The organism is Streptomyces sp. NBC_01508 (assembly GCF_045040315.1).
Lineage (GTDB): Bacteria > Actinomycetota > Actinomycetes > Streptomycetales > Streptomycetaceae > Streptomyces.
The window spans coordinates 6115014-6172236 of record NZ_CP109419.1 but is presented as its reverse complement, the minus strand read 5'-3'; the positions used below and the strand labels follow the sequence as shown (position 1 = coordinate 6172236).

Here is a 57223-nt window from a genome sequence, read left to right as displayed (position 1 = left end):
CCGACGCCGACGAGGCGCCGACCGAGAAGCGGTCGTTCGCCTTCAGTGGGAAGACGCTGACCATCGCGTCGGCGAACTCCTCGATCGAGCTGGTGCCGGCCGATGTGAAGGACATCGAGGTGACCCGTCAGGTCGACGGCTGGGTGTTTGTCGGCTCCGGACCCGACCCCGTCTGGAAGCTGGCGGATGACACCCTCACCCTCAAGGTGACATGCAAGGCACTGGTGAACAACTGCGAGTCCCGGCACAAGGTGAAGGTGCCGCGCGGGACGGCCGTGAAGGTACTCAACGACAACGGCACGGTGCGCGCCGACGGGTTCGACACCGCACTGAACCTCCGCTCCGACAACGGCGCCGTCGACGTACGCGACTCCAGCGGCCCGCTCGACCTGTTCAGCGACAACGGCAAGGTGACGACCGAGGGCGTGTCCTCCAAGTCGGTCCACGCCCGGTCGGACAACGGAGCGGTGCGGCTGAACCTCACCTCCGTACCAGACAAGGTGGACACCTTCAGCGACAACGGGTCCGTCACGATCGACCTGCCGAAGTCCGACACCGCTTACGCGGTGACCGCCGAGAGCGACAACGGGAGCGTCGACGTGGACGTGCCCAAGGACGACGGCAGCGCCCACGTGGTGAAGGCCCGCAGCGACAACGGCAAAGTCACAGTCCGAAGCGCGAACTAACCGACCCGTGTGTTCGTCCCTTCCAGGTGGGAGACTGTTACTGGGCAGGGCGTAATCGGCACGGGAGAGGGATGTGACGGCGACACACGCGCAGCCGCACGCACGAGCGAGGGCGGGTGGCGTCCGTGATGTCCTCACCCTGATGCTGCTGCCGGTGCCGTTGATCGTCGCGACCCTGCCGGGAGCCTTCGCCGGCGGGGGCACCCGGCGCTGGTTCGGCGGGCGTGGCGAGAATCAGCGGGCCGAGGCGCAGGCGGCCAAGGACGCCGCCGCCGCCGCTTTCTACGAGTTGGACACGGCCCAGCGCGACCTGCGTATCTCGATAGAGACGATCACCGCGGTGGACAGCTCGCCGGGCGCGCGGCGGGCCGTGGACGAGTTCGCCGCCCTGGGACGGCGGATCGACGAGGTCAGCAGCGGCTACATCAACGCCGTCGACACACACGATCTCGACCGGGACGACCTGGAGCCGTCCGCCGCCTCCACCGCCCGTACGGAGCTGACCAGGGCCAAGGACGAGCTGGTCAGGGTCAAGGGCGAGCTGGACCGCTTCGAGCGCGGGCTCGGCCCGCTGCTCGACAAGGCGGAGACGCAGCTCGCGCGGCTGGCGCCCGCCGTGGAGCGGGCGCGGCAGACGCTGCTCGCCGCCAGCAACGCCCTGGACGCGGTGCGCGGCTCCGGGCTGCGGGCCGACGACCTCGCGACGCGGCTCGCCGCGCTCGGCCCGGAGCTGACCAAGCTCAACCAGGGCGCGGGGCAGCACGGCGTGGCCGAGACCATTCAGCGCGCCGACCGGGTGCTGCGGGACGCCGAAGCCGTACGGGCCGAGGCCGAGCGGCTGCCCGAGCGCGCGGCGGAGATCGACCGGCGGCTGGTGTCGCTGCGTACGCGCGCACAGGCCCTGACGACGCGCGCCGGCACGGTGGAGCCGGTGCTGAGCGAGCTGCGGCGCCGGTTCAGCGCCGCCTGCTGGCAGGACCTCCAGCCCGTACCGGAGCAGGCGGCGACCTCCGTGCACCAGGCGGAGGAGAAGCTGAAGGAGGCCGCGAAGGCACGCGACGAGCAGCGCTGGCCGGACGCGACGGCCCTGCTCAGCACGGTCCGGGCGCTGCTGAACTCCACCGACGAGGCCGTGTCGGCCGCCGGTGACCGGCTCCAGCGGCTCAACGCCGTCTCGAAGGACCCGCAGCGGGAGATCGACCGGACGCGGTTCGCCGTACGGGACGCTCAGCGCCTCGCGATGGCGGGCCGCAACACACCCGACCCCCGGCACGCCCGCCCGCTGGACGACGCCGTGGCACGGCTGGACCGGGCGGTGGCCGGGCTGGAGGGCCGGCATCCCGACTGGTGGCACTTCCTGACGGAGACGGAAGCGGTACGCAACACGGTGACCCGCGTGGTCGGGGAGATCCGGGACGAGCGGGGCGCGGGGGCCTGACCAGCCCGCCCAGGCGCCTTCGTACCGTCCGACTTGTCCCCTGCTCGTGCCGGACGGATCCTTGAGGTACCTACGCGGCACGCACGTACGCACCGGCTGAAGGGGGCCGCTCATGTCCGGTTCAGGGATCCGTTCCCACCCCGCACGGCAACGACAGCGCGGGGTCAGGCTCGACGAACATCTGCCCGTCGACCACAGCCTGAGCCGGGTGTACCGCGTCGGTGCGGGACTGATCGGTCTGGTGCTGCTCGTGTTCGGCATTCTGGGGCTGATCGACCAGGTCGGCGTCTTCGGCACCGGCAGCCACACCACCGCCGGCCTGAACACCAACGGCGCGCTGAGTGTCCTGTCCATCTGCGTCGGCGCGCTGCTCTTCGTCGGCATGCTGATCGGCGGGAACTTCGCCTCGACGCTGAACATGGTCCTCGGCCTGCTCTTCATCGCCAGCGGCTTCGTCAATCTCGCGCTGATCGACAGTTCGTTCAACCCCCTCGCCTTCCGCATCCAGAACGTGCTGTTCAGCTTTGTGGTGGGTGTGCTGCTCATGTTCTTCGGCATGTACGGGAGAGTCAGCGGCAGCCTGCCGCACGACAACCCGTACTGGCGGGCCCGTCACCCGTCCCAGGTGGAGGACGAACGGACCGGCCGGGCCGCCGCCGGGCAGCGGGCCGTCCACGCCCACCGTGCCGTCACCTCCCACCGGCAGGGCGCCCACCGGTCGGCCGGATAACCTGACCGCATGCCTCGCTACGAGTACCGCTGCCGCCCCTGCGACACCACCTTCGAACTCAGCCGTCCCATGGCCGAGTCATCGGCGTCGGCCACCTGCCCCGCCGGCCACCAGGACACCGTGAAGCTGCTGTCCACGGTCGCCGTGGGCGGCTCGGCGAAGGGCTCACCGGCCGCCGCCTCCGCCCCCTCGCCCGGCGGCGGAGGCGGCTGCTGCGGCGGGGGCTGCTGCTCCTAGGAACCGCCATTGCTGAACAGGGCCTAGCGTGGGAGTCATGATCGCAAGCAGCCCACAGCAATGGGTCAACACGCTGATGGACACGCTCGGGGCGCCGGGCGCGGGCATAGCCATCGCGCTGGAGAATCTGTTCCCTCCCCTGCCCAGCGAGGTGATCCTGCCGCTCGCGGGCTTCGCGGCCAGCACCGGCAAGATGAATCTGATCGCCGCGCTGCTGTGGACGACCGCGGGCTCGGTCGTGGGCGCGCTCGCCCTGTACGGGTTGGGGGCGTGGCTCGGCCGGGAGCGGACCATCGCGCTCGCGGCCAAGGTGCCGCTGGTGAAGGCGAGCGACATAGAGAGGACCGAGGACTGGTTCCGCCGGCATGGCGCGAAGGCTGTCTTCTTCGGCCGGATGATCCCCGTGTTCCGCAGCCTGGTCTCCGTGCCCGCGGGCGTCGAGAGGATGCCGCTGCCTCTCTTCCTCTGTCTGACCACGCTCGGGAGCGCGATCTGGAACACCGCGTTCGTCTTGGCCGGCTACGCGCTCGGCGAGAACTGGAAGGAGGTGAGCAGCTATGTCTCGACGTATTCGAGGGTGGTCCTGGGCGTCGCGCTGCTCGCGCTCCTGGCCCTCGTCGTCCGGCGGGTCGTCAAGTCCCGCAACGAGCGGCGGCAGCGGCGCGAGTGAGCCGCCGCAGGATCTCCTCCCCGGCGGCCACGCCGGTCTCGGTCACTGTCTCCACGTGCGGGGCGCTCCAGCCGGTGTCGGCCAACTCGCCGTGGCCGGGCCGCCAGCCGCGGTCGGCGGCCAGCAGCAGATCGGCGTCGAGGAGCGAGTCCCCGGCGGCGAGGGTCAGTTCGGCGCCGGTCCGGCGGGCGACCTCGCGTACGGCGGCGCTCTTGGTCAGCGGGCGGGGTACGGCGTAGATCTTCCGGCCCTGGAGGGAGACCGTCCAGCCTCGGCCGTCGGCCCACTCGGAGAGTTCCTTCACCCAGCCTTCGGGCAGTAGCGCGCGGTCGACCACGAGATACGCGAAAAGGTCTTCGGCGATCCGCTCCTTGAGCAGCCAGGCGGGGTCGGCCGCGGCGAGCAGGTGTTCCCTGATTTCCGTCAGGGGGGCGCAGCTCGCAGCGAGGCGGTCCCGCACCCCGGTGTGCCACGCGGGGTCGGACTCGCCGTCGACAAGGAGATGGCCACCGTTGGCGCAGATCGCGAACCGGGGGGCGGGGCCCGGCAGATGGATACGGAAGTACTGCTCGCGGGTGCGGGTCGTGGTGGGGACGAAGACGGTGGCGCCGGCGAGGTCTCCGAGCAGCCCGGCGGCGGTCTCCGTCAGATACGACAGGGGCTTGCTCTCGTAGACCTCGACACAGAGCAGCCGGGGCGCCGCGGCGTCGGGCATGGCGAGTTGGAGGGCCGCCGACGAATAGATGAGGGTGCGGTCGAGGTCGCTGGCGACCAGGGCCGGCGCCGGGGCCTGGCTGGTCGTGGGATGGGGCGTGTTCACGAGGCGGCCACCGCCGTGCCGTCCGCGCCCGTGGCGCCGCGGGTGTAGCGGGGGTGGATCAACCCGACGCAGGTGTAGGGAAGTTGGTCGACCTCTTCGACGGGTACGCCGCGCTGCCGGGCGAGCAGCCGGACATGGTCGAGGTCGGCTCCCGCGCCGCGTTTGGCGAGGATCTTCCAGGGGACGCGGCGCAGCAGGACGCGGGTGGTCTCGCCGACGCCGGGCTTGACGAGGTTCACGTCGTGGATGCCGTACTCCTCGCTGATCCGCTCGACGGCGGCCCAGCCTTCCCAGGTGGGTGCGCGGTCGGTGGCGAGGAGCTCCTTGACCTCGGTGTCCACCGCGTCCGTGACCTCGCCGAAAGGGGCGGCCACGGTGTCCAGGAAGTAGCCGGACACATCGGCGTCGGCGAGTTCTCGGTAGTGCTTCGCGCCGTGGAAGTCGTCGGGGCCGACGAGATCGGCGCGCAGGACGGTGCGGGAGATGAGTCCGGAGACGGTGGAGTTCAGGCAGGCGGAAGGGATGAGGAAGTCCTCTCGGGTGCCGTAGGTCCGTACACAGCCGCCGGGGTCGGCGAGGACCGCGATCTCGGGGTGGAAGTCTTCGAACTCGGCCAGTGCGTCGGCCAGTTCGCGGGTGATGGCGCCCTTGCCGGTCCAGCCGTCGACGAAGACGATGTCGGCGGGGTTGTGGTGGGCGGCGAGCCAGCGGATGGCGTTGGTGTCGATGCCACGGCCGCGCACGATGGAGATGGCGTAGTGCGGCAGATCCAGGCCGTGCCGGTACTGGGCCCAGCGGCGCATCAGGACACCGACCGGTGTGCCGGCCCGGGCGAGTGAGACCAGGACGGGCCGGGCCCCGGTGGCTTCGCGCGAGGTGGGATCGGCGTAGCGCCGGGGGTGCTCGGCCAGCACGGTCTCGGTGACGGTGCCGACGGCGCGGGCGATCCGGGCGGCGGAGACAGCGAGGGCGGACCGGAAGAGTTCCTGGTACTCGGCGCTCGGCTGGTACTCGACGGGCAGTGACTCCGCGTAGTGGGCGCCGCCGCTCTGGATCGCTTCCTCGCGCTCTTCGGTCGGGGCTTCGAGTTCCACGTCGGACAGGTCCTGGAGGAGCCAGCCGACGTCGTCGGCGGCGTACGAGGAGAAGGCGGGGCCACGGAGGGGGGCGGGCAGCATGGCGGGGTCCTGCCGGTCGGGGAGGTGCGAGGGAGCGGGGGCGCGCACGGGGGCGGGAACAGGGACGGGGAGGTACGCGGGGACGACGGCGAGCACGACGCGCGGGACATGGGCGGCGAGCTGTGCGAGCAGGCCGCCGGGGGCGTGCAGCTCCGGGGAGTCCGCCAGGGAGTCCACGACCGCGACGACGGCGTCGAAGCCGCCACCGGCGACGTTGTAGGCGTACCGGTCGCCGTCGCCGGTGCCGTCGCCGGCCGGGAAGGCCGCGGTGTCGTGGGCCGGGAAGACGAGCCGGCTGCGTATCGCGTAGCCGGGGTCGTCCACGGCGAGGACGGGCGAGCGGGTCGTGGTCGAGTAGCGGACGTCGATGCCGGGATCGGACCGCTCCAGCTCCAGGGCGAGGCGCAGGGGCGCGTACATCAGCTCCTCGAAGCCGAGGACGAGTACGCGCCGGGCGTCGCCGATCCCCTGGGCGAGCGCGGCGGCCATGCCGGGGACGGCGGACTCCAGGCGGGCGCGGTGGGCGGGCGTGAAGCCGTGCCGCCCACCGTCGGGCAGCCCCTCGGGCCAGCCGAGCCGTACGCGCACGATGTCGCCGCCCACGGTGTCCGGTGAGCGTACGCCTTCACCTTCGCCTTCGCTTACGTCCGCGTCCGCGTCCGCGTCTGCTTCTGTGCCCGCGCCCGTCCCCGTGTCACCGTCGTACTGCGCGACCAGCGCCTGGCCGCGTGCCAGGACGCCCTCCGGGAGGGTGACCGTGCCCGAGGCCATCGCCACCAGGTCGACGCGGGCGCCGACGTCCTTGGCGAACTCCGCGAGCCGGCCCCGGTCGGCGGCGGAGCGCATGTCGACGAGGGCCACGATCACGTACCACCGGCGCGGGTAGCGGGTGTGCAGGGAGCGGATGGTGTTGAGGACGGTGTTTCCCGTGGAGAACTCGTCGTCCACCAGGACCAGCGGACCGTCCCCCGCCAGCAGCTCCGGGTCCTCGGGGAGCAGCAGATGCGAGCTGGCGTGCGAGTGGGACTCCTCGAAGCCGCCCGCGGTGGCGACACCGGGCACCGGACGGCGGGTGGAGTGCAGGTACGGGGCGCGGGCCACGCCGTCGGCCACCGAGTGGCCGAGGCCGGTCGCGGTCTCCGCGTAGCCGAGGATCACGGTCCGCTCGACGGCGTCGCCCAGCAGGTCCCGTACGCGTTCGCCGAGGGCGACGCCGGCGCCGTGGACGACGGAGGGGCGCTGCGGGACGTGTTTGCCGAGGACGTTCGAGACGAGGAGGTGGGCGCGCTTGGGGTTGCGGCGCAGGGCCAGGCCCAGCAGCTCGCGCAGTTCGTCCCCGCCGACGAGCTGTACGCCCAGCCGTTCGGCGACCCATGACCCCGACCACACCACGGTGATGTTCTCCTCTGCCCTTGCGGCTGTCCTTGCGGCTGCCCTGCCGATTGCCGTGCCGATTGCCGTGCCGATCCCGCTCACTCCCCCAGCCCGGCGGCAAGCAGCTCCACGAAGCCGATGTCCTCCCTGGCGACACCGAAGACCTCGGCGCGCTGCATGGTGCGTTCGGCCCAGGCGCGGTGGGGCTTCACCTCGTTCATCTTGTTCGTGTACGCGGAGCGCAGCACGCCTCCCCCGCCCCGTTCCGGCCGCAGGATGTCCTGGGCGTCACTGAACTCCTCGTGACTGACGACCGACAGCGCGTGCACGGGCATGACGTGCGAGGGATGGATGCAGGTCTTGCCCACCAGTCCGTTGGTCTGGTCGAGCTGGATCTCGCGCAGCAGTCCGTCGAGGTCGTGCTCGATGAGCGCGGTGCGCAGTTCCTCGGCCCGTCCTTCGAGGAAGGGGCTGCGGCGCAGCTGCGGTTTGAACATCCGCTCGTGGAGTCGGAAGTACTCCCACACGGGGCCGGTGATCGTGAAGCCGGTGCCGTCTGCGCGGCCGAGGACGTTCACCACGTCGGCGATGACGGCTGCGACGATGCGTACGTCGTACGCGGTCATATCGGGCGAGCGGCGGAGCCCGTACGCGGAGCAGAAGTCGGTGACGCCGAGCCGCAGCGCCAGGATCCGCTCCCGGTACTTGTCGACGGTGCGGGCGATGCCGGTGAGGGTCTCGGCCCGGGTCTCCAGGTGGAGCAGTTCGGGCGATTCGAGTACGGGCATGGCGAAGAGCCGCTGCCCGCTCTCATGTTCGGCTGAAATCAGTGCTTCGAGGAAGGGGACTCCCCGCTCCTCGGTGAATTTCGGAAGTACGAATCCGGACAGGATGTGCGCTGCGGGGCCGAGCCGGCGTACGAGGTCGGGTATCTGGTCCGGTTCGCGGACCCGGACGAACAGCAGCGGCAGCTCCACGCCACGCCGGTCGAGGTCGGAGAACTGCCGGATCAGGTTCCCCTCGGCCCACTCGACCTCGGAGTCGTCGATGGAGTCCTCCAGGCACAGCACCATCGACACGACGCCCCGACCGGCCAGCTTGACCACGTCCTCCGCCAGCCGCGACCTGGTCGCGGGGCTGTAGAGGGTGGCTCCGAGGGCCGCCGACAGCATGCGGGCCGGGGACGCCGCGGTGAACTCGCCGGGCTCCTGGTGGAACAACCCCTGGCGGGCAGTGGGCGGAATATGCCCGAAGTGACGCATTTACATCCCCCGTACTGCCACGGTGGTCGCGTTGACATGTGGCCGGTAATAGTACGTATGGACGGGAGCCAAGAGTTCCACACGCGGATGAATTTCAGGTAACTCGTCCACTTCTCGCCCCTGTCTCAGCCGCGCCCCCTCCCTCCACCATGCCCCCACGTTGTCCGCGCGGCCTGCGGGAAGGCAGGATGACCGGCATGACGCACGCGATGGTGAAGGGCTCGAACGTCCCCCTCGACGCCATGGCCGTAAGGGCCGTGCTGCGCTGGACCCCGGGTCCCGGGGTGCCCGACGTGGACGCGTCGGCGCTCCTGCTGGGCCCCGAGGGACGTGTGCGCTCCGACGAGGACTTCGTCTTCTACAACCAGCCACGTCACCCGTCGGGCCTGGTCAGGCGGCTACCGAAGAAACAGGTGGCCGAAGGGCTGACCGACACCGTCGAGGCCGATCTCGCCGCCCTCGACCCGAGCGTCGACCAGGTGGTCCTCGCGGCGTCGTCGGACGGGGCGAGTTTCCAGTACGTGCACGACCTGCGGGTCCTGCTGTACGACGCGGGCCAGGCCGACGGCGACCCGCTGGCCGTCTTCGATGTACGCCCGGAGACCGGCGAGGAGACCGCGATCATCTGCGGTGAGCTGTACCGGCGTGGGAACCACTGGAAGTTCCGGGCCGTGGGCCAGGGGTATCCGACCGGTCTGATCGGGCTGGCGACGGCCTTCGGCATCTCGGTCGACGAGACGGAAGGGGCCGCCGGGGCACCGGGCGCGGAGGGGGCGACCGCCCTGCTTCCCGGCCGGCCGGATCCGGCGCACGGCGCGCCCCAAGCGCCCCAGGTGCCCCTGGCACCGCCCACGCAGCCCACGCAGCAGCCGCATTTCCCGGCCCAGCCCGCCTACGGGTATCCGCAGCCCGCGTCGGCGCAGCCCGGCTACGGCTATCCGCACGCGCCCGCCCCCGGTGCGGGGCCTCAGCCACCACTGGCGCCGCCGGTACCGCAGGGGGCTCCGGCGTACGGCTATCCGCAGCCGGCCGCGGCGGCGGCCCACGCGCCGGACCCCAATTTCCGGCTCCCGCCGATGGGGCCCCAGTTCGTCCGGCCGTAGGTGGGCCTCCCGCTCGCCGCCCGCTCAGGTCTTCGTCTTGTAGCCCCGCCCCCACTGGAGACCCCACCCGTACAGCCGGTCGAGTTCCGCCTGGAAGCCGTACACGAACTTCACCTCGCGACGCACCACCAGCTCGCCCTTGACGGTCTCCATCGAGAACACCGCGCACGACCGGGCCTGCGGGGCCCGCTCGTCCAGTTCGATCTCGACACGCGGCCCGTTGCTCGGGTAGAGCGTGACGTTGGCGTGCGTCCGGTCGAAGGCAGGGGTGCGGTCGTAGATGTAGACGAAGACGAGCAGCCGTTTGATCTCTTCCCGGTGGTCGAGGTTGATGAATATCGTCTCGCCGGAGGGAGCGCCGAAGCGGTCGTCGCCGCTGAGTTTGACGTACGGCGCCTCGTTCAGGCTGCCGAAGAAGCCGCCCAGCGGCTGCACAACACCCTTGCTGCCGTCTGCCAGTTCGTACATGCACCCGATGTCGAGGTCGACGTTGACCACGCCCAGGGTGTGCGCCTGAACCACGTCGGGCTTGAAGAGCTTGAAGGGGTGCCGCAGCAGTCCGCCGCTCCGCTTCGACCGTCCCTCGATGTCCGAAGTACGCATCCGCCACGACAGGTTGACCCGCAGGTTCCCGGTGGCGGCGCCCTGCTTGGTGAGTGAGACCGCCGGATTGCGCTTGGTCAGTTCGATCGAGTTCGTCGAGGAGTTGCCCGAATCGAATTGTGATGCGTTGCCTCGCCACAGATTGTCCCAGAAGGCCATCCCCGCCCCACCCCCACCATTTCCCACTTGTCGGACGCCCTAGGGGACGCCGTACAGAACGTGAACAGCGGGGCGGCCAGAAGGCTTCCGCCTCAGACCGCCCCGCTCAGAGCGTTCCCGCTATTCCCGTCCGGTCACACCCCGGAGGCGGACTCAGGCGTGGACTTTCGTCTTGTCGTCCGAATCCCCGCCGCCTTCGGCCGCAACTCGCTTGTTGCGGAGCACAGATGACCAGAAGGAGGCACCGATCAGCACCACACCGATGAGGCCGGTGATGAACTCGCTGATCCCGTGCTCGATGGTGATGAGCAGGAGGACGGCGAGCGCGCCGATCGCGTAGTGCGCGCCGTGCTCCAGGTAGACGTAGTCGTCGAGGGTGCCCTCGCGGACCAGGTAGACGGTGAGCGACCTGACGTACATCGCACCGATACCGAGGCCGAGCGCCATCCAGAAGATGTGGTTCGTGATGGCGAACGCGCCGATCACGCCGTCGAAGGAGAAGGACGCGTCCAGGACTTCGAGGTAGAGGAAGAGGAAGAAAGCGGCCTTGCCTGCGAGGCCCACGGCCGAGACCTGCTTGCCTTCGGCCTTGGCCTTCTCCTCCTCCTCGTGTTCGCGCTCCTCTTCCTCTTCGATCTTGTTCTCGAAGAAGCTGGAGAGCCCGTTGACGACGAGGTAGGTGATCAGACCGGCGACGCCGGAGAGCAGTACGGTGGCGGACTTGTCCTCGTACCCGGTGCTGGTGTGCGCGTTGGTGGCGAACGTCATGGCCGTGACGAGCAGGACGATCAGCGCGACGCAGGCCGACAGCATGTCGACCTTGCCGAGCTTGGACAGCGGGCGCTCCAGCCAGCCGAGCCACTTGATGTCACGGTCTTCGAAGATGAAGTCCAGGAAGATCATCAACAGGAACATGCCACCGAAGGCGGCGATCGACGGGTGCGCGTCGGTGACGAGTGCCTCGTACTGTTCGGGCTTGTCCATCGCCAGCTGAACGGCCTCGATGGGACCGACCTTGGCGCTGATCGCCACGATGGCGATGGGGAACACCAGCCGCATACCGAACACGGCGATCAGGATGCCGATGGTGAGGAAGATCTTCTGCCAGAAGGCATTCATCTTCTTCAAAATCCCGGCATTGACAACGGCGTTGTCGAAGGACAGCGAGATCTCAAGGATCGACAGGATCAGTACGATCCCGAACGCCTCCCACCCCCACTGCCAGGCCGCGAAGGCAAGGCCGGCCGCCGTGACGGCGAACGACCAGCCGAAGGTTCTCAGGATCACTGACTATCCCATCTGGTGTTAACGGGTCTTGCCCCGCGCAGAGCACTGCTTTACGAAACGTTGACCCCGAAGTCTAGAGCGATACCACGCAGTCCCGACGCGTACCCCTGCCCCACGGCCCTGAACTTCCACTCACCGCCGTAGCGGTAGAGCTCGCCGAAGATCATCGCGGTCTCCGTCGACGCGTCCTCCGTCAGGTCGTAGCGGGCGAGTTCCTGACCGTCAGCCTGGTTGACGACGCGGATGAACGCGTTGCTCACCTGGCCGAAGGTCTGGCCGCGGGCGTCGGCGTCATGGATCGACACCGGAAAGATGATCTTGTCGACATGCGCGGGCACGATGGGAAGGTTGACCAGCAGGGACTCGTCGTCGCCGTCGCCCTCACCCGTCAGGTTGTCGCCCGTGTGCTCGACCGAACCGTCGGGGCTGGTGAGGTTGTTGTAGAAGATGAACCACTCGTCACCGAGCACGCGCCCCGACTGACAGAGCAGTGCGCTGGCGTCGAGGTCGAACGGCGCTCCGGTGGTGGAGCGCGCGTCCCAGCCGAGACCGATCAACACCTGGGTGAGGTTCGGTGCGGCCTTGGAGAGGGAGACATTGCCCCCCTTGGCGAGTGTGACGACCATGATGGTGAGTCCTCCCCGGGTGATGTGGTGCCGGGCCCGGCGCGCCTGACGCCGTGCTCGTGGTGCGTGGTGCGTTGTGCGGGTGCGTGGTGCGGGTGCGTAGTGCTTGTCGTACGTGGTGCGTGCCGCTCGTACAGGTCGGAACCCGCACGGTGAGGCGCGTCCGGCGCCGCACTGGGAGGTGCGGCGCCGGACGGACGGACCAGCGGGCTCAGACGTTGACGCCGAAGTCCTGCGCGATGCCACGCAGGCCAGAGGCATACCCCTGTCCGATGGCGCGGAACTTCCACTCGGCGCCATTTCGGTAAAGCTCGCCGAAGACCATCGCGGTCTCCGTCGACGCGTCCTCCGTCAGGTCGTACCGCGCCAGTTCGTTGTTGTCGGCCTGGTTGACGACGCGGATGAACGCGTTGCGCACCTGGCCGAAGGACTGCTGGCGGTTCTCGGCCTCGTAGATCGAGACCGGGAACACGATCTTGTCGACGTCGGCGGGGACGGCGGCGAGATTGACCTTGATCGCCTCGTCGTCGCCCTCGCCCTCACCGGTGGTGTTGTCGCCGGTGTGCTCCACGGAGCCGTCGGGGCTCTTGAGGTTGTTGAAGAAGACGAAGTTTCCGTCTCCGGTGACCTTGCCCTCGGCGTTCGTCAGCAGGGCGCTGGCGTCGAGGTCGAAGTCGTTACCGGTGGTCGTACGGACGTCCCAGCCCAGACCCACGGTGACCGCGGTCAGGTTGGGCGCGGCCTTGGTCAGCGAGACGTTGCCGCCCTTGCTGAGGCTGACTCCCACGAGTCCTCCCTTGATGAGTTTCACAGGGGCGGGCGGCCTCGGCGCCGGCCACTTCGGCCGTCGTCGCCGCGCGTCGCGCCCCCTGGTGCAATGTGCATCGGATCAACGATCGAATCGTAGTGGCCGGTTCCCGCCCCTTGTGCGGTTTACCGGGACAACCCCGCCCTCACATGGCCTTTCGCGAGAGACGGCAATCAGGAGTGGCGAGTTGTCGTCATAGTGCGGCGAGGGCCTTGACGTAGTCATCGAGGTCGCGGGCGTCCGGCAGCCCGTTGACGACCGACCAGCGCACCACGCCCGCCTTGTCGATGATGAAGGTGCCGCGCAGCGCGCAGCCCTTGTCCTCGTCGAAGATCCCGTACGCCCGTGCGGTCCGCCCGTGCGGCCAGAAGTCCGACAGCAGGGGGTACTCCAGCCCCTCCTGCTCGGCGAAGACCCGCAGAGTGTGGATGGAGTCGGTGGAGACGGCGAGCAGCTGGGTGTCGTCGTTGACGAAGGCGGGCAGTTCGTCGCGCAGTGCGTGCAGCTCGCCGGTGCACACGCCGGTGAAGGCGAACGGGAAGAAGAGCAGCACCACGTTCCGGCCGTCGCCCTCGGGGCCTGCGCGCAGCTCGGAGAGGCGTACGGTGCGCCCGTGGTTGTCCTTCAGGGTGAAGTCGGGCGCCTCGGTGCCGGGCGCGACGCCTGTCCGCGCCGTTCCGCTGGTCGTCCCGGTGGTCGCCCCCGTGGGTGTCCCCGTTGCCCCCGTGGTTGTCTCCGTCATCCGTGTCAGCCCCCTTGTCTCCGGCCCTCACCGACCTGTGCACGACCCTGCGCAAGGGCGGCCCCCGGCGGCGGATGCCGGCGGGGGCCGTCAGTGCGTGCGAGGCTTGCGAGGCATGTCTGCCAGGCTGCCGCTTCGGCTCTCGCGCTCGGATGCGGCGCCCGTTCTCAGCGCTTGGACTTCGTCGCCACCTTGGGCGTGACCAGCCGGCTGCCCGTCCAGTCCTTGCCGGCGTTGATGCTCTTGGTCTGCGCCAGGCCGGCGGTCTGGGCGGCCTCGTTGATGTCGCTGGGCTCGACGTAGTTGTCACGGCCGGTCTTGGGCGTCAGCAGCCAGACCGCCCCGCCTTCGTCGATCAGACCGATGGCGTCCACCAGCGCGTCCGTCAGGTCGCCGTCGTCGTCGCGGAACCACAGCACGACGGCGTCGGCGACGTCCTCGTACTCCTCGTCGACGAGCTCCTGGCCGATGACGGCCTCGATGGACTCACGGAGCTCCTGCTCGACGTCGTCGTCGTAGCCGATCTCCTGGACCACCTGTCCGGGTTCGAACCCAAGCCTCGCGGCCGTGTTGGTTCGTTCCTCCGCGTGGTCCGCGGTCGCGCTCACGGATTGCCTCCTGATCATGTTTTGGAAAATGCTTCAGCCACGCGCGTACGCGGGGTGCTGGCCGTAGTCCACACGGGCCGGGCGGATCGCGCAAGTACCCGACGGCCGAGACCGCCGAAACGGGTATGTTCCGGGCTGCTTCGTCGCATCTCCTGACACCCCTGTAACACCGGCCGCGATGGACGTCGGGAGTTTCCTCCCCGTTTGTCATCCTACGCGGCTTCGGTAGGCCAATCGGGTCCGAACGGTCGAACGAAACGCATAGTCGCCTTGGGCGTAAGATTGCGATTTGGCCGGACCCGGAACACGGACCCGGACACAGCCCCGGAACACGGCGGACGACCAAGCGGAGGACGGAATCCCGCGGAATTCGTCGTGGTGTGAGGGTTACCCATCGGTAGAGGTGACGTTTACGTCGCCGCGGTACACGATGGATACGCCGTACGGCCCGCTCCCCCCGTGCCTGTTCCCTGGCGGCAGAAGAGGCAAGTTCCACCACCCCGTCCCACCACCAGCCGCAGTAGCCGCAGTACCCGCAGGACCCACAGGCGCGCCCCGCGAGACGACGTGACCGGTCGGACGACCGGCCCGGCCCGGATGCGGGGTGCGACACGACCCGAACAGCGAAGGAACAGTGTGGCTTCCGGATCCGATCGCAACCCGATCATCATTGGCGGCCTTCCCAGCCAGGTCCCGGACTTTGATCCCGAGGAGACCCAGGAGTGGCTCGACTCGCTCGATGCCGCCGTCGACGAACGGGGGCGTGAGCGCGCCCGCTATCTGATGCTCCGCCTGATCGAGCGGGCGCGCGAGAAGCGCGTGGCCGTGCCCGAGATGCGCAGCACCGACTACGTCAACACCATCGCCACCAAGGACGAGCCGTTCTTCCCCGGCAACGAGGAGATCGAGCGGAAGGTCCTCAACGCGACCCGCTGGAACGCCGCGGTGATGGTCTCCCGCGCGCAGCGTCCCGGGATCGGCGTCGGCGGTCATATCGCCACCTTCGCGTCCTCCGCATCCCTGTACGACGTGGGCTTCAACCACTTCTTCCGGGGCAAGGACGGCGGTGACGGCGGCGACCAGATCTTCTTCCAGGGGCACGCGTCCCCGGGCATCTACGCCCGCGCCTTCCTGCTCGACCGGCTCAGCGAGGCGCAGCTCGACGCCTTCCGCCAGGAGAAGTCGAAGGCCCCGGACGGGCTGTCCAGCTACCCGCATCCGCGGCTGATGCCGGACTTCTGGGAGTTCCCGACCGTCTCGATGGGTCTCGGTCCCCTCGGCGCGATCTACCAGGCGCGGATGAACCGCTACATGGAGGCGCGCGGCATCGCCGACACCTCCCGGTCGCATGTGTGGGCGTATCTGGGCGACGGCGAGATGGACGAGCCGGAGTCGCTGGGGCAGCTGTCGATCGCGGCCCGTGAGGGTCTGGACAATCTCACCTTCGTCGTCAACTGCAACCTTCAGCGGCTCGACGGCCCGGTGCGCGGCAACGGCAAGATCATCCAGGAGCTGGAGTCGCAGTTCCGCGGGGCCGGCTGGAATGTCATCAAGCTGGTCTGGGACCGCTCCTGGGACCCGCTGCTCGCGCAGGACCGCGACGGTGTGCTGGTCAACCGGCTGAACACCACGCCGGACGGTCAGTTCCAGACGTACGCCACGGAGACGGGCGCGTACATCCGGGAGCACTTCTTCGGTGACGACCAGCGGCTGCGCGCCATGGTCGAGTCCATGACGGACGAGCAGATCCTGCATCTGGGGCGCGGCGGACACGACCACAAGAAGGTTTACGCGGCGTACGCGGCGGCGAAGGCGCACACGGGCCAGCCGACGGTGATCCTCGCGCAGACCGTGAAGGGCTGGACGCTGGGTCCGAACTTCGAGGGCCGTAACGCGACGCACCAGATGAAGAAGCTGACCGTCGCCGACCTGAAGGGTTTCCGGGACCGGCTGCATCTGCCGATCACGGACCGGGAGCTGGAGGACGGGCAGCCGCCGTACTACCACCCGGGCAAGGACTCGGAAGAGATCCAGTACATGCACGACCGCCGCAAGTCCCTGGACGGTTATGTGCCGACCCGCGTGGTGCGGTCGAAGGCGCTGGCGCTGCCCGGCGACAAGACGTACGCGGCGGCGAAGAAGGGGTCGGGGCAGCAGTCGATCGCCACCACCATGGCGTTCGTGCGGGTGCTGAAGGACCTCATGCGGGACAAGGAGATCGGCAGGCGTTTCGTGCTGATCGCGCCCGACGAGTACCGCACGTTCGGTATGGACGCTTTCTTCCCGAGCGCGAAGATCTACAACCCGCTGGGGCAGCAGTACGAGTCGGTCGACCGTGAACTGCTGCTGGCCTACAAGGAGTCGCCGACCGGGCAGATGCTGCACGACGGCATCTCGGAGGCGGGGTGTACGGCGTCGCTGATCGCGGCGGGTTCGGCGTACGCGACGCACGGCGAGCCGCTGATCCCGGTGTATGTCTTCTACTCGATGTTCGGTTTCCAGCGGACGGGCGACCAGTTCTGGCAGATGGCCGACCAGTTGGCGCGTGGTTTCGTACTGGGCGCGACCGCCGGTCGTACGACTCTGACCGGTGAGGGTCTTCAGCACGCGGACGGCCACTCGCAGTTGCTCGCCTCGACCAACCCGGGCTGTGTCAGCTACGACCCGGCGTTCGGCTACGAGATCGCGCACATCATGCAGGACGGGCTGCGCCGGATGTACGGGCAGCCGCACCCGGGCGAGGACCCGAACGTCTTCTACTACCTGACGGTCTACAACGAGCCGATCCAGCACCCGGCCGAGCCCGAGAACGTGGACGTCGAGGGCATCCTCAAGGGCATCTACCGCTACAAGCAGGGCGAGCGGGGCGCCATCCCGGCGCAGATCATGGCCTCCGGCGTGGCCGTGCCGTGGGCCGTCGAGGCGCAGCGGATCCTCGCCGAGCAGTGGGACGTGCGCGCCGATGTCTGGTCGGCGACGTCGTGGAACGAGCTGCGCAGGGAGGCCGTCGACGTGGAGCGGCACAACCTGCTCCACCCGGAGGAGGAGCAGCGCGTGCCGTACGTGACGCGCAAACTGTCCGGCGCCGATGGCCCGTTCGTCGCGGTCTCGGACTGGATGCGCGCCGTGCCGGACCAGATCTCGCGCTGGGTGCCGGGGACGTACCAGTCGCTGGGCGCGGACGGTTTCGGCTTCGCGGACACGCGTGGCGCGGCCCGCCGGTTCTTCCACATCGATCCGGAGTCGATCGCTCTCGGCGTGCTCACGGAGCTGGCCCGGGAGGGCAAGGTGGACCGCTCGGTGCTGAAGCAGGCGGTGGACCGCTACCAGTTGCTGGACGTGGCGGCGGCCGACCCGGGCGCCGCGGGCGGCGACGCGTAACGAACAGTGGGTGGGCGGTGGCCGGTTCCGTGGGTACGGAGCCGGCCACCGCCCGTGCCGCAGCCGGCCGGGTACGTCCCGTACCCCCGCTCAGCGCTCCCAGACCTTGAAGGCCCGTACGCGGTGGGGCGACTGCGGGATCCAGGTGCCGTCGCCGGGGTACGTCTCGAACTCGCCGGTCTCCTCGCACTCGTGCGACTGGTAGGTGGTGACGGGCCGTCCGATGCGGTTGACCAGGGACTGGGCGTCGGTGCCGGGCGGCAGCGGGACGCAGTTCTGGATCTCGGTGCGGAACAGTTCGTGGGTCTGGCGGGCGCCCCGGAAGTCCGGTTTCCCCCACAGACAGAGTTCGCCCGGTCCGCACACACCGCGTGGTACGGCGGCGGCGTCGGCGGCCGGAGCCGCGGCCGGCAGCAGGACCGTGGCGGCGGCCAGGGCGGCCGCGGTGAGCAGGGTGGCGGGCGTGGTCGTGGCCATGGTCGTACGCATGATGGTGAACCCCCGTGTCGTGCCGATCAGTTGTCGGCACTCTGACCCGGCGGCCCGCTCCACGGGAAGAGGATCCTGCCTCACTCCACCCGAACAGGCGACGGCCCCGCCGGGGTGTCCGGGCGGGGCCGTCGTCCTGAATCGCGCTGTGTTGACGCACGTCGCGCCGAATGTTGGTCGGGTCAGATGTGGACGCCGCCCCCGGCCGCGTCCGCGTTGTCGCCGCGCTTGGTGCGGGTGGCGACGAACGCCGCGATCACCGCGACCACACCGGCGACCAGGAACGCCAGGCTCATCCCGGACACGAAGGTGTCCTGCATGACTCCGGTGATCTTGTCGAAGACATCGGGCGTCATGCCGGGCGCCTCGGCCAGCTCCGGCGGGGCGACACCGATCTCGGCGGCCTGCTCCAGCTTCGGGTCCAGTGGCAGCGGAACGCCCGCGTCCTGCCAGTTGCCCTCAAGGTCGGCGCTGACCTTGGCGGACATGACGGCGCCGAGCACCGCCGTACCGAGCGCGCCGCCGACCTGCATCGCGGCCTGCTGGAGACCACCCGCGACACCGGACAGCTCCAGCGGCGCGTTGCCGACGATGACCTCGGTGGCGCCGACCATGACCGGGGCCAGGCCCATGCCGAGCAGCGCGAACCAGACCGACATCACCAGCGTGCCGGACCCGGGCGACAGGGTGGACATGCCGAACATGGCGGCGGCGGTGGCGACCATGCCGCCGACCAGCGGGACGCGTGGTCCGAACTTGGTGATCAGCATGCCCGCGACGGGCGAGGCGACGATCATCATGGCGGTCAGCGGCAGCAGGTGCAGACCGCTGTCGACGGGGCTCATCCCGTGTACGCCCTGGAGGTAGAACGTCACGAAGAACAGGCCGCCCATGAAGGCGAAGGCCATCAGCACCATCAGGATCGCGCCGGCGCTGAGCGGGACGGACCGGAACATGCTCAGCGGTACGAGGGGTTCCTTGACCTTCGTCTCCCAGACGGCGAACAGGACGAAGCACAGGGCCGCCGCGCCCAGGAACGCCCAGGTGCCGAGCGAGGTCCAGCCCCAGGACTCGCCCGCCTTGATGATCGCCCAGATCAGCGAGAACATCGCGGCCGAGAGCAGCAGGATCCCGACGACGTCGAAGGACTTGGGCGCGTTCGCCGCGCGGTGGTCCTTGAGGATCACCAGGCCGAGGATCAGGGCGAGGATGCCGACGGGCACGTTGATGAAGAACACCGACTGCCAGCTGACGTGTTCGACGAGCAGACCGCCGACGATCGGGCCGCCCGCGGTGGAGGCGCCGATGACCATGCCCCAGATACCGATGGCCATGTTCAGCTTCTCGGCCGGGAAGGTGGCGCGCAGCAGGCCCAGGGCGGCCGGCATCAGCAGGGCGCCGAAGACGCCCTGGAGCACGCGGAAAGCGACGACGAACCCGACGCTGTCGGAGAAGCCGATGATGGCGGAGGCCGCGGCGAAGCCGGCGATGCCGATGAGGAAGGTCTGGCGGTGGCCGAAGCGGTCGCCGAGCTTGCCCGCGGTGATGAGAGCGACGGCGAGCGCGAGGAGATAGCCGTTGGTTATCCACTGCACCTGGGCGAAGGTCGCACCGAGGTCTTCTTTGATCACCGGGTTGGCGATCGCGACGATCGTGCCGTCGAGCGCGACCATCATCACGCCGATGGCGACGGAGAAGAGCGTCAGCCAAGGGTGGCCGCGCAGCCCCTTGGGGGCTTCCGGAACCGCGTCCCTGGGATCGTTCGGCGCCGGTTCGACGGTAGTCTGACTAGTCATGTCGCGAGGCTAATGACAGCGTCTGACAGTTGACAAACCATTTCACCTGTCTGTAACTGTCATGTGGCTCACATCTCACTTCGAGCCGACATAGGCACACGAAATACGCACACGAGATTACGCGCACGAAGCGCACCGGACGTGACGGGCGCACCGGTCGCACCGGTCGTACGGGAAAGAGGACCGGAGAACGATGGACGGGCAGCGGGCGGCACAGCACCCGGCCGGACTCCGCGAGTTGAAGAAGCGGCGCACGCGTGGCGCCCTGCTGCGGGCGGCCCTCGACCTGTTCACGACGCGGGGGTACGACGAGACCACCGTCGACGAGATCACCGAGGCCGTCGACGTCTCCCAGCGCACCTTCTTCCGCTACTTCGCCGGCAAGGAGGAGGCGGCCTTCACCATCCAGGACATGGTGGAGACGCGCTTCCTGGCGGAGCTGCGTCAACGCCCGTCCGAGGAGACCCCGTTCGAGGCGATGCACCACGCGGTGCTGGCCGCCTGGAACAGCATCAGCGAGGCCATCGAGTCCCTGGTCCCGGTCGAACTGCATCTGCGCGTCTACCGGATGATCGAATCCACCCCCTCCCTGCTGGCCGCGCATCTGCGGCGCGCCACCGAGCTGGAGGAGCAGGTCGCGCGGGTGATCGCCGAGCGTGAGGGGCTCGACGTGGAGAGCGATCCGCGTCCGCGCGTGGCCGTCGCCGCGTTCTCCGGGGTGATGCGGGTGGCGGGACGGCTGTGGGGACAGGGCCGGGAGACCGGTCTGGACGGGCTGCGTGAGCTGACGGAGTCGTATCTGGACGAGCTCGTGCCCGCGCTCGCGGGTGACTGGAGCGCTCCGCGAGAGCCGTCGACCGGAGTACGAGAGGACCTGTGAGCACTCACGGCGGGTGACGCCCGCGCCCCGGCCGCTGCCCAGCAGCCGTCCGCACGAGGCCGATTCACACCTTCCGCCCTGTTACGTACGCCACAGGCACGCTCTATTGCGTGCGCGCCACCCCGACCGAGCGTAGCCAAACGCCAGTTCACCCCTCGACGGGGAGTGACCTGTCTCACGCTCACCCCGAGGGCCGCCGTACGTCTCCTAGTGTGTCGTGCGGTGACTTCCTTCGACTCCTCCCCGTCCCTCACCGCGTGGCGCACTCTGCTGGCACTCGCAGTGGTCTTCGTGATGCTGGCGACCACCGGGTGGACCGCCCTCCAGCAGCACGGCGAGCACGGCACCGCGCGGGAGAGAGCCCTGTCGGCCTGGGAGAAGGGCCGGGTCGGGCTCCTCGACCTGCCGGACCCCGGGTCGTCGCCGCGGCGGCTGGCCGCGTTCTTCGCCTCGCTCACCACCGCGCAGCGGATCCGGCTCGCCGACCGCTACCCGCTGGTGGTGGGCAACCTCAACGGCGCGCCCCTCACCCTTCGCTACCGGGCCAACCGGCTGGCCGTGATCCAGGCGCGCGACGTCGAGCGCGGACGGATGCACGACAGCAGGCTGTCCTTCGCGGGACGGCACCAGGCGACGCTTCGGATGCACCGCTTCGAGTCGATGACGACCGGCGACCGGCACATCCTCGCCTTCGATCCGACCGGCAACGGCCGGGCCGCCGAGGTCTTCGGCGATCTCGGCAGCGCCGAGCGCGTGTCGGTGGTCGTGCCGGGCGTCGACACGAACCTGCTGACGTTCGAGCGGACCGACCGCCACTTCACCGCACCGGTCGGCATGGCCGCGTCGCTGTACGACGCGGAGCGGGCGGCCTCGCCCCGTACCCGTACCGCCGTCATCGCCTGGGCCGACTACACGGCACCCGCCGGTCTCGGCATGGACGCGGCGATCGGGAGACTGGCCTCGAACGGTGCAGTACGCCTCAACGCGCTCACCGCGGCGCTGCCCGGCGACTCGCGGGTCTCGCTGATCTGCCACAGCTACGGCTCCGTGGTCTGCGGCATCGCCGCGCGCCAACTGCCCGGCCGGGTCACGGACGTGGCGGTCGCGGGCAGTCCCGGCATGCGGGTCGACAACGCGGGACGCCTCGACACCCACGCCCGGGTCTGGGCGATGCGCGACCAGGACGACTGGATCCAGGACGTGCCCTACCTGGAGGTCGGCGGGCTCGGCCACGGCGCCGACCCGATGGCACCGGACTTCGGCGCACGGGTGCTGTCCGCGCGGGGCGCGGTCGGCCACAGCGGCTATTTCGAGCCGGGGACGGAGAGCTTGCGGAACTTCGCGGACATCGGGGTCGGTTCGTACCGCGACACCAGCTGTGCGGACGACGGTGACGCGTGCCGGAGCGACATCTCCGGCGCGGAAGTGATCTGACGCGCGTAGAACTCGGTGGGCGGGGTGGGTGCCGAGGGGCGACGTGCGGCCTTTCGCCGCATACGATGAGGCACATGGGTGATGTGCTGGCCGGAATTCATGCCACCTGGGAGTTCGAAAGCGACTCCGTGCTCATCCGCTTCGAACGGGGGATACGCACGCCAAGACTCTTCCAGGCACTGCGCGAACGGCGCGTACCGCACGAGGCGTTGGCGTCGGTGACGCTCTCCCCGGGCAAGCGCGGGACGGTGGTGCTGCACGCCGTGCCCCGAGCGGGCGCCGACCCCCTGATGGAGGCGGCGGCGGGCCAGCTCAAGGACACCGGCGATCCCTACCGGCTGGTGCTGCCCGCGGAGCGCGAGACGCTCGCGGAGTACTACGCGGACGAGTTGCGCGCCGCCATCGCCACGACCGGGCCGCTCGACGAGAAGGAACCGGCCGACCGCTATCTGGTGGACCCTCCCCCGGCGCCCCTGCACTTCAAGGCGTACGACGGCAAGGCGTCCTTCGACGGGGCCAAGGTGTCCTTCCGCTGGTTCTGGACCGGCGCGTCGTCGGCGAAGTGGAAGGCGGGCGACCAGCGCTTCGGCGTCCCGGAGCTGTGCGGCGTCGAATGGCGCTCCCCCGAGGTCTTCGACGGCTACCTGCGGCTGCTGCGCCGCGGCGACCGGCAGCAGCCCGCGCAGGCCGACCACGACCCGGCGGCCGTGGTGTTCGGCCTCGGCTATGGGCCGGTCCACGAGTCGCTGCCGTTCGCGGCGGCGGTACTGGCCGCCGTACGGACGTCGGGCTCCGGTCCCGCCGTGGACGCGGTTCCGGCCCCGGTGCCGGTGATGGCGTCGGGCCGGCGCGACCCGGCCGACATCGCCGATCGGATCAGGCACCTCGGGGAGCTGCACGAGGCGGGGCTCGTCACCGACGACGAGTTCAGCGCGAAGAAGGCGGAGCTGCTGGCGGAGCTGTGACGCGCGTAGCCGGCCGACCCCCTACTGGGGTATGAGCCCGACGGTGGCTCCTGGGTATGACGCCGCCGGTACGCGCGCTGCATACGCTGGACCGGCCATGAGTACCGAAGATCCACCTCCCCCGCCCGTCCCCCCGGCGACCCGCGCCGCCCGTGCCGGTGAGTCGCTGCGCTCGCTCGGCAACGCCCTGCGCACCCCGGCCGTGTCCACCGAACCGCTGCTGGCACACGCCGCCAAGCGGTGGCAGCGCTTCGCGCCGTACGTCATCGCCTTCGGCTTCGCCGTCGCGCTGCTGCCGACCACGGTGACCGTGCTCGTCCAGGACTACCAGCTGGCCGGCGGCTGGGCGGGGGCGCTCGCCACCGCGCAGGCCGCGCCGCTGCTGCTCGCCGTGACCCGGCCGCTCCAGGCCTGGTGGATCATCTTCACGGCGGACATCGTCGGCGCGGTGCTGCTCCTGACTTCGGCGGGCGACCTGGACGGCCGGTCCTGGCCGTGGACGCCGATGGCCGTCGTCGGCTACCTCCTGCTGATGGCGTGCCTGGGGCTGCGCGAGCCGCGCCGTACGCTCCTCGCCGTCTGGCTCGCGACCGGGGCGGCGGGGCTGGTCTTCGAGCTGATCTCGCAGGAGCGCAGCGACGGCGTCCACCTCCTGCTGTTCGTGCTCAGCGGGACGATCCTGCTCGTCACGGCCGCCCTGCGCGAGCGCGGTGACGCCCAGCGCAGGCTGGTGGAGCAGAAGACCATCAGCGAGGTCGAACGCGCGCAGCGCACACTGCTGGAGGAACGGACCCGTATCGCCCGCGAGTTGCACGACGTCGTCGCCCACCACATGTCCGTGATCACCGTGCAGGCCGACTCGGCGCCGTACCGGATCGACGGGCTGCCGGACGCGGCGCGCGAGGAGTTCTCCACGATCGCCGCCGGTGCCCGGGAGTCGCTGACCGAGATGCGGCGGCTGCTGGCGGTGCTGCGCAGCGACGGCTCGGCGGGTGAGCGGGCGCCGCAGCCGGGACTGAGCCGCGTCCAGCAACTGGTCGAGGCGACGGTACGGGCCGGGGTGCCCGCCGAGCTGTCCCTGGCGGCGGATCTCGGCCCCGTCCCGCCGTCGGTGGACCTCTCCGCGTACCGCATCATCCAGGAGGCCCTGTCCAACGTCGTACGGCACGCACCCGAGGCACCGACCCGGGTCTCGGTGACCGGGAACGCAGACTGGCTGACCGTGCTGGTCGTCAACGGGCCGCCCGCGACGGCGCGCACATCCCCGCTGGAGGCGTCCGGCACGGGTCACGGGCTGATTGGTATGCGCGAACGCGTACGGTTGACCGGCGGCACGCTGGACACCGGACCACTGCCGGACGGCGGGTTCCGGGTCGCCGCGAGGCTGCCGCTGGCCCCGGACGCCGCCCCGACCTCAAAGGACCCTTCGTGACCATCCGCGTGATCATCGTCGACGACCAGGCCATGGTGCGGGCGGGGTTCGCCGCGCTGCTGTCGGCGCAGGCCGACATCGACGTGGTCGGCGAGGCGCCGGACGGCCGCCAGGGCATCGAGGTCAGCCACCGCACCCACCCCGACGTGGTCCTGATGGACGTCCGGATGCCCGAGATGGACGGCCTGGCGGCGGCCCGCGCGCTGCTGGACCCGCCGGTGGGGGTGGTGCACCGGCCGAAGGTGCTGATGCTGACCACCTTCGACGTGGACGACTACGTGTACGAGGCGCTGCGCGCCGGAGCCTCCGGGTTCCTCCTCAAGGACGCGCCGCCCGCGGACCTGATCTCGGCGGTCCGCGTGGTCGCGGCGGGCGAGGCGCTGCTGGCGCCGTCGGTGACACGCCGGCTGATCGCGGACTTCGCGCAGCAGCGGCCGGCACCACGCAAGGACCGCTCGCTGCGGCTGAAGGGGCTGACGCCGCGCGAGACGGAGGTGCTCGAACTGATCGCGCGGGGGCTGTCGAACCAGGAGATCGCGGATCACCTGATCCTCGCGGAACAGACGGTGAAGACGCATATCGGGCGGGTGCTGGCGAAGTTGGGGTTGCGGGACAGGGCGCAGGCGGTGATCTTCGCGTACGAGTCCGGGGTGGTCGCGCCCGGGGGTTGATCGCCTGCCCCCGGCGGGGGGCGGCGGGGGCGGCCCTGCGGGCCGGGGTCGGCCTCAAGCGCCGGCCGGGCTGGGGTGGTTGGGGTGCTGGCCGGGTTGGTCGGACCGGGTCCGCGTGGTGGCGGGGTTCGTCCTCAAGCGCCGGACGGGCTTGAAATGCGCCCGCCCGGCGGCGGGTTGAGGCGCCTGTGGTGCGGCCGGTGGCCGGGGGCCGCTCCGGGTCATGCCCGGAGCGGCATGATTTACGGCGCCCAGCGGTCTTGGGAGGGCTGGTCCGAGTTGCGCCACACATCACGCTTGAGTGTCCGGACACACCCACCCTCAGGCCCCGAACCCCGACCGGCAGCCGACAACCGCAACCACCAAGCCCGGCCGGCGCTTGAGGCCGAACCCGACCCGCAGGCGCGGACAGACGCGCACCCCGACTGTCAGCCGACACCCGCAACCCACCCAAGCCCGTCCGGCGCTTGAGAACAACGGCCACCGGGGCGGCACCGGTGAACCCACCCCGCCCCCTACCCCAGTAGCACCCCCGACTTCACCCCCCGGTGTGACGCCCCCGCACCCGTCGTCTTCCTACCTTCCTCCCGCCACGACACACCCCGTGGCCACGACGAGGGAGACGCGAAATGCGCCGCTACAGAAGGACCTTGGTCGCCATCGCGCTGATGGCCACCCTGGTGTCGGGCACCGCCGGATGGGCCGCCGGGAGTGGGCAGCGGCCGGTCGACGGGCCGCCGCCCGGTACAGCGGCCTGGCGGCACGACGGGGCGTTCGGGCGCGCGCTGCCCGACCCCGAGACCGCGGCCCCCGCCCAAGTCGCCGCCTTCTTCGCCACGTTGAGCGCCACGCAGCGGCAGGAGCTGACCGAGCGGCACCCCTCGGTCGTGGGGAACCTCGACGGCGTCCCCGTCGAAATCCGGTACCGGGCCAACAGGCTCGCTCTCGCGAAGGACCCCCGCTACAGCCGTCTCGCCGCGCCCGGCCGGCAGATCGTCGCCTTCGACCCGAGAGGCCGCGGCACCGTCGCCGAGGTGTACGGGGATCTGCTGACGTCCCGTCATATCGCTGTCGTGGTACCGGGATCGGACATCGACGCGGGGACGTACGACCGGTCCGGAGACGCGTACGGCACCCCCGCCGGGATGGCCACGTCGCTGCGGACCGCGACCGGAGGGCGTACCGCCGTCGTGGCGTGGGCCGGTTACACGACGCCCGTCGGCGTGGGGCTGGACGCCGCGACCGGGGAGCTCGCCGAGGTGGGGGCGGAGCGGCTGGCCCGGTTCACCGAGGGGCTGGCGGCGGTCGGCGCCGGGACACCGAAGCTGTTCTGCCACAGCTACGGCTCCGTGGTGTGCGGGCTCGCCGCGAGTGAGGCGGCGGCCAGCGACATCGTGGTCCTGGGCTCCCCCGGCATGCGCGCCGACACCGTGGACGCGCTGCGCACGGACGCCCGGGTGTGGGCCGCGAAGGACCCGTCGGACTGGATCTCCAAGGTGCCGAACGTCGAGTTCCTGGGCCTGGGCCACGGCACGGACCCGGCGGCGGCGGACTTCGGGGCGCGCCGGGTGCCCGCGCGGACGGCGCACGGGCACACCGGTTACTTCGCCCCCGGCACGGACTCGCTGCGCGCCTTCGCCTCCATCGCGACGGGTGGTGAGGTGCGATGAGGCTCGTCGAGAGGATCGAGGCGCGCACGCCCGCGTCCCGGGACCGCGCGATCGACGGTCTGCGCGCGCTGGCGCTGCTCGCGGTGCCGACCGGGCACTGGCTGCTGGGCGGATTCACCCTGGACGGCGGCGCGTTGCGCAACGCGAGCCCGCTGGGCACGTTCGGCTTCCTCGCGCCGGTGAGCTGGGTGCTCCAGATGCTGGGCATCTTCTTCCTGGTCGGTGGTTACGCGTCGGTGCTGTCGTACGGGCGCCGGAAGGGGTCCACTGCGGCATGGCTTCGCCAGCGTGTCGTCCGGCTGGGGCGGCCGGTGCTGGGTGTGACGGCGGTGTGGGCGGTGCTGATTCCGGTGCTGTACGCGGCCGGTGTGCCGGGGACGACGCTGCGTACGGGCTCGACGCTGGTGGTGCAGCCGCTGTGGTTCGTGGGGGTGTACGTCGTGGTGACGGCGCTGACGCCGTACTGCGTGCGGGCGGCGCGGCGCCTGGGCGCGTGGGCCGCCGCGCCGTTGCTGGGGGTGGTGGCCGTCGTGGACGTGCTGCGGTACGGCCCGTTGGGCGATTCCATGCCCGGGTGGCTGAGCGTGGTGAACATCCTGCCGGGCTGGCTGTTCGCGTATCAGCTGGGCGTGTCGTGGGGTGAGGGCAGGATCGGCCGGCGTGGTGCGCGGGTGCTGCTCGTGGGCGGCGGGGTGCTCTTCGCCGTACTGCTGCTGGTCTTTCACTACCCGGCGTCGATGGTCGGGGTGCCCGGCGAGGCGCGGACCAATTCGCATCCGCCGTCGCTGCTGGTGCTCGCGCTGGCCGCCGCGCAGAGCGGTGCGGCGATCCTGCTGCGGGACCGTATCGCGCGAGTGCTGCGCAGGCCCGCGCTGTGGGCGCCGGTCGTGGTGATCAATCTGTCGGCGATGACGATCCTGTGCTGGCACCAGACGGCGATGCTGGCGGCGGCGGTGCCGGGGTCGTATCTGGGCGCGGTGCCGGGGCTGACGACGGCGCCGGACTCGCTCGGCTGGATTCTGGGCCGGGTGCTGTGGATGCCGCTGTTCGCGGTGGTGCTGGTGCTGATCGCCCGGTACGCGCGGGTCTTCGAGACGCCGTGGCAGTCGGGGACACGTACGGCGAAGGCCCGCCGGGCGGCGGCTGGGCTGCTCGCGGCGGGCTTCGCGGTGTACGCGCTGGCGTCGTGACGCGGGCACTACTCGCGGGCCGTGGCCGTCGACGACATGTCCCGGTAGCGGTCGCCGGTGACCTGGCCGGCGATCGGCTCCAGGAGCGCCAGTTGCTCCGGGGTGAGGGTGATGCGGGTGGCGGCGGCGTTCTCCAGCAGGCGCGAGCGCTTGCGGGTGCCGGGGATCGGTACGACGGTCAGGCCGTGCACCTGTGCCCGCTGCCGCACCCAGGCGAGCGCGATCTGGCCGAGGGTCGCGCCGTGCGCGGCGGCCACGGTGCGCACGGGTTCGAGGAGCGCGGCGTTGCGGCCCGCGTTGTCGCCGGTGAAGCGGGGCTGGTCGCGCCGGAAGTCGTTGTCCGTGAGTTCCTTGTCGGCCTGCGTGAACGAGCCGGTCAGGAAGCCGCGGCCGAGCGGTGAGTACGGTACGAGTCCGACGCCCAGCTCCGCGGCGGCGGCCACCGCGCTGGTCTCGACGTCGCGGGAGAACAGCGACCACTCGGACTGGAGCGCGGTGATCGGGTGCACGGCGTACGCCTCGCGCAGCTCCGCGCCGGTGACCTCGCTGAGGCCGAGGTGTTTGACCTTGCCCTCGGTGACGAGGTCGGCCAGCGCGCCGACGGACTCGGCGAACGGTACGGCGGGGTCGCGGCGGTGCGTGTAGTAGAGGTCGATGACGTCGACGCCCAGGCGCCGCAGGGAGCCTTCCACGGCCTGCTTGATGTATGCGGGGTCGTTGCGGATGCCCCGGTGGGTGGGGTCGTCGCCGCGCTCGATGCCGAATTTGGTGGCGAGGGTGATCTCGTCGCGGTGTGCGGCGACGAAGGGCGCGAGGAACGTCTCGTTGGCGCCGCGCCCGTACACGTCGGCGGTGTCGATGAGGGTGACCCCGGCTTCGACGGTCGCTTCGAGGGTGTCGCGGGCGGCGGTCTCGTCGGTGTCGCCGTAGAACTCGCTGATGCCCATGGCGCCGAAGCCCTGGACGCCGACCGTGGGTCCGGTGGCGCCGAGTGTCACCGTGCCGATCTTCTCCGTGGTGCTGGTCATGAGGCCCTTTCCGACGCCCGGTGCGCACCGGCGTAGTAGTCGATCTTGCGGTCGAGTACGGCGAGGGTGTCGTGGAGTTCGGCGATCCGGGTGCGTACGTCGCGCCGGGTCTGCTCCAGCAGCTCCTGCCGCCGTTCGAAGGTGTGCTCGCCCTCCCGGACCAGTTCGGCGTAGCGGACCATGTCGGCGACCGGCATGCCGGTCAGGCGCAGTTTGCCGACGAAGGTGAGCCAGTCGAGGTCGCGATTGGTGAAGCGCCGCTGCCCGGTGTGCGACCGCTCGACGTGCGGCATGAGCCCGATGCGCTCGTACCAGCGCAGGGTGTGCGCGGTGAGGCCGGTGAAGGCGACGACTTCGCTGATCGTGTACTGGTCCCGGCCGACGGGGCGGGGGTGCGGCGTCGGGGCCGATACGCAGATGTCCTTGGGCCCGGTCCGGACGGGGGTGCTTTCCATCAGCGTCATACCTTCAACGTAGAACCTTGGAGTGCGCTCCAGGCAAGTGGAACCCGTGACGATTCTCGCGCGTCGCCGTCCCGGGGTCCGGGGCCGTGGGGGGCCGGTCTACGCTCGTGGGCATGCAGAGCCTGGCGATGATCGAGAACTGGCCGGTACCGGCCGCCGCGGCGGCCGTCGTACGGGCGGACGGCACGGTGACCGGGTCGCACGGCCCGGCGTCGCGCCGTTTCCCGCTGGCGTCCGTGACCAAGCCGCTCGCCGCGTACGCGGCGCTCGTGGCGTACGAGGAGGGGGCGATCGAGCTGGACGAACCGGCCGGGCCCGAGGGCTCGACGGTCCGCCATCTCCTCTCGCACACCAGCGGTCTGGCCTTCGTCGAGCACCAGGTGGCGGCCCCGCCCGGCACCCGGCGGCTGTACTCGAACGCGGGTTTCGAGGTGCTCGGGGACCACATCGCCAAGGCGACGGACATCCCGTTCCCCGAGTATCTGCGCCAGGCGGTCCTCGAACCGCTGGGCATGGTGTCGACCACCCTGGACGGCTCGCCCGCCTGGGCCGGCACCTCGACGGTGGACGACCTCGTCCGGTTCACCGCCGAACTCCAGGCGCCGCGGCTGCTCGACCCCCGTACGGTGCTGGAGGCGATGACGGTGGTCCATCCGGGACTGTCCGGGGTCCTGCCGGGCTACGGGCACCGGAACCCCAACGACTGGGGCCTGGGCTTCGAGATCCGCGACTCCAAGTCGCCGCACTGGACGGGGAGTTCGTCGTCGCCGCGCACGTTCGGCCACTTCGGGCAGTCCGGCACGTTCCTGTGGGTCGACCCGGACGCGGGCGCGGCGTGCGTGGCGCTGACGGACCGGGACTTCGGCCCGTGGGCGGTCGAGGCGTGGCCGCCGTTCACGGACGCGGTGCTGGCGGAGCTGCGGGGTCTCTAGGAACCCAGTTCCCAGATCAGTACCTCGGCCGGGGTCAGCGCGGTCAGTTCGAGGCCGTCGGAGTCCGTGATGCGCGCCGAGTCGCCGGGGCCCAGTTCCACTCCCGCCAGGACCACCAGTCCCCGCACCACGTGCAGATACGCGTACGCCGCGTCGGGCACCGCGGACCGTTCGTCCTCCTTCAGCCGGCGCACGTGCAGCATGGCGCGTGCCTCGGGCAGGGCGTAGGGCGTGGAGTCGGCGATGCCGTGCACGATCTCGTACCGGGGGTCGCCGCCGGGGGCGAGCGGGGCGAGCCACATCTGGACGAAGACCAGCGGCTGTTCGCCGTCGTTGCGCTCCACGTGCCGTACGCCGCCGCCCGCGCTGAGCCGCTGGACGTCGCCGGGCCGCACCAGCGTGGCGTTCCCGGCGGAATCGCGGTGGGTGAGCTGTCCTTCGACGACCCAGGTGACGATCTCGGTGTGGCTGTGCGGGTGTTCGTCGAAGCCGGCGCCGGGCGCGAGGCGTTCCTCGTTGCAGGCGATCACCGCGCCGAACCGGAGGTTGTCGGGGTCGTAGAACTGCCCGAAGGAGAAGGCGTGCGAGGACTCGATCCCGGCGGACGGGTCACCACCGGGATAGCGGTCGTCTGCGTACCGAACGGAAATCACGGTCCCCACGGTAGACCCGGCCCGGCACGTGGCCGTCCCGATAAGGCAGTCTTGTCCCGTGCCTGAACCCGCGAACGAAGCCCATCCGCATCCCGCGACCCTGCGCCGACTGGAGAAGTCGGCGGGCAGGCTGGCCGCGAACGCGATCGCCCGCATGGACGAGAAGCTGCCGTGGTATCGGGCGATGCCGCCGGAGAACCGTTCCTGGATCGGTCTGGTGGCGCAGGCCGGTATCGCGGCCTTCACCGAGTGGTTCCGGCACCCCGAGACCCCGCAGGCCATCTCCACCGACGTGTTCGGTACGGCGCCGCGCGAGTTGACGCGGGCCATCACGCTGCGCCAGACCGTCGAGATGGTGCGCACCACCATCGAGGTGATGGAGTCGGCGATCGAGGAGGTCGCGGCGCCCGGTGATGTGTCGGTGCTGCGCGAGGCGCTGCTCGTGTACGCGCGGGAGATCGCCTTCGCGACGGCGCAGGTGTACGCGCAGGCCGCCGAGGCACGCGGCGCCTGGGACGCGCGGCTGGAGTCGCTGGTGGTGAACGCGGTGCTGTCGGGCGAGGCCGACGAGGGCGCGGTGTCGCGGGCCTCGGCGCTGGGCTGGAACTCGCCCGATCATGTGTGTGTGCTGCTGGGCACCGCGCCCGACGGGGACAGCGAGCTGACGGTGGAGGCGATCCGCCGGGCCGCGCGGCACGCCAAGCTCCAGGTCCTGACCGGGGTGCTCGGCGACCGGCTGGTGGTCATCGCGGGCGGCAGCGACAATCCGCTCCAGGTCGCGAAGGCGCTGATCGGGCCGTACGCGGCGGGGCCGGTGGTGGCGGGGCCCGTGGTGCCCGACCTGCTGGCGGCCACGAGGTCGGCGCAGGCGGCGGCGGCCGGGCTGAAGGCGTGTTCGGCGTGGCAGGACGCGCCGCGTCCCGTACTCTCCGACGATCTCCTGCCGGAGCGCGCGATCGCGTCGGATCCGGCCGCGCGTGAGCAACTGGTGGAGGAGATCTACAGACCACTCGAAGAAGCGGGCTCGGCGCTGCTGGAGACTCTGAGTGTGTATCTGGAGCAGGCGAGCAGTCTGGAAGGCGCCGCGCGGATGCTGTTCGTGCACCCCAACACCGTGCGCTACCGGCTTCGACGTGTGACGGACGTCACCGGTTGGTCGCCGTCGGACGTCCGTTCCGCTTTCACTCTGCGGATCGCCCTGATCTTGGGAAGGCTGGCCGACGGGGAATCACCCTCCTAGCCTTTTGTGGGACATCAACAATTCCCCCGACGGTTCTTCGTCCTTGTCCCCACGGGCGGCGGAGGCCGTCCGCACGAGAGAGTGTGAGGGTGCTCGTACTCGTCGCTCCCGGCCAAGGCGCTCAGACGCCCGGCTTCCTGACTCCCTGGCTCGACCTTCCCGGCGCCGAAGACCGGCTGCGGGCGTGGTCGGACGCCATCGGCCTCGATCTGGTCCACTACGGCACGAAGGCCGACGCGGACGAGATCCGTGACACCGCGGTGGCCCAGCCGCTGCTGGTCGCCGCGGGGCTGCTGTCCGCCGACGCCGTACGCGGGCTCGTCGGCGACGGTGCGCGGATCGGCGCGGTCGCCGGGCACAGCGTCGGCGAGATCACCGCCGCCGTGTACGCGGGCGTGCTGAGCGAGGAGGCCGCGCTGGGCTTCGTCCGTACGCGCGGACTGGCCATGGCCGAGGCGGCGGGCATCACGCCGACCGGTATGGCGGCGCTGCTCGGCGGCGACCCGGACGTGACCCTGCCGCATCTGGCGAAGCTCGGCCTGACCTCGGCGAACGTGAACGGCGCCGGCCAGATCGTGGCCGCCGGCACCCTGGAGCAGATCGCCGCGCTGGAGGCCGACAAGCCCGAGGGCGTACGGCGCGTGGTGGCCCTCAAGGTCGCGGGCGCCTTCCACACCGAGCACATGGCTCCGGCGGTGGCGACGCTGGCGGACGCGGCCGGAAAGCTCGCCGTGTCCGACCCGGCCCTGCCGTACGTCTCCAACAAGGACGGGCAGACTGTGCCCACGGGGGCCGAGGTCGTCGCACGTCTGGTGGGCCAGGTCGCCAACCCGGTCCGCTGGGACCTGTGCATGGACACGTTCAAGGAGCAGGGTGTGACCGCGCTGATCGAGCTGTGCCCCGGTGGCACGCTGACCAACATCGCCAAGCGCGCCCTGCCCGGTGTACGGATCCTCGCGCTGAAGACCCCCGCCGACCTCGACACGGCTCGCGAGATCGTCGCAGAGCACGCTTCCTAAGGAGCCCGAGAGAGCATGGCGAAGATCAGGCCCAGCCAGGGCGCGCCGTACGCCCGCATCATGGGTGTCGGCGGCTACCGTCCGACGCGCGTGGTGCCCAACGAGGTGATCCTTCAGACGATCGACTCGTCCGACGAATGGATCCGCTCCCGCTCCGGTATCGCGACCCGGCACTGGGCCTCCGAGGAGGAGACCGTGGCGATGATGTCGATCGAGGCGTCCGGCAAGGCCATCGCCGACGCCGGGATCACGCCCGAGCAGATCGGCGGCGTGATCGTGTCGACCGTCTCGCACTTCAAGCAGACGCCGGCCATCGCCACGGAGATCGCCGACCGGATCGGCGCGGGCAGGCCGGCCGCGTTCGACATCTCGGCGGGCTGCGCCGGCTTCGGTTACGGGCTGACGCTCGCCAAGGGCATGGTCGTCGAGGGCTCGGCGGAGTACGTCCTGGTCATCGGTGTGGAGCGGCTGTCGGACCTGACCGACCTCGAAGACCGGGCCACGGCCTTCCTGTTCGGCGACGGCGCGGGCGCGGTCGTCGTCGGCCCGGCGCGGGAGCCGATGATCGGTCCGACGGTCTGGGGTTCCGAGGGCGACAAGTCGAACACGATCATGCAGACCGTGCCGTGGGACGACTACCGTAACGGCACGCCGCAGAAGTTCCCCGCCCTCACCCAGGAGGGCCAGGCGGTCTTCCGCTGGGCCGTCTTCGAGATGGCGAAGATCGCCCAACAGGCCCTCGACGCGGCCGGGATCACCTCGGCGGACCTGGACGTCTTCATTCCGCACCAGGCCAATATGCGGATCATCGACTCGATGGTGAAGACTCTGAAACTGCCGGAGCACGTCACGGTCGCCCGCGACGTCGAAACCACCGGCAACACCTCGGCCGCCTCGATCCCGCTCGCGATGGAGCGGCTTCTGGCGACCGGTCAGGCGAAGAGCGGCGACACCGCGCTCGTCATCGGCTTCGGGGCGGGTCTCGTGTACGCCGCGACGGTCGTTACCCTCCCCTAGTGCCCCGACCGGCAATGTTTGCCCGAAAGGAGCGTCGTCCAGTGCGTGCGACCGCAAGGCGGCCGGAAGTCCTCGTAGCGGAGCTACCAGGGCTTTTGGCCGACGCGGCGAGCGTGCGTGATGGGCGGCGCGACGGAGCGAAACTTGCCGGTCGGGCACCAGGCACACCGGAGCCTTCCGGACCGTGCTTGTACAAATCCCTCTGCTCACGCTGAATATCGAAGGAGCGCCCACATGGCCGCCACTCAGGAAGAGATCGTCACCGGTCTCGCGGAGATCGTGAACGAGATCGCCGGCATCCCGGTCGAGGACGTCCAGCTGGACAAGTCCTTCACCGACGACCTGGACGTCGACTCGCTGTCCATGGTCGAGGTCGTCGTCGCCGCCGAGGAGCGCTTCGACGTGAAGATCCCGGACGACGACGTCAAGAACCTGAAGACCGTCGGCGACGCCGCCGACTACATCGCGAAGCACCAGGTCTGATCCAGGTCGCGCGGCTGACGCCACCCGGTGGTGGCGCCGTAAAAAAATTCCGCACCCTCTACACGTGGAGAAAGAATTCCAGTGAGCCCGACCAATCGCACCGTGGTCGTCACCGGTATCGGCGCAACCACACCGCTGGGTGGCGACAGCGCATCGACCTGGGAGGGCCTGCTCGCCGGCCGCTCGGGCGTCAAGCCCCTCGAAAGTGAGCGGTTCGCCGATCTGCCTGTCCGGATCGCCGCGCTCGCCGCGGTCGATCCGGGCGACGTGCTGCCCCGTCCGCTCGCCCGCAAGCTGGACCGCTCGGCGCAGTTCGCGCTGATCGCGGCCCGTGAGGCGTGGGCCGACGCGGGCTACAAGGCCAAGGCGGGCGAGGACGAGTCCATCGCCCCCGAACGCCTCGGCACGGTCATCGCCTCCGGCATCGGCGGCGTGACCACCCTCCTCGACCAGTACGACGTGCTGAAGGAGAAGGGCGTACGCCGCGTCTCCCCGCACACCGTGCCGATGCTGATGCCGAACGGCCCCTCCGCGAACGTCGGTCTGGAGGTGAACGCCCAGGCCGGCGTGCACACCCCGGTCTCCGCGTGCGCGTCGGGCGCCGAGGCCATCGGGTACGCCGTGGAGATGATCCGCACCGGCCGCGCCGACGTCGTGGTGGCGGGCGGCACGGAGGCGGCGATCCACCCGCTGCCGGTCGCCGCGTTCGCCAACATGATGGCGATGTCGAAGAACAACGACGAGCCCGAGAAGGCGTCCCGCCCGTACGACAAGGCCCGTGACGGCTTCGTCCTCGGCGAGGGCGCGGGGGTCGTGATCCTGGAGTCCGCCGAGCACGCCGCCGCCCGCGGCGCGCGGGTCTACTGCGAGGTGCTGGGCCAGGGCCTGTCCGCCGACAGCCACCACATCGCCCAGCCGGAGCCGACCGGCCGCGGCGTCGCGGCGGCGATGCGGAATCTGCTCGACAACACCGGCATGAAGCCGTCGGAGGTCGTGCACCTGAACGCGCACGCCACCTCGACGCCGCAGGGCGACATCGCGGAGATCAAGGCGCTGCGCCGGGTGCTGGGCGAAGACCTCGACCATGTCGCCGTCTCCGGTACGAAGTCGATGACCGGCCATCTGCTGGGCGGCGCGGGCGGCATCGAGACGGTGGCGACGGTCCTCGCGCTGTACAACCGGCTGGCCCCGCCGACGATCAACCTCGACAACCCGGACGAGGAGGTCGACGCGGACATCGTGCGCGGCGAGCCGCGGGTGCTGCCCTCGGGCACGATCTCGGCGATCAACAACTCGTTCGGCTTCGGCGGCCACAACGTGGTACTGGCGTTCCGCTCGGTCTGAACGACCTGTTCCCGACCGCCGGACGGGCTCGAAATGAGCCCGTCCGGCGGGTACTTCACGCCCGTCCGGCGATTGAGGACAAACCACCCACCGGCCGGCACTGGCTCAGGTGTCGAAGCTCGCGAAGTACGTCGCCGCCATGTCCTGCGCGCCGTGCCCCTTCGCCTCCGCCCGCGCGAAGCGGTTCGCCCCCGCCTCCGCGATGTCCAGGCGAACCCCCTCCGCCTCGCCCGCTGAAACGATCAGCCGCGCGTCCTTCGCGGCCGTGGTGAGGGCGAAGTTCGGGGTGTAGTCGTCATCGAGGATCGCCGACGCCTTGATGCGGAGGTAACCGCAGTCGAGGCTGCCGCCTGCCATGGCGTCCAGGAAGCTCCGCGGGTCGACGTCCAGTCCCTTCGCCAGGGCCAGCGCCTCGGCCGTTCCGTGGGTGAGCGTCAGGACCCAGCTGTTGCAGACGAGTTTGAGCCTCGTCGCCGCACCGGACGCGCCGTCCGCGCCGACCCAGACGGTGCGGTCGCCCACGGCCGCCAGCACGGACGTGACGGCCTCCCGCGCGTCCTCGGGACCCGCGCCGAGAACGACGAGTTTCCCCTGTTCGGCGGGGCCCTTGGTGCCCAGCACGGGCGAGTCGAAGAAGACCAGTCCGTGCGTGTCCGCCAGCTCCGCGAGTGGGGTGAGCCCTTCCGTGCCCACCGTCGTCGTCTGGAGCCAGACGGTGCCGGGCCGCAGCCCCGGGGCCGCCGCCGTCATCGTCTCCAGGACGGCGGCGCCGTCGTACAGCATCGTGAGGACGACGTCCGCGCCGCGTACGGCGTCCGCCGGGCTGTCCGCGACGCGCGCCCCGTCGGCCGCCAGCGGCTCCGCCTTCGCGCGGGTACGGTTCCAGACCCGGACGGCGTGCCCGGTCCGGCTGAGATTGCGGGCCATCGCGGCGCCCATGATGCCCGTGCCGAGAACAGCTACTTCGAGTTGATCAGCCATCCGCCCACGGTAGAACGAGGCCGTACGGTCCGCCTCAGACGACCTGGTGCAGCCAGCGCACCGGGGCGCCCTCGCCCGCGTACCGGAAGGGCTCCAGCTCGTCGTCCCACGGCTTGCCGAGCAGCTTCGCGACCTCGGCCGCCAGCTGCGTCTCGCCGGTCAGCGACCGGGCGAGGGCGGCGCGCAGCCGGTCCTCGGGGACCAGGATGTCGCCGTGCATGCCGGTGACGGCGTGGAAGATGCCCAGCTCGGGGGTGGCGCTGTAGCGCTCGCCCTCGGCCGTGGGGCTGGGTTCGGCGGTCACCTCGAAGCGCAGCATCTGCCAGCCGCGCAGCGCGGAGGCGAGCTTGGACGCCGTGCCGGCCTCGCCCTGCCAGGAGAACTCGGACCGCCAGGTGCCGGGTGAGGCGGGCTGCCGGATCCAGTCGAGCTGCACGCGCAGGCCGAGGACGCCCGCCACCGCCCATTCGACGTGGGGGCACATCGCGCGTGGCGCGGAGTGAACGTACAGAACACCACGTGTGGTCACCGGGACCTCCAGTGTGGGACGAGGTTCGCCTTGCCCAGGCGGCCTCAGTAAACAACATCGGGCATGAAGACCCGCAAAACGGACAGTATGTGACGGGATGTAACGTACCGGAGTCGAAGAGCGTTGTTGACTCCGGTACGACGCCTGAAAAGCTACCTTGCGCGGGGGGCGTGGGGGTGCCGTACTGTCGGTCCCACGGGCGATATACGCGAAGCTTTCACTCGCCAGGACGCCGCCGTACGCATGACGACGCCCACCCGGAGGGTTCGGACGATGCCTCAGAGCCCTCAGGGACCAGGTGAGCGACACCTCGGCGGACGCCCCGCCCGCCGCCGCGCTCCGTACGCGGGCGCCGCCGCCACCTGTGCCGGGCTGCTGGTCGCGGTCGCCGCCCTGGCCGGTTGCGGCGCTCCGGACGGCGCGGATCCGGACTGGACGAAGGCGAAGGCGAGCCAGTCGCCGCCGCCCAAGCCCGTCTGGGACCGCAGTCCCACCTCGATAGCCGCCGTCGGCGACTCCATCACCCGTGGCTTCGACGCCTGCGGGGTGCTCAGCGACTGCCCCGAGGTGTCCTGGGCGACGGGCACGGACGACGGGGTGCGCAGCCTCGCCGCGCGGCTGCTCGGGAAGACGGGCGTCGCCAACCGCAGCTGGAACTACGCGCGCTCGGGCGCGTCCGTCGCCGAGCTGCCCGCGCAGCTGACGAAGGTGGCGGCCCACAAGCCGGATCTGGTCACGGTCATGATGGGCGCCAACGACGCGTGCAAGGACGAGGCGGAGCTGATGACGCCGGTGGCCGAGTTCCGCGCGTCGTTCGAGGAGTCGATGCGCCGGCTGCGCGCGGACTCCCCCAAGACGCAGGTGTACGTGGCGAGCGTGCCCGATCTGAAGCGGCTCTGGTCCGAGGGGCGGGACAATCCGCTGGGCCGGCAGATATGGAAGCTGGGGATCTGCGCGTCGATGCTGGGCGATTCGCAGGACATGGGCGCCGCGGCCCAGGAGCGGCGGGCGACGGTGCGGGCGCGGGTGGTCGCGTACAACAAGGTGCTCAAGGATGTGTGCGCGAAGGATGAGCGCTGCCGTTACGACGGCGGGGCGGTCTTCGACTTCCGGTTCACCGGCGACCAGTTGAGCACGTGGGACTGGTTCCATCCGAGCAGGAACGGCCAGGGGAAACTGGCCGAGATCGCCTACCGCAACGTCGTCGCGGCCGAGTCCCCGGCGTAGGGTCGGCGACCGTGAGCGAGTCCACGGTGAACGGCATGACGCCCGAGCTGGCCGGTTCGGCGCCCGACGGCACCTCGGTGCGCCGCTGGGTCCTGGAGCGGGCCGGTGTGCGGGTGAGGGTGCTGACGTACGGCGGGATCCTCCAGTCCGTCGAGGTGCCGGACCGCGACGGGGTGCCCGCGAACGTGGTCCTCGGCTTCGATGATGTCGCGGGGTACGCCGGCTGCCCGTCGCCGTACTTCGGCGCGCTGATCGGCCGGTACGCGAACCGGATCGCGGGCGGGACGTTCACGCTCGACGGGCGGACGTACCGGCTGCCGCGCAACAACGGGCCCAACTGTCTGCACGGCGGGGAGCGCGGCTTCGACAAGCGGGTGTGGGACGCGGAGCCGGCCGCGGACGGGCACGGCGTACGGCTGTCGCTGGTGAGCCCGGACGGCGAGGAGGGGTTTCCCGGCCGGCTGGAGGTCTCGGCGACGTACACGCTGGACGCGGTGGGAGCGCTGCGGATCGACTACCGGGCGGTGACGGACGCGCCGACGGTGCTGAACCTGACGAATCACACCTACTGGAATCTGGGCGGCGCGGGCAGTGGCGGCACCGCCGGGCACGTGCTGCGGATCGCGGCCGGCCACATCACGCCACTGGACGGCGACTCGGTGCCGACGGGGCCGCCCGTGCCGGTCGACGGGACCCGTTTCGACTTCCGTGAGCCGCGCGAGGTGGGGTCGGGCTACGACGACAACTTCGTGCTGGACCAGGGGCGTTCGGCTGATTCGGTGGCGGTTGAGCTGTACGACCCGGTGTCGGGGCGGGTGTTGACGGTGGCGACGACCGAACCGGGCATGCAGCTGTACACCGGTGACCACTTCGACGCGGGGCCGTTCGAGCCCGGCGACGGCATCGCACTGGAGACCCAGCACTTCCCCGACTCGCCGAACCGGCCGGATTTCCCGGGCACGGTGCTGCGGCCGGGCGAGGAGTTCACCTCGGCGACGACGTACGGGTTCGGGCTGCTCTGAAGTCCTCAATCGCCGGACGGGCTCAACAGAGGCCGTCCGGCGATTGAGGACAAGCGCGGCCCGCGAGCCGCGCAACCCGACCAACGACCGCGCGTTCACCAGTCGCGCGGAACACCCGCCGGAGCCGTACCCCCGGTCAGGGGAGTACCCGGGTCCGCACCACCGGACCCGGCAGCCGCACCGGCCCCCGCACCCGCCGCCTCCCCCGTCAGGTCACGGGCCATCAGCGTCGCTCCCGCCACCGCGCCCGGCATCAGGAATACCGCGACGAACGGGACCAGGAAGGCGAGCGTCAGCGGGACGCCGAAGCCCAGCGTGAGCAGCCGGCGGCCCCGCAGCATCGTGAGGCGTTCCCTCAGTTCGATGCCGCGCCGCTGCATCGCGACCGCGGTCAGTTCCTCGGCGAGGAAGAAGCCGGACACACAGAAGCCGAGCACGGGGACGGCTGTCTGGCCGACGACGGGGATGAACCCGAGGGCGAAGAGCAGGACGCCGTACAGCACCACCCGCCCGAGGACCCGCAGGCTGTCCCGCGCGGAGATCCACAGTTCGCGCCAGAGCGGCAGTCCCGACTCCGGTACGTCGCCGCCCTCCGACCGGTCCACGGCCTCGGAGAGCGATTCGTAGAAGGGCTGCCCGACCAGCAGTGTCACGGCCGTGAAGGTGATCACGGCGAGGAACATCACGAGCGCGACGAGCAGCACGGTGAGGAAGCCGCGGAACAGCCCCTGCCACGGCGACGACCAGTCGTCGGCGAAGGGCGTCGCCCAGGCCGTCAGGTCGTCGGCGCCGTAGAAGAGGCCGACGAGCGCCGCCGCGTACAGCACGAGGGTCACCAGACCGGGCAGCAGCCCGAAGCCCAGCCATCGGCCGTGCGCGCCGACCCAGCGCTGGCCCTTCACCAAGTACCCGAATCCCACACCCAGATCACGCATGCGGTCAGCCTATCGGGGTTGTTCCACGGCTGTTTCGGGGTGGTTCCCGGCCGGTTCCATGGGGCGGCTGGGACGGACGGGACTCCGAACACCCCTTGTTGTTGACACGTTCAACCGGTATGACCTGCCTATTGAACCGAACGATCGCGACCGCACGACCCGGAGGTACATCCGCATGAGGATGCCCAGACCTGTTCTGCTCGCCACCGCCACCGCCACCGCGGCCCTGATGCTCGCACCGCTGCCCGCGATCGCCGTTCCCGGCGCCGACGGCGGCCGGCCGTCGCACCCGGTGCGCGACGGCGGCACCACGGACTCGCGCGTGGCCTCGGCCGCACTGCCCTCGGCCGGTGCCGCCGCCCTCTCGTCGGTGGGCACGACCTCGCTCGGCCTGCGCAAGGACGGCGGCTATCCGCGCCGTACCGTCCTGGACACGCTGCCCGAGAACCCGGCCGACAAGTCCATCAAGCTGGGCCTGGCGCCGTACCACTCACTCGCTCCGCGCCTCAACGCCCTCCAGGAGCTGGGCAGTCGGGTCAGTGTCGAGATCGCGGGCCGGTCGGCCGGCGGGCACGACCTGTACCTCGTCACGGTCACGGCGCCGGAGAGCGCGAAGGAGGCCGCCGAGCAGGAGCGGATGCGCGAGCGCATCGAGGACTCCCCCGCGTCGGCCGCCAAGGACCGGCGCATCAAGGAGAGTTACAAGACTCCGGTCTTCATCAACAACAACATCCACGGCAACGAGTGGGAGGGCACCGACGCGGCCCTGAAGCTCATCGAGGAGCTGGCGAAGGCCAAGGACAGCCGTACGAAGAAGCTGCTGTCCACGAGCCGGATCCATCTCAACGTCACGGCCAACCCGGACGGCCGAATAGCCGGAACGCGCGCCAACGGCAACGGCATCGATCTCAACCGCGACTTCATCACCGCCTCACAGCCGGAGGCGCGGGCGGTCCGGCAGATAGCCGTCGACAAGACGCCCGCGGTCATGCTTGATCTCCACGGCTACGTCAACGGCACGCTGATCGAGCCGACGACGCCGCCGCACGGCGAGAACTACGAGTACGACCTGTTTCTCAAGAACTCCTACGCCAACGCCCTCGGTATGGAGGCGGCGGTCGACGACCTCGGCTACACGGCCGACAAGGACGGCGTACAGCCGCCCGTCATCCCCTTCCGGGACCAGGAGGAGGGCTGGGACGACTGGCCGCCGATCTTCACGCCGCAGTACATGGCGTTCCAGGGCGCGGTCGCCTCGCACACCGTCGAGATCCCGATGCGGGTCAACAACAACGACTACAACAACCTGCCCGTCGAGGAGTTGCGCCGCAGGTCGGCGATCAACACCGATGTCGCGGGCGCCGCGATGCGCTCCACGCTCGACTTCGCGCTGGAGAACCGCAAGACGCTGATCGCCGACCAGATCGAGACGTTCCGGCGCGGCGTCGAGGGTGAGAAGCAGCGGGTCGTCTCCGAGGAGACGGTGCCCGGTGTGCCCGGCATCGGCCCGGAGGACATCTACACGACCGACTTCCCGCGGGCGTACGTGATCCCGGCCGGCGACGGCCAGCGGTCGGCCTCCGCCGCCGCGCGGCTCGTCGACCACCTCATCGCCAACGACGTGAAGGTCGAGCAGGCCCGTAAGGGCTTCAAGCTGGCGGGGCGCGCGTATCCGGCCGGTTCGTACGTGGTCGACATGGAGCAGGCCAAGCGCGGGATCGCCAACGTCATCCTGGACGAGGGCCGGGACATCAGCGCGGACGTGTCGTCGATGTACGACATCTCGGGCTGGAGCCTGGGGCTGCTGTGGGGCGCGAACGTCACCAAGGTCAAGCGGGGCTCGCTGGACTTCTCCGGGCGCGAGGTCAACGCCGCCGCGCCCGTCGGCTCGGTGGCCCGTAGCGGCGATCTGAAGCTGCGGCTGGACGACCCGAAGGAGTTCGCCGCCGTCAACTCCCTGCTCGCGCAAGGTGTGAAGGTGCGCAGGACGGCGGACGGCGCGGCGATCGTGCCGTCGTCGGCCCGTAGGAAGGCCGAGATCCTGGCCGACCGGTACGGCGTCGTCTTCGCCGCCACGAGGGACAAGGGCGTCGCGGCGCTGCGGCGTACGACGGTCGCCGCGGCCGTGAACTCGGGCGAGCTGTTCGCGCTGCGCGAGATGGGCTTCGAGGTGCTGCCCGTGTCGACGGCGACGGCGAACGCGGGCTTCGACTGGTCGAAGGCCGACGCGCTGTACGTGTCGACGGGGCTGAGCCACAAGGGGCTGAACGGGAGCGCCCGTGCCGCGCTCGGTGAATTCCTCGCCGGGGGCGCGCCCGTGGTGGCGCTGGGCTCCGGCGGTGCGACGTTCAACGCCGAGGCCGCGCTGCTGGCGGCAACCCCGGTGCGGGGCAACGGGAACGCCAACGGTGTGGTGCGGGTGCTCAACACACCCGGACCGGTCACCGGCGGCACCCAGCCCCACTCGTTCGTCTACTCGCCGATCTGGTTCACCGGGCTCGGCAAGGGCGTGCGTACGGAGCAGTCGTACGGCGGTGGCAACCCGCTCGTCTCGGGCCACTGGCGCGCGAACGAGGACGGCACGGGCGGCCCGCAGGCGGCAGCGGGGCAGGCGGCGATCGTGAGCGGTACGTCGGCGGTGGGTGCGCCGGTCACGCTGTTCGGCACCGAGCCGCTGTTCCGTGACCACCCGAAGGGCTCGTTCGCCCAGGTGGGCCGGGCGCTGCTGAACCGGCTTCCGTAGGGGGCGGGTACGGCGGGTACGCGCAAGGGCCGCACCCCGCTCGTGGGGTGCGGCCCTTGCGTACGTACGGTGCGGTCGGGCTGGTTGTTGCCGGTCAGACGACGGACAGCTCGACCTTGATGTTGCCGCGCGTGGCGTTGGAGTACGGGCACACCTGGTGCGCCTTCTCCAGCAGGTCCTTCGCGGTGGCCGCGTCCACGTTCGGGATGGACGCGGTCAGCTCGACCGCGAGTCCGAAGCCGCCGGCCTCGGTCTTGCCGATGCCGACCTTCGCGGTCACCGTCGAGCCGGAGATGTCGGCCTTCTCCTTGCGGGCGACGACGCCGAGCGCGCTCTGGAAGCAGGCGCTGTAGCCGGCGGCGAAGAGCTGCTCCGGGTTCGTGCCGGCGCCGCTGCCACCCATCTCCTTGGGCGGGTTGACGACGACGTCGAGCTTGCCGTCGTCCGTGGCGACGCGGCCGTCCCGGCCGTTCTCCGCGGTGGCGACGGCGGTGTAGAGGGTGTCGATCTTCTGGATGCTCATACGGGAGGTCCTTCTTCTTGTACGCCGCGGCTCGCGCCCACGGACCGCGGCGGCCTGGAACGAGCCTAACGGCTGCGCATCAGTTGAGGGTGACGACCATCTTTCCGGTGTTGTCGCCGCGGAGCAGGCCGAGGAAGGCCTCGAAGCCGTTCTCGATGCCTTCCACGAAGGTCTCCTGGTACTTCAGCTCGCCGGAGGCGAGCCAGCCGGCCACGTCCTTGACGAACTGCGGCTGGAGCGCCTTGTGGTCGTTCACGAGCATGCCTTGGAGGCGCAGCCGCTTGCCGATGATCTGGGCGAGGTTGCGCGGGGCGGGGGTGGGCTCGGTGCTGTTGTACAGCGAGATCATTCCGCAGATGGTGGCCCGGCCGTGCACGTTGAACGAGTCGATCGCGGCTTCGAGGTGTTCGCCGCCGACGTTGTCGAAGTAGACGTCGATGCCGTCCGGCGCGGCTGCCTTGAGCTGTTCCTTGACCGAACCGCCGGTCTTGTAGTTGAAGGCGGCGTCGAAGCCGTACTCCTCCGTAAGAAGCTTGACCTTGTCGTCGGATCCCGCCGAGCCGATGACCCGCGACGCGCCCTTGATCCGGGCCAGTTGGCCCACCTGGCTGCCGACGGCGCCCGCGGCGCCGGAGACGAACACGGCGTCACCCTCCTTGAAGGAGGCGACCTCGAAGAGCCCGGCGTAGGCGGTGAGGCCCGTCATGCCGAGGACTCCGAGGTAGGCGCTGAGCGGCGCGAGCGAGGCGTCGATCTTGATCGCGTACCGGGCGGGCACCTCCGCGTACTCCCGCCAGCCGAGCCCGTGCAGCACCTGGTCGCCGACCTCGAACCCGTCGGCGTTCGAGGCGATGACCTCGCCGACGGCGGCGCCGTCCATGGGCTGGTCGAGCTGGTACGGCGGGGTGTACGACTTGACGTCGTTCATCTTGCCGCGCATGTACGGGTCGACCGAGAAGTGCTTGGTGCGGACGAGGATCCTGCCCTCGCCCGGCTCGGTCACCGGGACCTCGCGCAGGGCGAAGTCCTCGGCCTTGGGCCAGCCGTGCGGGCGGGCGACGAGATGCCATTCGCGGCTGGTGGCGGGAAGAGCGGTCATGGGTGCGGTGCCTCCTCGGCTTTCGGGGGTGAAGGAGATGCGGGACGGATGCGGGACGGATGCGGAATTAAAGCTTCACCACATGAAACAACCATGCACCTGGATATTTCATGCTGTCAAGTAAACGGGTACTGTGTTACGTATGGCCACTGAGCACACGAACCCCTTGACCCTCGAAGTCGTCGAACTCATCGGCACGGTCGTGGCCCGCTACTACGAGGAGTACGACCACGCCGCGGCGGAGCACTCACTCACCGGCGCGCAGGCGCGCGTACTGGGCCTGCTCTCCATCCAACCTATGCCCATGCGCCGGATCGCACAGAAGCTGAAGTGCGAGCCGTCGAACGTCACGGGGATCGTGGACCGGCTGGAGACACGCGGCCTGGTCGAGCGGCGCCCGGACCCCTCGGACCGGCGGGTGAAGCTCGCGGCGCCCACCGAGATGGGGCGCGAGACGGCGCGGCAACTGCGGGACGGGCTGAACTTCGCACGCGAACCGCTCGCGGACCTGTCGGTGGACGAGCGGACGGTGCTGCGGGACCTGCTGCGGCGGATGCTGGGGGCCGACGCCGGGCAGTGACGGCCCCGCCCCGCCCTCAGAAGCAGAAGATCAACAGAACGCAGTCGTCGTCCTCCGCCGGGGGCGGCGTGGAAGTGGAAGCGGAGGGCCGCGGCGGCTGGGGTTCGTTCGGCCGGCCGGGGGTGCTCGGGTCGGCCGTGGGCCGGGTGGAGCCCGTAGGGCCGGGCGAGTCCGTCGGGTCCGGCTCGTCGCTCGGGCCGGCCGACTCCGCCGGCGCCGCGGACCCCTCGCCGTCGGACGACCCGGATCCCGTCCCCGACGGATCGGGCGAGCCGTCCCCGCCGGGGCCGGACGAGCCGGTGGACGCGGAGGGCGTGCCCGTCACGGGGTCCGGGTCCTTGGGTTCCTTCGGGCCGGCCGGGGGCGGTCCGCCGTCGATGTCGATGGCCCTGTCCTCCTGTACGGAGGTGGCGTCGCCGCCGGACTCCAGCGCCAGCTCCGCCAGGCTCAGCGCGCCGACGGCCAGGACGAGACCCGCCACGGCGAGCAGGACGGCCCGGCCCTTGCGCCGGTGGGTGCCGCGCTCGGCCCGCATCTCGCGGCGCTCGCGCCGGGACACCTCGCGCTTGCGGGAGCCGCGCCGGCGCGGACCCGACACGGGATCCCGGCCGTTTTCGCGCGTGGCGAGGACCACCTCCGCCTCGTGCGGGACAGGGTCGTGGAGCCGTAGCTCCTCGGCGGGCGTACCGCACCCGGCGCACGCCAGGGCGCCGTTGAGGTGCCGCCGACAGTGATGGCAGTAGTCCATGGCGCCCTGAAGATAATCCGGTAAACCACGATGCAGGCACCCGTTCGGTGAAGATCCTGTGCGGAATCGAACCTTCGACCAATCCGCCGTCCGACCTGCCCCGAAGGGGCACGATGTCGCTATGAATGCCACGACATCAGCCAGAGCCGGTGGAACCTCCCGGCCTTTCGGACCGCGCGACTTCCAACTCGTACTGCTGCGCCGAATGGCCGACCACCAGCCCGAGTTGACCGAGGACGCCCGGCGCGCACTGGGCGCCTCGCTCGCCGATTCACGGGAGGCGAACCGGCGCTGGCAGGCGATGGTCCGCTCCCCCCGCGCCCGCGGCACGCTGTCGCGCTACCGCTCGGTGCTGGGTCCGCCGGAGACGACGTTCCCCCGGCAGGTCGGCGATCTGGCGTGCGAGGTGCTGCTGTGGCCCGTGCCCCTCTGGCCCGCGCTGCGCTTCGAGGTGACGGCGGCGCCCGGCGGGGGCGTGTGGAACGAGTGGCTGGTGCGCGCGCCCGGCGAGCCCGGTCCCGAGCTGCGTACGGCCGACGATCTGCGCCCCTGGTCGTGCACGGTCGACGAGGTCGCCCGCGCGTTCGCGCCGGCCAGACCGATGGAGGGTACGGCGCCGACCCGCTGGGGTCTCGCGTTCGACGTGCCGGGGACGGGGCCGTGCGTCGCGGAGTTCACGTGGGGCCTGCTCCAGCGCTGGTCGCCGAGGACATGAGGGGCGGGGCGCGCCCGGTGCGGTGACCGGGAAGGGGCACCGGGTGTCCGTGCGGCGGCGCGTCAGGGCCGCTTCCCGGCGTGACGTCAGCTCCGTGGCCCCGTCGCCCTGCGGCTCCGTACCCCCCGACCGGCGCATCCCAGCGCGCGCACCGCTCCTCCCGCGCCCACGATGCGAAGAGGACCGGCGGCCCGCCGGTGATCCACCTCAGCGCTACCGGGAGAAGACCCCGCCGTGACCGTCAGCCTTGAGCAGTTGCGCCGTTGCCATGTCGCCGTCGACCTCGGGGCCGCCAGGACCCGGGTCTTCGTGAAGGGAGCCGGGCTCGTCGTGGACGAGCCGAGCGTCGCCGCAGTGAACACCAGGACCGGCGCGCTCATCGCCGTCGGCGCCCTGGCCGAACAGATGACGGGCCGTACGCCGCACTACATCCGTGTCGCCCGCCCCGTGACCGGCGGCACCGTCGTGGACATCGAGATGGCCCAGCGGATGCTGCGCCACCTCCTCGGTGAGAAGCTGCGCCGCCAACTGCGCAGGAAGCCGCGGCTGCGGGCGGCGGCGTGCACCCCCCACGACAGCGACCCGCTCGCCCAGCGCGCGGCGATCGAGACCCTGGTCGGCCTCGGCGCCCGCCGGGTCGAGCTGGTCGACACGCTCATCGCCGCGGCCGTCGGCTGCGGGCTGCCGGTGGAGAAGCCGACCGCCACCATGATCATGGTGTGCGGGGCGGCGACCACACAGGTCGCCGTGTTGTCGCTCGGTTCGATCGTGACGGCCCAGCGGATCCCGGTCGGCGGCAACGCCATCGACCACGCGGTCATCCAACACCTGCGCCACCAGCACGAGTTGATGCTGCCGAGCCAGTCCGTCCGGCCGCTCCAGCTGGCGCTGCGCGGTAACGGCATCACCGCGGACGGCCCCCTCTCGACGGAGATCCACGGCCGGGACGTGGCGACGGGGCTCGCCCGGTCGGTCGTCGTGGACACCGCCGCCGTACGGCAGGCCATCCACACCCCGCTCACCGCCGTGCTCGACGGCATCGGCAAGGTGCTGCGCGACTGCCCGCCGGACCTGGTGGCCGACCTCGCCGACACCGGGATCATGATGGTCGGCGGCAGCGCGCTGCTGCCCGGCCTGGACCAGATGCTGCGCGACGCGACGGGCATGCCCGTGCACATCGCCGAGCGGCCCGACGTCTGCGCGATCCTCGGGCTCGGGGCGATGCTGGACGGGAAGATCCAGCCTTTGGTGCTCAATCCGCTGGCGCACGCCGAGTGACGTGACGGCGGGCGGCGAGGGGCCGAACGAGGCGGCGGACCGGGACGAGGCCCCCGCCGCCCCCGAAGCTCCCGAGGCCCCAGGGGCTCCCGAAGCTCCCGGCGAGCGGGAACACGGCGGCCCCGACGGCCCCGGTGAACCCGGTGAGCCCGGCGAGCGGGAACCCGGGCGCCCCCACGTGACGGCCCCCCGGCTGCCCATGCTGCTCGACGCGGTCCTCAACGTCGGGACCGAGGTCGAACTGGCCTCCACCCTCCAGCACGTCGTCGACAGCGCCGCCGACCTCACCGGCGCGCGCTACGGCGCGCTCGCGCTCGCCGGACCCGCCCACGGCCGCGGACCCGACCGCGGACCCGACCGCGGCCGGAGCCGTATCGCCGAACTCTTCTCCGTCGGACTCAGCGACGACGAGCGGCGCCGCATCACCCGGCTCCCCACCGGACACACCGGACTGCTCGGCCACCCCGGCAGCTCCCTCAGCCTCGGGGTGCCCGTCCGCGTCAACAACGACGTACTCGGCCATCTCTGTCTGGCCCGCAAACGGCACGGCCCCTTCACCGAGGAGGATCTGGCCCTGCTGCGGGTACTCGCCTCACAGGCCGGGATCGCGATCGGCAACGCGCGGCTGTACGGCACCGCCCGCCAGCGTGCGCGGTGGATCGAGGGCGCCGCCGCCGTCACGACCGCGCTGCTCACCGGCGAGAGTGCGGCGGACGCGCTGACGACGGTGGCGAAGTCGGCGCGGATCCTGGCCGGAGCCGCCGCCGGGGTGGTGCTCCAGCCCACCGGCGAGGGCGGCATGGAGATCGTCGCCGCCTCGGCACTGGACGACCCCGGCGACATCGTCGGTACGAACATCGCGCCCGGCTCGCCCGTACTCGTCCAACTCCTCAGCGGCGAACCGGTGTACATCGACGACTCGGCGACCGACCCCCGGATGACCACCCATGTGCGGACCCGCTTCGGACCCAGCATGATGCTGCCGCTCCAGAGCGGCGGCCGGCTGATCGGCACGCTCGCGCTCCCGCGCAGACGCGGCGGACGCCCGTACACCGCCGTGGACCGGATGCTGGCCTCGCAGTTCGCCTCCCAGGCCGCGCTCGCGCTGGTGCTGGCCGACGCCCAGCACGACCGGGAGCGGCTGGCGGTCTTCGAGGACCGCGACCGGATCGCCCGCGACCTGCACGATCTGGTCGTACAGCGGCTGTTCGCCACCGAGATGATGCTGGAATCGACGCGGCGGCGCGCGGGCGAAGGGGAACTGTCCGAACTGCTCGGCCAGGCCGTGGACGAACTGGACTCCACGATCCAGGAGGTACGGACCACGATCTTCGCCCTCCAGCAGCCCCCCGCCGACGCGCCGACGAGCCTGCGCGGCAAGGTACTTCGCGAAACGGCGGGCGCGGCGGCCCTGCTGGGCTTCCAGCCGTCCGTGCACTTCACCGGGGCGGTCGACACCCTCGTGGGAGACCCGCTGCACGCCGACCTGCTGGCAGCGCTGCGCCGCGCACTGGCCGCCGCGCACCGGCGCCCCGGGGTGACGTCGATCAATGTGGAGGTCGACGCGACGGCCCAGCTGCCGGGCGGTCGGGACGGGGTGCGGCTGGTGGTCTCGGACGACGGGGAGCGTGCGGCCGGCGAGGAGGACACGTCGCCGGTGACGTGGGAGGCGTCACGGTAAGGGGGCGCGGTGAGGGGGCGCGGTGAGGGGGCGGTCGGACCTCACCCGGACGGCTCTGCCAGCCTGAACGGATGACGATGAAGCAGCTCTCGTGAGCGACGATGAGAAGTCCCGACTCGGTGAGTTCGGCGCCCGGTTGGAGAGCGAGGACATCGACGTCGTCCGGGAGGCTCTGGACGACTACCAGCAGGCACAGGCGGACACCAGGTGGGGCGTGGACAACCCGTACTGGCCGCTGGACAACGAGGTGCGCTTCGCCGCCCGGGACCTCCTCGGACGACCTCCGTCCGGCAACAGCCACGAGAGCGCTCTGGTGGCGCTGTGGCACCTCGCCGAGGAGGGGGACGCGGACCTGATCGCCGATGTCCTCGAAGGCGCCCCGGACGCCGGGGCGCGACAGACGGCGCTTCTCGCGGCCGGCACCGCCCTCGCGGAGGGCGAGGAGCCGAACCGGCGGCTGCTGGCGCTGATCACCGCGATGGTGCTGGACGAGAGCCTTGATGTGGAGGATCGCAAGGACGCCTTGTACGCCCTGGACGATCTCGATCTCCCGGAGGTCGAGGACTTCATCGTCCGTGTCAGTGAATCGCCCGAACTGGAACTCCAGGTGTACGCGGCGCGCTATCTCGCGGCGCCCCTACGGCTCCGCGTCCACCGCGACCGCGTCGGGCGCCTCGCGAAGTCCTGGCCCGAGGACGCGGGTGGGGTGGCCAAGCTGATTCACGAAGCGGTCGAGGGCTTCCACAGCACCTACTGGAAGGACACCGCACCGGACGATCCGGCACTCCGTGAGGCCCACGACGAGCTGCGGTTCCCACCCGGCGACGAGGGATGCCTGCGCGCGTTCGCCACCCTGCTCCGCAGCGAGGACCCGACAGCAGTCGGCATCGCGCTCGACCATTACGAGTCCTGGAAAGGGCTGCGTCATGTCCTGGAGGACGAGGAACGCGCGGATGCCTACCTGCCGGAGGTGCTGGCCCGCGCCCGTGAGGTGCTTCGGCGGCCGATGTCTCCCGCCGAGGTGAGCGCGCTGAACATGATCGGGACACAGCACGCCGAGCCCGGCGACGCCGGGCTCCTGCGGGACGTCCTCACGCGCACGGACTCGGACGCGGTGCGCGCCAAGGCCGCCTGGACAGCCGGTGGAGTGCTCGACAAGGCCGAGGTGAGGGACGAGAAGCTCGTCGCCGCCCTGGGCGACCTGATCCTCGACGCGTCAACCGGCGCGACGGAGACGGCGATCCGCGTCCTGGCCGACAGACTCGGCACGGACGCGGACGGCATCCTCCTGCGGGCGCTGCGCGAGGGTGAGCCGAAGGTGCAGGCATACGCGGCCTATTACCTTGTCCAGACGGGAGCCCTGGATCGGCACCGCGCCGTCCTGGAAGAGGTCGCCGAGAGCTGGGGCGTGCGGCCTCCCCAGCGTCCCTGGGGCCAGGACCCCATTGACCTGATCTTCGGCAGCCCGCACAGCGTCCACTGGGAAGGACACCGGCTCGCGGACCCGAAGCTGTATCGCGCCCACAAACGGCTGAGAGCCCCCACGGCGGACGCCTCGTACCATCAGGCGATGCGCACGCTGCTCGAAAGCGACGACCGGGCGGCCGTGGGCATCGCTCTCGACCACTGGTGGTGTCCCGACGGCGCGGTGAAGCGGGGCGGCGAGGAAGCGCGCGCACCGGAGAGGGTACTCGTCCTGGAACACATCCGGGAGACTCTGCTGCGGCCTCCCTCACCGGCCGACTTCAACAGCGCGTACGGTCCCGAGGCCATGCACCTCACCGCGCTGTCCGCGCTGGACGTCGTGGCGTCGGAAGAGCCGTCCCTGCTGGCCGACATCGTTCAGGCCCCAGGGAGCGATTACGTTCGCGGGCGGGCTCTCGACGCGGTGGAAACGGTGTTCAAGGACGCCCAGGAGACCGATCTGCGGCTCGTCGAGACGTTGGGGAATGTCGCCCGCGACGAGAACGTGCCGCTGGACGACCGCGTCAGGGCACGGGACGTGCTGGCCGAGTCCGCGGTGACGAACGCCGTGGAGGACACGCCGTAGCGGGTCGCACGGGTGCGGGACACGCTCAGCTCCGCCAAGGAGTGAGGCGGGCCGCACCTCGCACAACAGGAGTCCCGGTACGGCGGGTTCGCCGTACGGGGCCCGCTGCCTCATCGCCCGGACCGAGGGGGCACCGGCACCCGGGCCGGGCCGTTCTCAGCGCAGCTTGGCCGCTCATGCCGCCTCGAACCGGGTCACCCAGTGCTGCGTGCGGTCAAGATACGCCGTCTCCGCCTCGGCCCCGGTCTTCCCGTACGCGCCCGAGAAGGTCTGGTCGCGCAGGGCCGAACTTGCCCCGCGTAGACCGGCCTTGGCCTGCCCGGTTCCCCGGTCGAGGCTTCGGCGTACGGGACCGGCAACTGCCCACCTTTCGGACAGTGTTCTGTGACTGAACAAATAAGGCGCCGGCCGCGCGCCCGAGGTCAGCGAGGAGACGGCTGCTCGGACCGGTCCTGGCCCTGGCCCTGGTCCTGGCTCTGGTCCTGACTCTGGTCCTGGTCCTGACTCTGGTCCTGATCCTGGTCTCTGCCCTGCGACCCGGCGGGGCGCGCGCCCGCCTTCCCCGGCCCGACGAACACCGTGGCCGCGAGCGCCAGGACCAGCAGTGCGGCGCAGACATAACTGGAGATCGCCAGCCCGCTCGTCATCGCCTCCCGCGCGGCGTCCGCCACCGCCGCCGTCTCTGGTTCGGCCGAGAGCGACGCGATCGCCGAGCCCGCGCTGCGCGTCACCGCCTCGCCGAACCGCCCCGCCTCCTCGTCCCGCATGCCCAGCTCCGCGAGCCGGTCGCGCAGACCGGAGTTGAGGGTGCTGAGGAACAGCGTGGTGAGCAGGGCGATGCCCAGCGCGGACCCGAGTTCGCGTGCGGCGCTCTGGATGCCCGACCCCTGGCCGGCGCTCTCGGCGGGCACATCCACCAGTACGACGTTGGTGACCTGCGCCGTCGCGAACCCGACGCCCACGCCGTAGACGAACAGCGCGAGCGTGATCAGCCACCAGGCGCTGTCGGTGGCGGCGATCAGCCCCAGCGTCACCAGCCCGGCCGCCTCCAGGACCAGCCCGATCCGGACCTGCCCCAGCGCCGAGACGGAGGCCACCATCGAGAAGCTCGCGTTGCTCGCGGTGAAGCTGCCCACCGCGAGCGCGACCAGCGCGAGCCCGGCCTGGAACGCGCTGTAATCCAGGGCGAATTGGAGCCAGAGCGGCAGCACGGCGATGATGCCGAACTCGCCGAGGCCGACGAACAGCGTCACGATGTTGCCACCCCGGAACGAGGCGACGGAGAACAGCCGTACATCCATCAGCGGCTCGGCGCCCGCCCGCCCGAGCGCCGCCTGCCTGCGCCAGAACGCGCACATGACCAGGGCCGACACGAGGAACGCGACGAACACCGGCGAAGGGCCGTCGCTCCATGAGAGCCCGCCGACGTTCAGCGGCTCGGTGGTCAACAGCCAGCCGTACGTGCGTCCTTCGATCATCGCGAACGCCAGGAGACCGAGCCCGATCGCCGACAGCACGGCGCCGACACGGTCCACGCTCCCCCGGGTACGGGGTGACGCGGGCAGATACAGCAGCACGCCGGCCATGATCAGCGCGATGAGCGGGATGTTGACGCCGAAGGCCCAGCGCCAGGAGAAGTCGGCGAGCCAGCCGCCCAGCAGCGGCCCGACGGCCGCGGCGGCGCCGATGGTCGACCCCCAGACGGCGAACGCCTGGCCGCGGGCCTTGCCGGTGAACGTCGCGTTCAGCAGCGCGAGCGAGGTGGGAAGGATCATGGCCCCGCCGATGCCTTGCAGAAAGCGGGCGAGGATCAGCAGACCACCGTTGGGGGCGAGGGCCGCCAGCAGGCTGGTCGCACCGAAGACCGCGAGACCGATGAGGAAGATCTTCCGCGCGCCGTGCAGATCGGAGAGGCGTCCGGTGAGCAGGAGCAGCGCGGCGAAGACGATCGCGTACGACTCCTGCACCCACTGGGCCTCGCCCGAGCCGATCGACAGGTCGTCGATGATCGGGGCGACGATCACGTTGACGATGGTCAGGTCCACGACGATCAGAGCCACGCCCAGGGATACGGCGATGAGGCCGAACCACTGGCGCGCGGAGGGGACTTGCGCTGTGCCGTCCACCAGGACTCCATTCCAATATATCTTTGTCGCAAAGCTAGTTGACTTTGCGGCAAAGGTAAATTGGTCACGGTAGGTTGTCAAACAGCACGCGGACAGCCGTGCGGCCGGCCGCGAATCACGGGAAGTGGAGCATGTCGATGGAACAGCCGGAGTCCGGCGACCTGGAGGCCCAGCGCGACCGCCTCATGGACGGACTGCGCGCCTTCGGCGCCAACTACACGGAGTTCACGCACCGGTTCGCGACCTGGCTGGGCCTGCACTCCACCGACGCGGCGGCGCTGACCGAGATCCTGTACGCCGAGGACACCGGCACTCCCCTGTCCCCCGCCCGGCTGAGCGAGCGCGTGTCCCTGTCGTCCGGCGCGACGGCCATCCTGCTGAACCGCCTCGAACAGGCCGGGCACATCGTCCGTACGAGGGAGAACACCGACCGCAGAGTCGTCACACTCCGCAGCAGCCCCGACATCCGGCCACGCGCCATCGAGTTCTTCGGCCCCTACTCCACGCGCATGACGGCGGAGATGTCGCGCTACACGCCCGCGGAGCTGCGGCAGTTCGAGGACTTCATCGGCAAGCTGCGCGGGACCATGAACTCACTGCTCGCGAACGAGTACCGGCCCCCCGGCCCCTCCGGCGGCAACAGCCGCAACGGCGGCAGCAGCCCTTCCGGCGCCAACAGCCCGTAGGCCGACCGCCGCTCCCGGTTCATTTCGTTCTCAGGTTGCGGCTTCCGGCCCGATTCTTCGCGATGTTCCGTATCTTCCTGGCGTTGCCGGACTCTGCGAGCGGGGCGAGTACCGGCAGCGACTGCGACTTCTCGGCGAGGAGACGCTGCATCCAGTACGTGACTTCCGCCAACTCGGCCACGCTCGGCACGTGACCGTCCTCGATGGAAAGGCGGAACAGCCAGTCGCGGATGCGGGGCTTCAACGACGCCCTGCGCAGCTACTCGGTGTGGGACTACGGCAACCACGGCAACCACGGCCGTCTCGACCTGTGCGTCCTCGACCATCCCGGTTCGGGACCCGGAGCCCGCTGGTCCCGGCAGGTCCGCATCGGGCAGGAGGTCGCCTTCCTGCGGCCCGAAGGACGGCTCGTCCTTCAGGAGAACGCGCCGTAGCACCTGTTCGTCGGGGACGAGACCGCCTCGGTTGCCTTCGGCGCCATGCTCCGCACCCTGCCCGCGGAGGCACCCGTCCACGGAGTGCTCGTGGCCGACGCGCCCGAAGACCGCCTGCCCTTGCCCCGGTCCGGCGAACTCACCTGGACGTACCGGAACACCACACACCCGACCGACACAGACCTGCTGCTCCACACCCTCCGGGCACTCGACCTGCCCACCGCCCCCGGCGTCGCCTACGTGGCCGGGGAGGCCCGCACCTGCCAGGCCGTGCGCCGGCATCTCACCCACGACCGGGGCTGGCCGCGCAAGGCCGTCGTCGTCAAGCCGTTCTGGGCTCCGGGCAAGCGCGGCCTGGACTAGAAGGTTGATGAAGATCTTGTTGAGGGGCTGCCCGAGCGTGGCGCGTACCGTACGCTCCGCCGCCGGCGGGTCGAGGCCGCCGCCCCGCGCGTACGCCGACTCGAACTCCGGTGCCCCAGCGCCTGTTGGGCGGCCTCTGTGATCCGGTCCACGTCGCCGCGTTCCGCCGAGGGCAGCGGCGCGCCCGTCGCCGCGCGGGCCGTCGCCGCCGCGCCCAGCAGCACCGCCGCCGAGCCCCAGCGGTCGCCGGCCGCCTCGAAACGCCGAGGACTTCGACCCGCGTCTGACGCCCGCCGACGAGCCCGACTGGGAGAACCGCGACAAGGTCTACTCCCCCGAGGTCCGCCCCCACCCTGACGGCGACGGACGACGCGCTGTCCGCGTTCGCCGCACCCGCCGGATCGCGCGCCCCGCACGGGGAGAGTTTGCCGGGCGGGTAGCGACTGTGCGACTCTCCGGTGTCATCTCTCGAAAGGGCTGACCGTGACACTCGGCATGGTTCTCGGCGACATCTCCTCTCGCGCTTCGACGCGGGAGCGGTGGACCGGCCACGCCTGCCTCTCATTCGCGCCTGTGCCGTAGCACGCGGTACAGGCCGTTTCTCACACTCCTCGTCGAAGTGCTCTTCGTGCCCCCGCACGTTCGATCACGAGGAGTACGTGATGCCCACGATCAGCTGGACCGACCGCGACCAGACCGAACGCACCGCCGACTGGCACTCCGAGAGCGAGGTGCCGGCCCCTGGTCAGGTCGTCGTCGCCGACGACCGGATGAAGGCCGACACCGCCTACCGACTGGCCCGCAAGGGCACCGCCCTGCTCTGGCGGGGCGACTTCCACAACGCGCGGCAACTGCTGTCGGCGATGAGCCGCCGCGTCGAACGCGAACCGACCCGTCCGGGCAACACCCCCGCCGAGTCGTTCCGTCTGCACCGCCGCGCCCGCGGCCATCGCGCCCGGGTACTGGGCAAGTTGCTCGTCACCCTGGAGGACGACCACTCGCTCGCGCTGCGCAGGGCGCCCGATGTCCGCCGGGCGTGCGCGGAGGCGTACGGTCCGCCGTCCGGCGTCCGCGTGGTCGCGCT

General features: G+C 70.7%; 54 protein-coding genes and 1 pseudogene (2 of these 55 only partly in view). 33 read left to right on the top strand and 22 right to left on the bottom strand.

From position 1 onward, the window contains the following. From OG700_RS28590 to OG700_RS28570, 5 genes are all read left to right on the top strand, one after another. Positions 1-686 carry the 3' portion of a DUF4097 family beta strand repeat-containing protein gene (locus OG700_RS28590; RefSeq protein ID WP_405618471.1) on the top strand. Its footprint begins 109 nt before the window's first position, so 686 of the gene's 795 nt are visible here — the last part of the coding sequence; its start codon lies beyond the left edge, outside the window; it ends in the stop codon at positions 684-686. Positions 687-759: 73 nt separating this feature from the next. Further along, on the top strand, positions 760-2124 hold the full coding sequence (locus OG700_RS28585) for a hypothetical protein (RefSeq protein WP_405618469.1): 1365 nt from the start codon (positions 760-762) through the stop codon (positions 2122-2124). A 112-nt stretch (positions 2125-2236) separates the two neighbouring features. Continuing rightward, positions 2237-2854 (top strand): DUF4383 domain-containing protein, encoded by a 618-nt coding sequence (locus OG700_RS28580; RefSeq protein WP_405618467.1) that lies wholly within the window; start codon positions 2237-2239, stop codon positions 2852-2854. Between the two features lie 9 nt (positions 2855-2863). Then, entirely contained in the window at positions 2864-3091 is a 228-nt protein-coding gene (locus tag OG700_RS28575; RefSeq protein WP_405618465.1) for a zinc ribbon domain-containing protein, read from the top strand. A 37-nt stretch (positions 3092-3128) separates the two neighbouring features. After that, positions 3129-3761 (top strand): DedA family protein, encoded by a 633-nt coding sequence (locus tag OG700_RS28570; protein ID WP_405618462.1) that lies wholly within the window; start codon positions 3129-3131, stop codon positions 3759-3761. On the opposite strand, the gene OG700_RS28565 is transcribed toward OG700_RS28570, so the two are convergent. The 3 genes from OG700_RS28565 to OG700_RS28555 form a co-directional block, all read right to left on the bottom strand. Further along, on the bottom strand, positions 3724-4581 hold the full coding sequence (locus tag OG700_RS28565) for an HAD family hydrolase (protein WP_405618460.1): 858 nt from the start codon (positions 4579-4581) through the stop codon (positions 3724-3726). The two genes, OG700_RS28570 and OG700_RS28565, sit on opposite strands and share 38 nt — an antisense overlap. Next, the gene (locus tag OG700_RS28560; protein WP_405622040.1) at positions 4578-7157 is read right to left on the bottom strand and encodes a phosphoribosyltransferase; all 2580 of its coding nucleotides are present in this window, start codon (positions 7155-7157) and stop codon (positions 4578-4580) included. Before OG700_RS28560 ends, OG700_RS28565 begins: the two co-directional genes overlap by 4 nt. Before the next feature lie 74 nt (positions 7158-7231). Next, a complete protein-coding gene (locus OG700_RS28555; protein ID WP_405618458.1) occupies positions 7232-8395 on the bottom strand; it encodes an HpcH/HpaI aldolase/citrate lyase family protein in 1164 nt (387 codons plus the stop codon). Between the two features lie 188 nt (positions 8396-8583). On the opposite strand from OG700_RS28555, the gene OG700_RS28550 reads away from it, so the two are divergent. Continuing rightward, entirely contained in the window at positions 8584-9498 is a 915-nt protein-coding gene (locus tag OG700_RS28550) for a TerD family protein (protein WP_405618455.1), read from the top strand. Positions 9499-9522: 24 nt separating this feature from the next. On the opposite strand, the gene OG700_RS28545 is transcribed toward OG700_RS28550, so the two are convergent. The 6 genes from OG700_RS28545 to OG700_RS28520 all read right to left on the bottom strand — a co-directional run bounded on the left by OG700_RS28545 (position 9523) and on the right by OG700_RS28520 (position 14331). Continuing rightward, entirely contained in the window at positions 9523-10260 is a 738-nt protein-coding gene (locus OG700_RS28545; protein WP_405618453.1) for a Tellurium resistance, read from the bottom strand. A 153-nt stretch (positions 10261-10413) separates the two neighbouring features. Further along, positions 10414-11547, bottom strand: a complete 1134-nt coding sequence (locus tag OG700_RS28540; RefSeq protein WP_405618451.1) for a DUF475 domain-containing protein — start codon at positions 11545-11547, stop codon at positions 10414-10416. Between the two features lie 50 nt (positions 11548-11597). Beyond that, complete coding sequence (locus OG700_RS28535) at positions 11598-12173, bottom strand: TerD family protein (RefSeq protein WP_405618449.1); 576 nt, start codon at positions 12171-12173, stop codon at positions 11598-11600. Positions 12174-12384: 211 nt separating this feature from the next. Continuing rightward, entirely contained in the window at positions 12385-12960 is a 576-nt protein-coding gene (locus tag OG700_RS28530) for a TerD family protein (RefSeq protein WP_405618446.1), read from the bottom strand. A gap of 214 nt (positions 12961-13174) precedes the next feature. Beyond that, positions 13175-13723, bottom strand: a complete 549-nt coding sequence (locus tag OG700_RS28525) for a peroxiredoxin (protein WP_405618444.1) — start codon at positions 13721-13723, stop codon at positions 13175-13177. A gap of 167 nt (positions 13724-13890) precedes the next feature. Continuing rightward, positions 13891-14331, bottom strand: a complete 441-nt coding sequence (locus OG700_RS28520) for a DUF3052 domain-containing protein (RefSeq protein ID WP_405618442.1) — start codon at positions 14329-14331, stop codon at positions 13891-13893. Between the two features lie 636 nt (positions 14332-14967). On the opposite strand from OG700_RS28520, the gene aceE reads away from it, so the two are divergent. Then, entirely contained in the window at positions 14968-17712 is a 2745-nt protein-coding gene (gene aceE / locus OG700_RS28515) for a pyruvate dehydrogenase (acetyl-transferring), homodimeric type (protein ID WP_405618440.1), read from the top strand. 90 nt (positions 17713-17802) lie between these two features. On the opposite strand, the gene OG700_RS28510 is transcribed toward aceE, so the two are convergent. Then, positions 17803-18189 carry a peptidase inhibitor family I36 protein gene (locus OG700_RS28510; RefSeq protein ID WP_405618438.1) on the bottom strand — a complete coding sequence of 129 codons (387 nt, stop codon included), beginning with the start codon at positions 18187-18189 and terminating at the stop codon, positions 17803-17805. A gap of 194 nt (positions 18190-18383) precedes the next feature. Then, the gene (locus OG700_RS28505; RefSeq protein ID WP_405618436.1) at positions 18384-19997 is read right to left on the bottom strand and encodes an MFS transporter; all 1614 of its coding nucleotides are present in this window, start codon (positions 19995-19997) and stop codon (positions 18384-18386) included. 193 nt (positions 19998-20190) lie between these two features. Between OG700_RS28505 and OG700_RS28500 the strand changes: the two genes are divergently transcribed. The 7 genes from OG700_RS28500 (at position 20191) to OG700_RS28470 (ending at position 28239) form a co-directional block, all read left to right on the top strand. Continuing rightward, complete coding sequence (locus OG700_RS28500; protein ID WP_405618434.1) at positions 20191-20877, top strand: TetR family transcriptional regulator; 687 nt, start codon at positions 20191-20193, stop codon at positions 20875-20877. A 222-nt stretch (positions 20878-21099) separates the two neighbouring features. Beyond that, entirely contained in the window at positions 21100-22311 is a 1212-nt protein-coding gene (locus OG700_RS28495; RefSeq protein ID WP_405618432.1) for an alpha/beta hydrolase, read from the top strand. Between the two features lie 74 nt (positions 22312-22385). Beyond that, on the top strand, positions 22386-23276 hold the full coding sequence (locus OG700_RS28490) for a DUF4429 domain-containing protein (RefSeq protein WP_405618430.1): 891 nt from the start codon (positions 22386-22388) through the stop codon (positions 23274-23276). A 97-nt stretch (positions 23277-23373) separates the two neighbouring features. Further along, a complete protein-coding gene (locus OG700_RS28485) occupies positions 23374-24708 on the top strand; it encodes a sensor histidine kinase (RefSeq protein ID WP_405618428.1) in 1335 nt (444 codons plus the stop codon). Then, positions 24705-25379 (top strand): response regulator, encoded by a 675-nt coding sequence (locus tag OG700_RS28480; RefSeq protein ID WP_405618426.1) that lies wholly within the window; start codon positions 24705-24707, stop codon positions 25377-25379. Before OG700_RS28485 ends, OG700_RS28480 begins: the two co-directional genes overlap by 4 nt. 629 nt (positions 25380-26008) lie before the next feature. Next, complete coding sequence (locus OG700_RS28475) at positions 26009-27049, top strand: alpha/beta hydrolase (protein WP_405618424.1); 1041 nt, start codon at positions 26009-26011, stop codon at positions 27047-27049. Beyond that, the gene (locus OG700_RS28470; protein WP_405618421.1) at positions 27046-28239 is read left to right on the top strand and encodes an acyltransferase; all 1194 of its coding nucleotides are present in this window, start codon (positions 27046-27048) and stop codon (positions 28237-28239) included. The genes OG700_RS28475 and OG700_RS28470 overlap by 4 nt, the downstream gene beginning before the upstream one ends. An 8-nt stretch (positions 28240-28247) precedes the next feature. Here OG700_RS28470 and OG700_RS28465 read toward each other — a convergent pair whose 3' ends face one another. Both OG700_RS28465 and OG700_RS28460 read right to left on the bottom strand, forming a co-directional pair. After that, the gene (locus tag OG700_RS28465) at positions 28248-29267 is read right to left on the bottom strand and encodes an aldo/keto reductase (protein WP_405618419.1); all 1020 of its coding nucleotides are present in this window, start codon (positions 29265-29267) and stop codon (positions 28248-28250) included. Further along, positions 29264-29731, bottom strand: coding sequence for a MerR family transcriptional regulator (locus OG700_RS28460; RefSeq protein WP_405618417.1), 468 nt, complete (start codon positions 29729-29731; stop codon positions 29264-29266). The genes OG700_RS28465 and OG700_RS28460 overlap by 4 nt, the downstream gene beginning before the upstream one ends. Positions 29732-29844: 113 nt before the next feature. On the opposite strand from OG700_RS28460, the gene OG700_RS28455 reads away from it, so the two are divergent. After that, positions 29845-30663 carry a serine hydrolase domain-containing protein gene (locus OG700_RS28455; RefSeq protein WP_405618415.1) on the top strand — a complete coding sequence of 273 codons (819 nt, stop codon included), beginning with the start codon at positions 29845-29847 and terminating at the stop codon, positions 30661-30663. Here the strand turns inward: OG700_RS28455 and OG700_RS28450 are convergent. Beyond that, positions 30660-31313, bottom strand: a complete 654-nt coding sequence (locus tag OG700_RS28450; RefSeq protein ID WP_405622038.1) for a pirin family protein — start codon at positions 31311-31313, stop codon at positions 30660-30662. The genes OG700_RS28455 and OG700_RS28450 overlap by 4 nt on opposite strands. Before the next feature lie 61 nt (positions 31314-31374). Here OG700_RS28450 and OG700_RS28445 point away from each other — a divergent pair, with 61 nt between their 5' ends. The 5 genes from OG700_RS28445 (at position 31375) to fabF (ending at position 36419) form a co-directional block, all read left to right on the top strand. Then, on the top strand, positions 31375-32556 hold the full coding sequence (locus tag OG700_RS28445) for a helix-turn-helix domain-containing protein (protein WP_329388215.1): 1182 nt from the start codon (positions 31375-31377) through the stop codon (positions 32554-32556). 89 nt (positions 32557-32645) lie between these two features. Further along, positions 32646-33575: an ACP S-malonyltransferase gene (locus tag OG700_RS28440; RefSeq protein WP_405618413.1), complete on the top strand. Its 930-nt coding sequence runs from the start codon at positions 32646-32648 to the stop codon at positions 33573-33575. A gap of 15 nt (positions 33576-33590) precedes the next feature. Further along, complete coding sequence (locus tag OG700_RS28435; protein WP_405618411.1) at positions 33591-34592, top strand: ketoacyl-ACP synthase III; 1002 nt, start codon at positions 33591-33593, stop codon at positions 34590-34592. Positions 34593-34826: 234 nt separating this feature from the next. Beyond that, positions 34827-35075 (top strand): acyl carrier protein, encoded by a 249-nt coding sequence (locus OG700_RS28430; RefSeq protein WP_356593394.1) that lies wholly within the window; start codon positions 34827-34829, stop codon positions 35073-35075. An 81-nt stretch (positions 35076-35156) separates the two neighbouring features. After that, positions 35157-36419 carry a beta-ketoacyl-ACP synthase II gene (gene fabF, locus OG700_RS28425; RefSeq protein WP_405618408.1) on the top strand — a complete coding sequence of 421 codons (1263 nt, stop codon included), beginning with the start codon at positions 35157-35159 and terminating at the stop codon, positions 36417-36419. 105 nt (positions 36420-36524) lie between these two features. Here the strand turns inward: fabF and OG700_RS28420 are convergent, their stop codons facing one another. Both OG700_RS28420 and OG700_RS28415 read right to left on the bottom strand, forming a co-directional pair. Continuing rightward, the gene (locus OG700_RS28420) at positions 36525-37400 is read right to left on the bottom strand and encodes an NAD(P)-dependent oxidoreductase (protein ID WP_405618406.1); all 876 of its coding nucleotides are present in this window, start codon (positions 37398-37400) and stop codon (positions 36525-36527) included. A 34-nt stretch (positions 37401-37434) separates the two neighbouring features. Continuing rightward, positions 37435-37929, bottom strand: coding sequence for a DUF3145 domain-containing protein (locus tag OG700_RS28415; protein ID WP_405618404.1), 495 nt, complete (start codon positions 37927-37929; stop codon positions 37435-37437). A gap of 273 nt (positions 37930-38202) precedes the next feature. Between OG700_RS28415 and OG700_RS28410 the strand changes: the two genes are divergently transcribed. After that, positions 38203-39156 carry an SGNH/GDSL hydrolase family protein gene (locus tag OG700_RS28410; protein WP_405618402.1) on the top strand — a complete coding sequence of 318 codons (954 nt, stop codon included), beginning with the start codon at positions 38203-38205 and terminating at the stop codon, positions 39154-39156. Positions 39157-39191: 35 nt separating this feature from the next. Further along, positions 39192-40178 carry an aldose epimerase family protein gene (locus tag OG700_RS28405; protein ID WP_405622036.1) on the top strand — a complete coding sequence of 329 codons (987 nt, stop codon included), beginning with the start codon at positions 39192-39194 and terminating at the stop codon, positions 40176-40178. A gap of 95 nt (positions 40179-40273) precedes the next feature. Here OG700_RS28405 and OG700_RS28400 read toward each other — a convergent pair whose 3' ends face one another. Then, positions 40274-41113, bottom strand: coding sequence for an EI24 domain-containing protein (locus OG700_RS28400; RefSeq protein WP_405618400.1), 840 nt, complete (start codon positions 41111-41113; stop codon positions 40274-40276). A gap of 175 nt (positions 41114-41288) precedes the next feature. Here OG700_RS28400 and OG700_RS28395 point away from each other — a divergent pair, with 175 nt between their 5' ends. Beyond that, positions 41289-43856 (top strand): M14 family zinc carboxypeptidase, encoded by a 2568-nt coding sequence (locus OG700_RS28395; protein WP_405618398.1) that lies wholly within the window; start codon positions 41289-41291, stop codon positions 43854-43856. Positions 43857-43950: 94 nt separating this feature from the next. Here OG700_RS28395 and OG700_RS28390 read toward each other — a convergent pair whose 3' ends face one another. Next, complete coding sequence (locus OG700_RS28390; RefSeq protein ID WP_405618396.1) at positions 43951-44379, bottom strand: organic hydroperoxide resistance protein; 429 nt, start codon at positions 44377-44379, stop codon at positions 43951-43953. A gap of 79 nt (positions 44380-44458) precedes the next feature. Then, positions 44459-45478, bottom strand: coding sequence for an NADP-dependent oxidoreductase (locus OG700_RS28385; protein ID WP_405618393.1), 1020 nt, complete (start codon positions 45476-45478; stop codon positions 44459-44461). A 142-nt stretch (positions 45479-45620) separates the two neighbouring features. On the opposite strand from OG700_RS28385, the gene OG700_RS28380 reads away from it, so the two are divergent. Then, entirely contained in the window at positions 45621-46058 is a 438-nt protein-coding gene (locus OG700_RS28380; protein ID WP_405618391.1) for a MarR family winged helix-turn-helix transcriptional regulator, read from the top strand. A 16-nt stretch (positions 46059-46074) separates the two neighbouring features. Here OG700_RS28380 and OG700_RS28375 read toward each other — a convergent pair whose 3' ends face one another. After that, positions 46075-46806 carry a hypothetical protein gene (locus OG700_RS28375; RefSeq protein WP_405618389.1) on the bottom strand — a complete coding sequence of 244 codons (732 nt, stop codon included), beginning with the start codon at positions 46804-46806 and terminating at the stop codon, positions 46075-46077. Between the two features lie 121 nt (positions 46807-46927). Here OG700_RS28375 and OG700_RS28370 point away from each other — a divergent pair, with 121 nt between their 5' ends. From OG700_RS28370 to OG700_RS28355, 4 genes are all read left to right on the top strand, one after another. Further along, positions 46928-47521: a hypothetical protein gene (locus OG700_RS28370; RefSeq protein WP_405618387.1), complete on the top strand. Its 594-nt coding sequence runs from the start codon at positions 46928-46930 to the stop codon at positions 47519-47521. 234 nt (positions 47522-47755) lie between these two features. Further along, positions 47756-48799, top strand: coding sequence for a rod shape-determining protein (locus tag OG700_RS28365; protein WP_405618385.1), 1044 nt, complete (start codon positions 47756-47758; stop codon positions 48797-48799). Between the two features lie 199 nt (positions 48800-48998). Beyond that, positions 48999-50480, top strand: a complete 1482-nt coding sequence (locus OG700_RS28360; protein ID WP_405622034.1) for a GAF domain-containing protein — start codon at positions 48999-49001, stop codon at positions 50478-50480. Between the two features lie 91 nt (positions 50481-50571). Then, positions 50572-52530: a HEAT repeat domain-containing protein gene (locus tag OG700_RS28355; RefSeq protein ID WP_405618383.1), complete on the top strand. Its 1959-nt coding sequence runs from the start codon at positions 50572-50574 to the stop codon at positions 52528-52530. A gap of 422 nt (positions 52531-52952) precedes the next feature. Here OG700_RS28355 and OG700_RS28350 read toward each other — a convergent pair whose 3' ends face one another. Then, positions 52953-54656 (bottom strand): MFS transporter, encoded by a 1704-nt coding sequence (locus tag OG700_RS28350; RefSeq protein WP_405618381.1) that lies wholly within the window; start codon positions 54654-54656, stop codon positions 52953-52955. Positions 54657-54793: 137 nt separating this feature from the next. Here OG700_RS28350 and OG700_RS28345 point away from each other — a divergent pair, with 137 nt between their 5' ends. Then, positions 54794-55342 (top strand): MarR family winged helix-turn-helix transcriptional regulator, encoded by a 549-nt coding sequence (locus OG700_RS28345; protein ID WP_405618379.1) that lies wholly within the window; start codon positions 54794-54796, stop codon positions 55340-55342. 19 nt (positions 55343-55361) lie between these two features. Here OG700_RS28345 and OG700_RS28340 read toward each other — a convergent pair whose 3' ends face one another. Continuing rightward, complete coding sequence (locus tag OG700_RS28340; protein ID WP_405618377.1) at positions 55362-55532, bottom strand: hypothetical protein; 171 nt, start codon at positions 55530-55532, stop codon at positions 55362-55364. A 13-nt stretch (positions 55533-55545) separates the two neighbouring features. On the opposite strand from OG700_RS28340, the gene OG700_RS28335 reads away from it, so the two are divergent. From OG700_RS28335 to OG700_RS28320, 4 genes and pseudogenes are all read left to right on the top strand, one after another. Then, a complete protein-coding gene (locus OG700_RS28335; protein ID WP_405618375.1) occupies positions 55546-55776 on the top strand; it encodes a siderophore-interacting protein in 231 nt (76 codons plus the stop codon). 3 nt (positions 55777-55779) lie between these two features. Continuing rightward, positions 55780-56139 carry a siderophore-interacting protein gene (locus tag OG700_RS28330; RefSeq protein WP_405622032.1) on the top strand — a complete coding sequence of 120 codons (360 nt, stop codon included), beginning with the start codon at positions 55780-55782 and terminating at the stop codon, positions 56137-56139. A 262-nt stretch (positions 56140-56401) separates the two neighbouring features. After that, positions 56402-56497: pseudogene (locus OG700_RS28325) on the top strand (NADPH oxidoreductase); the annotation flags it as partial. Between the two features lie 304 nt (positions 56498-56801). Next, on the top strand, positions 56802-57223 hold the 5' end (the start) of the coding sequence (locus OG700_RS28320; protein ID WP_405618372.1) for a methyltransferase. It continues 697 nt past the right edge of the window; only the first 422 of its 1119 coding nucleotides appear in the window; it begins with the start codon at positions 56802-56804; its stop codon lies off the right edge, out of view.

Excerpts from the sequence above, each read along its gene's own strand:
- OG700_RS28335 (WP_405618375.1), top strand. The coding sequence starts at position 55,546 with ATGGAAAGGCGGAACAGCCAGTCGCGGATGCGGGGCTTCAACGACGCC.
- OG700_RS28420 (WP_405618406.1), bottom strand. The coding sequence starts at position 37,400 with ATGGCTGATCAACTCGAAGTAGCTGTTCTCGGCACGGGCATCATGGGC.
- OG700_RS28475 (WP_405618424.1), top strand. The coding sequence starts at position 26,009 with ATGCGCCGCTACAGAAGGACCTTGGTCGCCATCGCGCTGATGGCCACC.
- OG700_RS28405 (WP_405622036.1), top strand. The coding sequence starts at position 39,192 with ATGACGCCCGAGCTGGCCGGTTCGGCGCCCGACGGCACCTCGGTGCGC.
- OG700_RS28505 (WP_405618436.1), bottom strand. The coding sequence starts at position 19,997 with ATGACTAGTCAGACTACCGTCGAACCGGCGCCGAACGATCCCAGGGAC.
- OG700_RS28395 (WP_405618398.1), top strand. The coding sequence starts at position 41,289 with ATGAGGATGCCCAGACCTGTTCTGCTCGCCACCGCCACCGCCACCGCG.
- OG700_RS28470 (WP_405618421.1), top strand. The coding sequence starts at position 27,046 with ATGAGGCTCGTCGAGAGGATCGAGGCGCGCACGCCCGCGTCCCGGGAC.
- OG700_RS28410 (WP_405618402.1), top strand. The coding sequence starts at position 38,203 with ATGCCTCAGAGCCCTCAGGGACCAGGTGAGCGACACCTCGGCGGACGC.
- OG700_RS28465 (WP_405618419.1), bottom strand. The coding sequence starts at position 29,267 with ATGACCAGCACCACGGAGAAGATCGGCACGGTGACACTCGGCGCCACC.
- OG700_RS28570 (WP_405618462.1), top strand. The coding sequence starts at position 3,129 with ATGATCGCAAGCAGCCCACAGCAATGGGTCAACACGCTGATGGACACG.
- OG700_RS28490 (WP_405618430.1), top strand. The coding sequence starts at position 22,386 with ATGGGTGATGTGCTGGCCGGAATTCATGCCACCTGGGAGTTCGAAAGC.
- OG700_RS28580 (WP_405618467.1), top strand. The coding sequence starts at position 2,237 with ATGTCCGGTTCAGGGATCCGTTCCCACCCCGCACGGCAACGACAGCGC.
- OG700_RS28545 (WP_405618453.1), bottom strand. The coding sequence starts at position 10,260 with ATGGCCTTCTGGGACAATCTGTGGCGAGGCAACGCATCACAATTCGAT.
- OG700_RS28550 (WP_405618455.1), top strand. The coding sequence starts at position 8,584 with ATGACCGGCATGACGCACGCGATGGTGAAGGGCTCGAACGTCCCCCTC.
- OG700_RS28360 (WP_405622034.1), top strand. The coding sequence starts at position 48,999 with ATGCTGCTCGACGCGGTCCTCAACGTCGGGACCGAGGTCGAACTGGCC.
- OG700_RS28500 (WP_405618434.1), top strand. The coding sequence starts at position 20,191 with ATGGACGGGCAGCGGGCGGCACAGCACCCGGCCGGACTCCGCGAGTTG.
- OG700_RS28435 (WP_405618411.1), top strand. The coding sequence starts at position 33,591 with ATGGCGAAGATCAGGCCCAGCCAGGGCGCGCCGTACGCCCGCATCATG.
- OG700_RS28575 (WP_405618465.1), top strand. The coding sequence starts at position 2,864 with ATGCCTCGCTACGAGTACCGCTGCCGCCCCTGCGACACCACCTTCGAA.
- OG700_RS28385 (WP_405618393.1), bottom strand. The coding sequence starts at position 45,478 with ATGACCGCTCTTCCCGCCACCAGCCGCGAATGGCATCTCGTCGCCCGC.
- OG700_RS28525 (WP_405618444.1), bottom strand. The coding sequence starts at position 13,723 with ATGACGGAGACAACCACGGGGGCAACGGGGACACCCACGGGGGCGACC.
- OG700_RS28375 (WP_405618389.1), bottom strand. The coding sequence starts at position 46,806 with ATGGACTACTGCCATCACTGTCGGCGGCACCTCAACGGCGCCCTGGCG.
- OG700_RS28555 (WP_405618458.1), bottom strand. The coding sequence starts at position 8,395 with ATGCGTCACTTCGGGCATATTCCGCCCACTGCCCGCCAGGGGTTGTTC.
- OG700_RS28535 (WP_405618449.1), bottom strand. The coding sequence starts at position 12,173 with ATGGTCGTCACACTCGCCAAGGGGGGCAATGTCTCCCTCTCCAAGGCC.
- OG700_RS28510 (WP_405618438.1), bottom strand. The coding sequence starts at position 18,189 with ATGGCCACGACCACGCCCGCCACCCTGCTCACCGCGGCCGCCCTGGCC.
- OG700_RS28370 (WP_405618387.1), top strand. The coding sequence starts at position 46,928 with ATGAATGCCACGACATCAGCCAGAGCCGGTGGAACCTCCCGGCCTTTC.
- OG700_RS28485 (WP_405618428.1), top strand. The coding sequence starts at position 23,374 with ATGAGTACCGAAGATCCACCTCCCCCGCCCGTCCCCCCGGCGACCCGC.
- OG700_RS28345 (WP_405618379.1), top strand. The coding sequence starts at position 54,794 with ATGGAACAGCCGGAGTCCGGCGACCTGGAGGCCCAGCGCGACCGCCTC.
- OG700_RS28380 (WP_405618391.1), top strand. The coding sequence starts at position 45,621 with ATGGCCACTGAGCACACGAACCCCTTGACCCTCGAAGTCGTCGAACTC.
- OG700_RS28390 (WP_405618396.1), bottom strand. The coding sequence starts at position 44,379 with ATGAGCATCCAGAAGATCGACACCCTCTACACCGCCGTCGCCACCGCG.
- OG700_RS28460 (WP_405618417.1), bottom strand. The coding sequence starts at position 29,731 with ATGACGCTGATGGAAAGCACCCCCGTCCGGACCGGGCCCAAGGACATC.
- OG700_RS28400 (WP_405618400.1), bottom strand. The coding sequence starts at position 41,113 with ATGCGTGATCTGGGTGTGGGATTCGGGTACTTGGTGAAGGGCCAGCGC.
- OG700_RS28455 (WP_405618415.1), top strand. The coding sequence starts at position 29,845 with ATGCAGAGCCTGGCGATGATCGAGAACTGGCCGGTACCGGCCGCCGCG.
- OG700_RS28430 (WP_356593394.1), top strand. The coding sequence starts at position 34,827 with ATGGCCGCCACTCAGGAAGAGATCGTCACCGGTCTCGCGGAGATCGTG.